Raw genomic sequence first — 57,671 nt, 5'->3', positions numbered from 1 at the left:
GCAGCGCGCCGCGCGCCAGGTCGGCGTGTTCGCGGACCGCGTCGGGGAACGAGGTGTGCGACATCGGCGACCTCTCCTCGTAATGTACGAACTGGTGAGTTAGTTGTACCCCAGGACGGGCGGCGCGGGGAAGGGGACACCTAGAGTGGTGGGCGGCAGCACCCGTGGCGAGAGAGGAAGTCCGTGGCAGCACCGCCCTCCGGGGACGCGCCGGCCGTCGACCGCTCCCGCGACGCCGAGCGCACCAAGGCCGAGATCCTCGCCGTCGCCGCGCACGAGTTCGCCGACAAGGGCTACGACGGCGCCAGGGTGGACGAGATCGCCGCCAAGACCAGCACCACCAAGCGGATGATCTACTACTACTTCGGCGGCAAGGAGCAGCTGTTCATCGAGGTCCTGGAACGCTCGTACGCGGTCATCCGCTCCATCGAGCGGGACCTCGACGTCGAGCACCTCGACCCGATCGACGCGCTGCGCAGCCTCGCCGAGCTGACGTTCGACCACCACGAGTCGCACCCGGACTTCGTGCGGCTGGTCAGCATCGAGAACATCCACCGCGCCGAGCACATCGCGCACTCGACCGAGCTGGCCGGGCTGGCGAACCCGGCGCTCGACGTCCTCACCCGCATCCTCGACCGGGGCCGTGCGGCGGGGTACTTCCGCGACGACGTCGACGCGCTCGACGTGCACATGGCGATCAGCGCGTTCTGCGTGTTCCGCATCGCGAACCGGCACACGTTCAACGCCATCTTCGGCCGGGACATGCTGGACCCGGCCCGCCGCGAGCACCACCGCCGCATGGTCGGCGACCTGCTCGTGAGCTACCTGACCTCCCGCTGAGCCCTTGACACGGCACGGCCGAGTCCTCACCATCTCCGCTATTAACTATCTAGTACGTACGTAGCCGGTCCCTGTTCTGCAACGGAGCACCACAGAGGAGCCCAACGTGGCCGCACACCCCGCCGGTCCCACGCCCACACCCGGCAAACCCCGCAAGGCCGCTCTCGCCGCGTGGATCGGGAGCGCGCTGGAGTACTACGACTTCTTCATCTACGGCACAGCGGCGGCGCTGGTCTTCGGCAAGATCTTCTTCCCGACGTCGAGCCCCGCCACCGGAACCCTGCTCGCGCTGGCGACCTTCGGCGTCGGCTACCTCGCCCGACCGGTCGGCGCCGTGGTCCTCGGGCACGTCGGCGACCGCTTCGGCCGCAAGCGCGTGCTGGTGTTCACGCTGCTGCTGATGGGGTTCTCGACGTTCCTCATCGGCTGCCTGCCGACCTACGACGACATCGGCGTGGCCGCGCCGGTGCTGCTGGTCATCACCCGACTGCTCCAGGGGTTGTCCGCCGCGGGCGAGCAGGCGGGCGCGAACTCGATGAGCCTGGAGCACGCCCCGGACGACAGGCGCGCCTACTACACGAGCTTCACGCTCAGCGGCACCCAGGCCGGGCAGATCCTCGCCACCGCCGTGTTCCTGCCGATCGCCGTGCTCCCCCAGGAGGACCTGCTGTCGTGGGGCTGGCGGCTCCCGTTCTGGCTCAGCGCGATCGTGGTCGTCGTCGGCTTCGTGATCCGCCGCAAGCTCGACGAGACACCGGTCTTCGAGCAGGAGATCGCGGGCAGGGCTCCCACCAAGCTGCCGATCACCATCCTGTTCCGCGACCACTGGGCGGACGTGCTGCGGGTGGTCGCGGCGGCCGTCATCGCCTCCGTCAGCACCATCTTCACCGTCTACGCCCTGTCGTACGCGGTCAACTCCGCCGGGCTGGACCGGACGCCGATGCTGTGGGTCGGTGTGCTCGCGAACGTCGTGGCGCTGGCCGCCATCCCGCTGTGGGCGAGGCTCGCCGACCGCGTCGGCCGCAAGCCGGTGTTCATCGGCGGCTCACTCGGCTGCGCCGTCCTGATGTTCGCCTACCTGGGCGCGATCTCCTCCGCCGACTACACGCTCGTCTTCCTCGTCGGCATCCTGCTGTTCGGCGTCGTCTACAGCGCGACGAACGCCGTCTGGCCGTCGTTCTACGGCGAGATGTTCACCGCCGAGGTCAGGCTCTCCGGCATGGCGATCGGCACCCAGATCGGGTTCGCCGTCGCCGGGTTCACGCCCTCCATCGCCGCGGCCATCGCGGGCGACAAGAGCGCGAACTGGGTCGGCGTGGCGGTGTTCACCGCCGTGCTCTGCCTGGTCAACGTGGTGGCCGTGGCCACGGGACGGGAGACCTACCGGACGCCGACCGCCGAACTCGGCGTCCGCGCCCCCTCGGCGCCCGCGGGCGTCGCGTCCCGCGGTGCCGAGGGGTAGCGCGGGACGCCGAGGGGGCGCCGATCCCGGTCCTCGCGTTCTCGGGGATCAGCCTGCCGACGGCGAGCGCGACGCCGCGCGAGATCGTCACCGGTGCGTGAACGCGGGGTCCGGTTCGAGCCGCCCGCGCACGCCGGCTCGGTGACCTGCTCCGGCACCACCCCGTCCACCGGAACCCCGTCGCTCGACCAGGCGCACCCGTGGCCCCGCTCCGGCGGGGTCACGGCCCCGCCTCGTCCGGCACCCAGCGCAGCACCTCCCCCGGCTGGCACTCCAGCACCCGGCAGATCGCGTCGAGCGTGCTGAACCGCACCGCCTTCGCCCGCCCGTTCTTCAGCACGGCGATGTTGGCGACCGTGATGCCGACGGCCTCGGCGAACTCCCCGACGGACATCTTCCGCCGCGCGAGCAGCACGTCGATGTCGACCACGATCGCCATCAGACCACCTCGGCGAGTTCACCCTCGATCGCCGCCGCCTTCCGCAGCAATCCCCGCATCACGACCATCACCAGGACGAACGCGAACTCGACGAACCCGGCCGCGGCCACCTGGAAGAACAGGAAGCTCGCGGGCTCCTCCAGGTCGAGCGTCGAGAGGTGCCCCGCGACGCCGAAGGTCAACGCGGTCGCGGCGACCGCCGCCCAGGTCACCACGTCGACCCACAGGAACGCCCGCCTGGTGAAGATCGCGTCCGCCTCCACCATCGCGAGCAGCATCCACACCGCGACCAGCGCCGCCTGCACGCACGCGACCACCAGGACCGCGAGCACCGTGTAGGGCGTGGCCATCGGCGCGAGTTCCGGCAGCTGCTCGGCCTGGTCGCCCGCCTGCACGGGGATGACGACCAACTGCCCGAAGAGTCCACCGAGGACGCCGAAGAGGATGACGCCCCGCAGCACGAGGATGGCGAAACGGTTCATGCGATCGATTATCGATGGCTTCCTATCGAAAATCAATAGGTAACGGCCACACCCGCCGCTCTACGACGCACTCCGGTCGGACAGGGCGGCGCCCAGCGCGACCCGGAACTCGCCGAGGACGCTCCACGCGAGGGCCGTGTCGATCGCCATGTGCTGACGGGCCGCGGCGAGCGCGACCGCGACACCCCCGGACTCCCCGGCCCCGAGTTCCCTGGCGACCCGCGCGAGCGCCACCCTGCCGAAGTCGCCGCCGAACACCTCGGTGAGCACCTGGCAGAACAGCAGGTAGCACGCCACCTCGGCGCACAGCTCGGCCAGCGGTGTGGGCGGGGTGCTCCGCGACGACCGCCAGACGTCCTCGGCGAGCGGGAGCAGCCGGGCCACGTCCGCGGTCGTCGCGTCCCGCAACGCCCTGATCAGCGATTGCGGCTGGTCCGGGGGGTCGGTGTCCGATCGAGCGGTCCGCCTCGCGGAGTGCGTGAACGCTCGGAGCTTGAGGTCGAGGTCCTGGCGCACCAGTGCCCGCGTCACGTCGGCGAGGAGCAGTTCGCCGGTGTGCCGCTCGTGGAGGTCGTGGAGGGCGATGGCGGTCCGGCCGAGGTCGCGCGGCGATCCCGCGGACATGCAGTGGCACAACCACACGAAGGGTTCCGGGATGCCGAGCGCACGCTGGGCCAGCCAGTCGCGGGACTCGGCGAGGGTGAAGGGCCGAACGTGGACCATCGTCGTGAAGGCGCTGTCGAAGGCGTCGCGAGCGGGGATGCCGCGGCGTTCGAACGCCGTGAGCGCGTCGTCCGACACGGAGACGAGGAACAGGCAGTGGCGGACGCCGAAGACGCCCTTGATCTCGTTGAGGAACCGCTGCGCCTCCTCCGGGTCGGCGATCTTGTCCAGTTCGTCGATCGCCACCACGATCCCGCTCAACTCCCCCATCCCGACGGCGAGCACGTCGACCACGAGGTCGAGGAAGTCCCGCAGGCGACCCACCACCTCGGGGTGGGTCCAGGGCTGCTCCGCCTTCGCCAGCGACCGGGTCCACCCCAGTTCCGACCCGATCGGAGCGCTGACCTTCCCGGACCACCCGGACGTGTGGGTCTGGAGGAACCTGATCGTCCTCAGGTGCTGGCGCGCGACCACCTCCAGGGCCGCGCGAGCGGGTCCGCGCCCGGTGGGCGAACGCTGTCGCGCGACCAACCGCGGGAGGGCGTTGAGCAGCGGCCTCAGCACCACCCACGCCAGTCCCCACGCTCCCCGGAGCGCGAAGAACAGCGCGAGCACCGCCGCGCCACCGCGCAGGTCCCGGTTCTCGACGACCCCCTGGGCGTTGGCCCACAGCTGATCGGTGAACTCGGCGGCCTCCCGGACGAGAGCCGGGACACCGCCGTCCCACCCCCACGCCAGTCCGGCGAACCCGAGTGCCATGAGCAGCCACGCCGCCGCCCAGTGGACCGCCTTCGACACGTCCGCGGCCCGTCGCCGGAACAGGTACCGCCGGTGCAGGCGCGCCCACTCGTGCCGGGTCTCCGAACCGGTGCGGTCGCCGGGGTGCGCGAGGAAGTCGAGCACGGCACGGCAGACGCAGGCGTGCAGGTGGAGCACGAAGTCGCGCGCGTCGTAGCGCACCGGGGCGCTGGTCAGCACCCCCAGCATCGGCGCCGAGTCCGAGTCGGTGAACTCGTTCCCCACCGCCCGCTTGATGATCGTGCTCTTCCCCGCCCCGCGAGCGCCCGCGAGTCCCACCGCCCCCGGCAGCCTGCGGTTGACCTCGCGGGCGCACTCGTCGACCGCCGAGGTCCGCACCAGCGGCCCCTCGCCGGCGGGCAGGGAGAGGCCGTCCGCGTCGCGCAGTTCCAGCACCAGGTCGAACGACGGCGTCGTCTGCGCGCCGAGCCACTTCCGGAGTGCGGGTCGGAGCACCTCGTCGCGCAACTCCTGGCGCTGGTCCCAGCGGTGGGTCGGCACGCGCACCGCCAGCCGCACCAGCACCGCCGCCCACAGCAGCCTGTGCCAGAACTCCACCGGCAAGCCGAACAGCGCGCAGCCGATGGAGCCGGGGAGCACGATCAGCAGCGACAGGACCACCACCGGCGCGGGGAGGTGGGCGCCGAACGACAGGAGCAGGGCGAACCAGCAGGCCGGGACGCCCACCATGGCGATCATGCAGCGCCACTCGGCCGGGGTCGGCTTCCAGACCGGTGGCCACCACCTCGGCTTGGAATTCCGGTGGACGTCGATGTCCTCCTCCAGCCCGGCGACCGACTCGAACGCCCGGCGCGCGCCCGCCATCACGGGGCGCTCCTTGGACACCGCTGCCACGACGTGCGACGGCTTCAACTTCAACCGCCCGATCTCGGTGACGAACTCGTGCTCCCCCACCAACCGCTTGAGGCAGGCCTCGACCTCCCCCAGCACCATGCCGTCCTGGCGCGCCACAAGAGCCTCCTCGGTCAGGTCGGAGGGCATGTTCGCGTGGAACGGATCGTGCGGTGCGCGAAGTCCGCGGGGTTCACCCGGATGGAGCCGACCGGCGCGGAGGCGCACCCGAGAGGCACTCGACCGCGACGGTGCGGTCGCGTGCCTTCGGCTCACACCTGCCGGAACCCGTCACGACACCATCCGGAGTGGGCGATCGGCCGGGCAGGGCCGGGTGGACGGCGAGCAGCACCGCGGCAGGCGGGTGCGACCCCCGCGAGGATCAGAACAGTCGACCTTCGGCCTCGGCGGGCGGCTCCTCCAGGGTCAGCAGGAACCGCTTGCGCTCCAGCCCACCCGCGTACCCGGTCAGGCTCCCGCTCGCCCCGACCACCCGGTGGCACGGCACGACGATGCTGATCGGGTTCCAGCCGTTGGCGTTCCCGACGGCCTGCGCGGAACCGGGTTCGCCGAGTTCCACGGCCAACTGGCCGTAGGTGCGGGTCTCGCCGTGCGGGATCGTGGTGAGCAGCGCCCACACGCGGCGCTCGAACGCGGAGCCGCGCGGCGCGAGGGGGAGGTCGAACTCCGTGCGCTCGCCGTCGAAGTACTCCCCCAGCTGCCGCACCACCTCGTCGAAGCCGTCGTCGGTGCGCGGCCCGAGGTCGGTCAGCCTCGGCGTGCGCCGGTGGCCGTCGAAGTAGAGCCCGACCAGGGCGTCGCCGTCCGCCACGAGCGTCAGGTCGCCGACCGGGGACGCGGTGGTGGTGTGCCGCACGCCGGTCACGCCGCCTCCAGGGTCAGCAGGGTCCGCTTGGCGTCCTCGCCGCCGCGGTAGTTGCCGGACGAGCCGTCCGAGCGCACCACCCGGTGGCACGGGAGGACCAGCGGCAGGGGGTTGGTCGCGCACGCGGTGCCGACGGCGCGCACGGCCTTCGGGCTGCCCGCCGCGGCGGCCACCTCGGCGTAGCTCTCGGTCCGCCCGTAGGGGATCTCGGCGAGGTGCGCGAGCACGGCCCGCCGGAAGCCCTTGGCCAGCCGGAGGTCGAGCGGGACGTCGAACGCGCGGCGCCCTCCGGTGAAGTACTCGTCGAGCTGGCGCGCGACCGGGTCCAGGCGCGCCGGGGCGGCGAGGACGCGCGGGCTGACCGCGTCGGCCAGCGACGCGAGCACGGCGTCCCGGTCCTCGCGCTCGAAGGCGACCCGGACCAGTCCCTCCTCGGTGGCGGCGAGCAGCAGCGCGCCGATCGGCGAGTCGACCGTGCGGTAGGCCACGTCCAGCAGCCCGTCCCGCTCGGCCGCCGCGACGAGGCGGGCCCGCAGGCGGGCGTCCGCGGCCTCGTCGACGACGGGCAGGGTCTCGAAGACGTCCGTCATGCCGGTGCTCCTTCCAGGTAGGTGGCGCGCAGGGCCTTCATCCCGTCGGCGGCGGCGCGGCGGGCGGCGTCGGTCGAGCCGCCCACGATCTCGGCGACCTCCTGGTACGGCAGGCCCACGAGGTGGTGGTAGACGACCGCCGCCCGCTGCTTGTCCGGCAGCTTCGCCAGCGCGTTCCACAGGTCGCCGTCCCAGTCCTCCGGCCTGCCCGACCGGACGGCCGCCTCCGGCGGCTCCTCGACCGGCACCGCGCGGCGGGCTCGCGCCCGTGTGACGTCGACCGCCTTGCGGTGCGCGATCGTGACGAGCCACGCCTCCACGTTCGCGTCCGCGGGCAGGGCCGGGTAGGCCTTCAGCGCGGACAGGAACGTCTCGGACCAGGCGTCCTCCGCGTCCACCGGCCCGACGACGGCGCGGCACACCCGCAGGACCACCGGTCCGTAGGTGTCCACGACCTGTTCGAACGGCCTCACGCTCACCTCTCGTAGACGCTCGGGCTTCCGGGAACGTGAGATCCGATCCCCGACGACTTGATATCGTCCATTGCGGGACACGCTGCCTCGTATCTGGCCTGGCACGGGCCCCCGACCCGAGGCACCACCACCCCGAGGAGACCGCCACCCATGTGCGCCGCGTGCGGAGTCCCCACCCACGTCGCCGAACCGCCCGCGGGGCCGCGCAAGTTCGCCGCCCTGCGCAACCGCGACTGCCGCCCGTACCTGTTCGGCGCGGGCCTGGCGATGATGGCCGACAACATCGAGCACGTCATCACGTACTGGGTGCTGTGGGAGAAGTTCCACTCCCCCGCGCTCAGCGGCTTCCAGGTGATCAGCCACTGGCTCCCGTTCCTGTTCTTCTCGGTCTACTTCGGCTCGCTGGCCGACCGCTTCGACTGCCGCCGGATCATCCAGGCCGCGCAGGTGCTGTTCATGGCCGTGTCGGTCGCGTGGGGCGTGCTGTTCCTCACCGACACGCTCCAGGTCTGGCACGCCTGCGTGCTGCTGGTCCTGCACGGCTGCGCGGGCGCCCTGTGGGGCCCTGGCGAGCAGCTCCTGCTGCACGACTTCGTCGAGCACGACGAGCTGCCCAGCGCCATCCGCCTCAACGCCACGTTCCGCAGCCTCGGCGTCCTGTTCGGACCGGTCGTCGGCTCGGCGCTGCTGCTGCTCCTCGGGCCCACCGCGGGCATCTTCGCCAACGTCGCCTTCTACCTGCCGCTCACGCTCTTCCTGTTCCGCACCAGGTTCACCGGCCACACCCGCAACGAGGGCGTGCCCCGGCCCCGGCTGGGCGTCGTCGACTCGATCCGCGTGTTCCGCGACGTCCGGTCGAACCGGACGCTGGTCAGCATGATCGTGCTGGCGGGGCTCGGCTCGTTCTTCGTGGGCGCCTCGCTCCAGTCGGCCATGCCGATCTTCGCCCACGACCTCGGCACGGGCGGCGCGGGCCTCACCTACGGCGTGCTGCTGTTCGCCAACGGGGTCGGCGGTGTCGTCGGCGGCATCCTGCTGGAGGCCACCGGCCGGATCACACCCAACGTCAAGGCGGCCGTCCTCAGCACCGGGGTCTACGGTCTGAGCAGCCTGTTCTTCGCCTTCACCACCAGCTACCCGGTGGCGCTGCTGATGCTGCTGGTCGGCGGCGTGGCGAACATGGCGTCGATGTCGATCGGCCAGACCGTAGTGCAGCTCCTCGCCCCGCCCGCCGACCGCGGCAGGGTGATCGGCCTGTACGGCATGTCGTCCGGCGGGCTGAGGGCGGGCAGCGGCTTCACCGTGGGCCTCCTCGGGGCCGCGGTCGGCGTGCACTGGTCGCTCGGCCTCAGCGCCCTCGCCCTCTGTCTGGGCACGGCGGCGGCGGGCTTCTACGCCCTGCGCGGCGGCGGCGACCGCGCACCGACCTCCGTCCAGGGCGACCCGGCCGCGGGCGGCTAACCCAGGTCCATCCGCCGCGCGATGGCGAACAGCAGGCCCGGCGCGACCCGGTTGAGCGCGGCCAGCAACCGGGCCTCGCGCGTCGCGGGCACGAAGAACCTGTTGCGGGACACCGCGCGCAGGACCGTGGCGGCGACCTGCTCCGGTGGCGCGGCCCGCTTCCCGGCGATCTGGACCGCCTCGTCGCGCCGCCGCGCCTCCTCGGTCTCGTCGGCGCCCGCGAACCGGGCCGACGCGGCGATGTTCGTGCGGACGAACCCCGGCACGATCGCGGTCACGCCGATGCCGTGCCCGGACAGCTCCGCGCACAGGCTGCGGGCCAGCGTGACGGCACCGGCCTTCGTGGTGGCGTAGGCGGATTGCCCGCGCGTGTGGAAGAAGCTCGCCATCGAGGACGTCACCAGCAGGTGGCCGCCGGACCCGCGCTCCACCAGGTGCGGCACGAACGCGCGGAACGTGTTGATCACGCCCCACAGGTTCACGCCCACCACCCGGCGCCACTCCTGCTCGGTGACGGCCAGGAAGCCGCCGATGACGGCTATGCCCGCGTTGGCCATCACGACGTCCGGCACGCCGTGCTCGGCCACCACCCGCGCCGCCACCTCGTCGACGGCCGCCGAGTCGGAGACGTCGACGCGGTAGGCCGCCGCGGTCACGCCGTGCGCCCGCGCCAGCTCGGCGGTCCCCTCGGCGGCGGCCAGGTCGAGGTCGGCCACCAGCACGTCGGCGCCGTCCGCGGCGTACGCCAGCGCGGTGGCCCGCCCGATGCCGCTGCCGGCTCCGGTGACCAGCACGAGCTTCGCGCCCACCGCGGCCCGCCGCAGCTCGGGGCTCACCGCGTCGCCGTTCACCTCGTCGACGAACTCCCCCACCATCCTGGCGAGGACGGCCGCGTGGCTGCGCGGGACGTCCGCCCCGGCGACGACCGACCGGCGCCACTGGCGGCCCGCGCCGTCGAACGGAGTCGGGAGCACCGCGCGGCGGCGGACGGGCCTGATCCACTGCACCGGCACGTCGGAGGCGGGCCGCCTGCCGGACACGACGGTCAGCGACACCACGTCGCGGGCGCGGGCGGCGACGGCCACCGACCTCCGGCCGTGCGCCACGAGGTGCACCGGACCCCCGGTCGTCGGCGGTTCGGTCACCACGGCCACGTCGTGGCGGTCGCGCAGGCGTTCGGCGACGCCCTCCCAGGAGGAGGGGTCGTCCACGAGCAGCACCAGGCGGCTCACCGGCGTGCCCCCGGAACGGGCGGTTCAGCGGAAATCACCCCGAAAGGCTATGGCCGGAACACCATTTCCCCCGGCCCCTATTCCGCAAGACAGGGGTTCGAAATAGGGGTCGTTTAGGGGTCCCCCTGCCGAGAGGCCCGCCTCTACGCTCCGGGCATTCCCAACTATTCACCACCCAACCGCACCGGAGGGCCGATGAACAACGTCCTGATCACGGGCGGAACCGACGGTATCGGCCGCGCCGTCGCATTGGACAGCCTCCGAAAAGGCCACTCGGTCCTCGTCATCGGCAACACCCCGGAAAAGGGGAACGACTTCCTCGCGCGGGCGGCGGACCTCGGTGCCGCCGACCGCGCGGCGTTCCTGCGCGCCGACCTCCGCCTCGTGGCCGAGAACGGCCGCGTGCTGGACGAGGTGCGGTCCCGGCTCGACCGGCTGGACCGGCTCGTGCTCTGCGCGCAGCACTACCGGACCAGGCCCGTGCGCACCGCCGAGGGCGTGGAGGAGAACTTCGCCCTGTCCTACCTGAGCCGCTTCGTGCTCAGCCACGGCCTGCTCGACCTGCTCCGCGCGAGCGACGACCCGGTCGTGATGAACGTGTGCGGCACGGGCACGCCCATCGGCTCGATCAACTGGGACGACCTGGCCTTCGAGCGGACCAGGGGTGGCTTCAAGGCGTTGATGCAGGCCAGCCGGGCGAGCGACCTGCTGGGCGTCGCGTTCGCGGAGCGCGCGGAGGGCGTGCGGTGCGTGCTCTACAACCCCGACTTCGTGCGGACGAACCTCCAGCGCGGGCTGCCGCAGCCGTGGAAGGCGCTGGCGGTCACGCTCGTCACCGTGCTCGGCACGTCGCTGGAGAAGGGCGTCGTGCCGCTGCTGCACCGGCTGGAGAACCCGCCGCCCGAGCCGCTCAGCGCGTTCCGCGCGCACAAGCGCGTCGACCTGGCCTCGCGCGCGTTCGCCCGGTGCTACGACCCGGCCGACGCGCGGCGGCTGCACCTGGCCACCACCGCGGTCCTGCGCGACCTCGGTCGGGCGGACCTGTCACCCGACCGCTGACCCACGCGGCCGGGCTCACGCGTGGCGCTTGTGGCCGCCGATCCCCTCGTCGTCCGCGCCGTGCCAGAGCGCGTGGTCGTACGGGTCGTCCGGGACGAACACCACGTCCTGCTCGACCGCCCGGCGCGGCGCGGGCGCGGTCCGGTCGCCGTTCTCCAGCACGTCGATCCTGGATTTGAGCAGATCGATCGCGCGCCACATCTCGGTGATTTCCCCGTCCACAACCCACCCTCTTCCCACCGCGAATCAATCGACGTGCCGAAACTAGCGTGACGCTCGTCTCAACCCCAACCCCTAAAGACCCCGGACACCCCCTAGTGAACAAAGGAAGAATCATGGATCGCGCTCGCAACCTGACAATGCTGATCAGCCGCGTGCTCGTCGGAGCGATATTCATCCTGCACGGCCTGATCAAGGCCACCAACCTGGAGGCGAGCATCGACGGGTTCGCCACCTACGGCGTCCCGCTGCCGACCGTGTCGGTGTGGTTCGCCCTCCTGGTGGAGATCATCGGCGGCGTCGCGTTCATCGTCGGCTACGCCACCCCGGTGGTCGGCGTGCTGTTCGCGCTGGTGACCGTCGGCGCGCTGGTGTTCGTGCACGCCGAGAACGGCTTCTTCGCGGGCAAGAACGGCATCGAGTACGTGCTCGTGCTCGCGGTGGTGAGCGTCGGGATCGGCTTCAACCCCGGCACCATCGGCGTGGGCCTGTCGAAGGCGCGCGACTCCGTCCGGTCGTGACGCGCGAACGGGTGGGGCACCGGTCCCCCGGCGCCCCACCCGTTCCCCGCGGTCAGAGGACGAGCGTCCTCGCGACCACCTGCGTGCTGTCCGTCAGGCAGTAGGTGTGCCCGCCGACCCAGTTCGACATCACCACGTACCCCGGCGTGAACGTCAGGAAGCCGGGGCGGTCGGTCGCCAGCGAGCCGACACCGCCGGTGAACGGGATCGGGTTGTCCGCGGGCACCGCCTCCACGTTCGTCAGCCCGGTCACCTCGACCGAGCCGGGTGCCGTGCCCCCGACGCCCACGGTGTGGGTGAGCCGCAGGCCGTTGGCCGGGACGTCGATGTGGGCAGGCCCCAGGTCGAGCAGGGTCATGCTGACGTCCAGGTCGACGACGTCGTGCCGCCGCACCAGCCTCGGCGCCACCACGGACACCTCGAAGCGCACGTCGAAGTTGCCGACGGTGGAGTTCGGGTCGTCACCGCAGGAGTACGGGACGACCGCGGTGCCCGCACCCGTGCTCGGCGCCGCCGACGCGACGGGGGCCGTCCCGACCACCGACGTGAGCGCGAGAGCCGCGAGCAGGTGGGCACCACCACGTGACCAGTTCATGGAACACCTTCCCCAGTGGACGATCCGCCGGGAGAACCGGGACCGGTCATCCGGCGGACGCCGCGGCACGCGCCGCGGCCGCTTCGGCGAACATGTCGGCGGCGTGCACCCGCAGCGACTCCGACACCACTCCCGCCGCTTTCGCCGACAGCACGTCGGCCAACATGTTCAGCTGGATCCGGAGGAGCTTCACCGCGACCGGGTCGGTGATGCGCACGGTCCCGTCCGGCTCGGTCACGAGCACGTCGTGCGCCGCGTTGACGACGACCTCGGGAGCCGGGATCACCGTGTTGCGCAGGTGGACGAACACCTGGGTCGCCTCGGCGAGGGCGCGGAACCCGAAGGCCCGCCCGGTCGTGGCGACCAGGACGACGACGCCCTTGCCGCACAGCGGCGGATCGGCGACCGGCCGCGACGCCCAGTCCAGCGCGTTCTTCACCACGCCCGGCAGCCCGTGCAGGTACTCCGGGGTGGCGAGCACGATCCCGTCGGCGGCGCGGACGGCGTCCCTCAGCCGCGCCACGGCGGGCGGCGCGGGCTCGACGTCGAGGTCCGCGTCGTACAGCGGCAGGTCGCCGAGCCCGTCGAAGACCTCGAACTCCAGCCCCTCCGGGGCCAGCGCGGGCAGTGCGCGCAGCAGCGCGCTGTTGTACGAGCCGTCGCGCAGGGAGCCGGAAATCGCGAGAACGCGGGACACCACGTGCACCTCTCCTCCTGTTCGGAGATCCAGACAACCGCATGCCCGGTGCGCGTGACACCCCTAAAACCGTTGCTGGGGAGGGGAACAGGGGTTGATGAGGGGTTGTCCGGCGCGGACGGCACCACTAAGATAACCGACCGCGGACGAGCCGGAGGCCCGTGCGGGTCACCGCACGGGCCTCCGGTGTCGAGCGGAACCTCACAGCCGGGCGGTGCCCTTCGCGGCGACGGAGGTCCCCACCTGGGCGAGCCGGTCCTCGGCGCGCTGGCGGGCGGTGCCCCTGGTCCGCTCGGTGGCGTCGGCCTTGCCCGCCGACGGGCCGGTCCGGTCGCCGACGATCCCGTTGCGGACCCTGTTGTTGTCCGCCACCTCGGCCACCGGGTTGTTCGCGGTCAGCGTGAGCGAACCGTTGACCACGTTGTCGTCCAGCGTCGTGCGGCCCCCGGTGGTGTTGGAGATAGCGACGTCCCTGGCGAAGTAGCCGCCCGACGCGCAGGAGTCGAGCCCGCCGTTCGGGCCGAGCTGCACGCCGCCGACGTTGCCCGCGAACGTGGCCCTGCCCTGGACCGCGCTGCCGCACACCACGCTGCCGGTGGCGTTGTTGAGCACGGACAGCGTTCCGTCCACGAAGGTCCCGTGCAGGTCGGTGAAGTACGCGCCGTTGGTGCTGACGCCGCCCGTGACCTCGCTGTCGGTCACGGAGACCTCGCCGACGCCCGCGGTGACCGCGCCGTCGACCTTGGACCCCTGCTCGGCGAACAGGAAGCCCTCGACGGTGGCCGAGCCCTTCGGCTGCACCACCACCCCGCCGGTGTCGGTGTTCTTCAGGAAGACGCCGAAGCCGCCCGCCGCCAGGGTGACGGCGCCGTCGATCCGGCTGTCGGTCGCGTCGAGGTAGCCGTTGGCCGCGACGGCGACCGCGCCGTTGACCGTGCCGCCGTTGACCACGAGGTTGCCGCCCGCCGCCACGCGCACGTCACCGGTGATGGTGGTGCCCCGCAGCGAGCACGACTGGCCCTCCGGCACGAACAGGTCGTTCGGGACCGTGACGGCCCCGCCGCTGCCCACGCAGTACGTCACCAGGTCCGCGCTCGCGCTCTGGGCCGTGCACACCACCGAGGCGGTGAGGATGGCGCTCAAGATCGCGAGCGTGGGTGCGGTCCGTGTAGCCATCTGAGTTCTCCCTGCTCTGCGAAGCTACTTGCCGATGTCGGATCGCGAGGCCGCGCGCACGATGACGCCCTGCTGCCTGCGGGTCAGTGCGCTGCTCGCCACGAGGCCGTCGGTGACCTGTTCGACGTGCCGGACGAACGCCCCGTGGTCCGGGTAGTCGCGGTGCTGGTCGACGAGGTCGCTGATGGTGCAGCCGTCGCCGGTGTCGACGTTCGGGACGCCGGTGTCGTCCTGCCCGATGACCACGGTCGGTCGTTCGTCGGAGTCGGGGCAGGCGTCGCCGCCCGCCGCGACGACCGTGAAGGACACCTCCCGCGTCGCGGCCGTGTTGCCCGCCTGGTCGGTGGCCCGGTACCGCACGGTGTGCGCGCCGACCGCGGTCACGGCGACCGGGGCCGAGTACCGCGTCCAGTCGCCGCCGTCGAGCGAGTGCTCGACGAGCGCCACCCCGGACTGGGCGTCCGTCGCGGTGATCGTCACCGTCGCCCTGCCGACGTAGTGACCGCTCGGGTTCGTGGTTCCCGCGAGCGACGCGGACGTCGTCGGGGGCGTGGTGTCGACCGGTGGTGCCGCGACGACGGTGAACCCGACCATCCCCTCCGGCGACACGTTCCCCGCCCGGTCGGTCGCCCGGAAGTGCACCATGTGCGACCCGACCGCCGACACCTCCACCGGCACCGTGTACACCACCCAGGAACCGGAATCCACCTGGTACTCCGTCAACTCCACACCAGACCCGACATCGGACGCCGCCACCGTCACCGTCGCCCTGCCCACGTACGCACCGCTCGCGTCCCTCGTCCCCGACACCTCCCCCGACACCACCGGCGGAGTCGTGTCCGACGGTGGTTCGACGACGCGGAACGACACCGACCCGATCTCGGAGGTGTTGCCCGCGCGGTCGGTCGCCCGGAACCGGACGGCGTGCTCGCCGACCGCGGTGACGCGCACCGGCTCGGTGTAGGGGGTGAAACCGGCGCCGTCGACCTCGTGCTCGACGAGCCCCACGCCGGACCCGGCGTCGGAGGCGTTCACGGTGACCGTCGCGGTGCCGAGGTAGTCGCCCGCGGCGTTCTTCGGACCGGTGACCTCCGCGCCCACCGTCGGCGGGGTCGTGTCGGCGCCGCCCTCGGTGACGGTGAACTCGCCGACCATCGACCCGTGGCCGGGGATCGCGCAGAAGTAGCGGTACTTGCCGGGGGTGAGCGTGATGGTGGCCTCGTGCTTGCCGTTCTGCGTGTCGAACGGGTTGGCCAGCACGTTCAGGTCGACGTCGTGGTTGTAGCCGGGGGTCGAGGTGTCGAAGGTGAGGGTGTGCGGCATGCCCGTGGTGTTGCCGGTGGCCTCGCTGTTCTCCCAGACGATCTTCGTCACGCCCGCCACGGCCGTGGTCGGTGCCGACCTGTACCGCGTGACGTCGTTGTCCGCGGTCCAGGTCAGCACCTGCTCCTGGGCCTGAACGGGTCCGGTGGTCACCGCAGAGGCCGGGACGACGGCGATCAGCGACGCCCCCACCAGGGCGGTCGCCACACCGGCGATCAAACGTCGAAACATGCTGCACCTTTCCCGAGTGCGGTGGCCGGCCGGTGCGCCGCGGGGCGCACCGACCGGCCGTGGACCACTACAGCGACCGCACTCGGATGTTGCGGAAATCGATCACATCGTTGGTGCCGTGGTTCTGGAGCCCGAGGAAGCCCTCGGTGAACTGCCGCAGATCCGTCGGCGGGTCGCCCGCGCGGGAGGACTGCTTGCCCGGCGTGTTGTCGAACTCGTTGATCACCACGCCGTTGCGGATCATCGTGTAGTGCTGGCCGACGACCTTGATCTCGTAGTCGTTCCAGACGGCCTTCGGGGTCGCGCCCGCCTGCGGCAGCTCCCGCGGGTCGAAGTTGTAGACCGACCCGGTCTTCTGCGGCTCACCGGTCTCACCGTCGTAGATCTGGATCTCGTGGCCGCAGAAGATCGCGACCCAGGCCGGCGAGGTCCTGGCCGACCCCGTGGTCCCGCAGCTACCCGGTGGACGCTGGTCGAGCGGGATGCGCGGATCGGGGAACCTCGTGAACACACCGCTGTTGGCGCGGGTGCCCTCCGGTGACACGTCGCGGAACTGCAACCGCACCGAGAAGTCGCCGAACTGCCTACCCGTGAAGTACAGCATCCCCAGTCCGCCCGAGGACCGCAGCGAGCCGTCGGGCTGGATCGAGAACGACCCGCTCGGCGCCTGCACCCAGGGCCGCAGCGACTGCGCCGTGCCGTCGAAGATCGGCTCGTACCCGGTGTTGCCCGGCCTGCCGACGTCCGAGCCCGCCGCGGCGCGGACCACGGCGCCGTTCTCCCGGCCCGTGATCACACCGTCGGCCTGCAACCGGTCGACGACCGCCGTGACGTGGCGGACGAAGGCGCCGTGGTCCGGCCACGCGCTCTCGTCGTCGATCAGGTCGTTGATCGTGCACCCGCCGCCCACGGTCTTGTTGGCGACACCGGAGTCCGAACCGCCCAACCACACCACGTCGCGGTCGTCGGGAACGGCGCAGCCGACGTTCACGGCCACCGGCACCACGCTGGTCTCCCCGTCCGCGTAGGTCACGGTGAGCTTGGCCTGGTAGTTCCCGACCCGTGCGTAGGTGTGGCGCGGGTCGGCCTCGGTCGACGACGTGCCGTCGCCGAAGTCCCAGCGGTGGGAGGCACCGCCGGACCGGGAGCCGGTGAAGCCGATGGTGAGCGGCTTGTTCTGCACCTCGACCGACGTCGCGGCGGGCGCGGGTGTCTTCGCCCCGCCCTGGTAGGTGATCCGGATCAGCTTCTGGTTCGGGTGCAGGGTGAAGAAGCCCCCGCCGTAGTCGAGCAGGTAGAGCGCGCCGTCCTTGCCGAACTTCGCGTCCATCCAGCTCTGCAACCTGTCGTTGCCGTTGCCGCTGGGGATGATCGAGCGCAGCGACTCGGCGAACACCGGCGGGGCCGCGGTCGGGACGCCCGCCGGGTCGACGGTCACGGCGATCCGGTTGGCGGCGTTGGCCTGGTCACCGATGAACCACTTGTCGTCCCAGTACTCCGGCCAGGCGACACCGCTGCCGGTGTCCACCAGCTCCCGGTGGTAGGTGGGACCCGACATGACCGCCTGGCCGCCACCGCGCAGGTACGGCTGCGTGTAGGTCGCGTCGGCCGCCTTGTACGTCGGGATGCCGCTGCCGTCGGGGCGTTCCGGGAACACCGGGCCGCCACCGTCCGGCGAGTACCAGATCATGTTGTCCTTGACCGGCGGCAGGTCGACCAGACCGGTGTTGCGCGGCGACTCGTTCTTCGGGGCGTCGCAGTCGTACCAGCCGGTCAGCTTCGTGGCGTCGGTGGTGCTCCGGTCGCGGTAGGGCTGCCTGTTGCCCATGCAGTAGGGCCAGCCGTGGTTGCCCGCCTCGGTGATGATCGTGGCGGTCTCGTACTTGGCGGGCCCCAGGTCCGCGCTCGGCGCGGACGCGTCCGGGCCGACCCAGGCGGCGGTCAGCCACTGGGTGGTCGGGTCGATCTGGAGGCGCGAGATGTTGCGCACGCCCATCACGTAGATCTCCGCGCGGGTCTTCTCCGTGCCCGGCGGGAACAGGTTGCCCTGCGGGATCGTGTACGTGCCGTCCGGCTCCGGGTGGATCCGGATGATCTTGCCGTTCAGGTCGTTGGTGTTCCCCGCCGTGCGACGGGCGTCCTGGAAGGACAGTCCCTGCCAGTCGGCCGTCCAGTTGTTGCCGGAGTAGCCCGAGGAGCCCTGGGAGGAGTTGCTGTCGCCGGACCCGACGTACAGGTTGCCCTTGGCGTCGAAGGCCATGCCGCCGCCCGCGTGGCAGCAGCTGTGCTGCTGGACCTCCCACTGGAGCAGGTCCTTGCGGGTGGCGAGGTCGATCGTCTGCGCGGTCCGGTCGTAGGTGAGCCGGGAAACGGTCCGCTTGCCGGTCCGCTTCTCGCGGTCGACGGTGTCCTGCGGCATCCAGTAGACGTAGAGCCAGCCGTTCTCGGCGAACTTCGGGTCGGGCACGATGCCGAGCAGGCCCTCCTCGTTCTTGACCAGTTCCGAACCGCTGCCCCGGTTGCCCATCACGGGCAGGGTCGCCAGCAGCGACACCGTCCTGGTCTCGGGCTTGAACTGGTGGATCGTGCCGCAGCCGAGGCCCACCTTCGGGTCGGCCCAGTCGACGACCGGACCGGTCGGGCAGGCGCCCTTGCCGACGTAGAAGATCGTGCCGTCCGGGGCGACGGTCAGGCCGTGCGGCTCACCGATCTGGTCGAGCTGCCCGGTCTGGTTGGCCGCGGTCAGCCGCTCGACCTTGTAGTTCGAGGCGATGGTGGCCTGGCAGTCGCCGCGCACCACGCCGGTCGTCCACTGGAGGGCTCCGGTCAGGTGCTCGCGGAACGCGTCCTCGCGGTAGCTGTCCTCGGTGTGGCCCATGCCGGTGTAGAAGGACCGCCCGCCCTCGTAGTCGCGGCACCAGGAGATCGGGTGGAACGGCCCGTTGGCCCCCTGGCCGGGGTCGTAGTGGCGTTCCTCGACCTGGGCGACGGTGTGCACCGTCCCGATCGGGTTCGGTTCCCAGTTGTACCAGCGGTCGGAGCGCGTGATGGTGAGCGGCAGGTCCTTGGTGGCCGGGTGCTGCCGGTCCAGGACGTTCACCACGGACTGGCGCACCTCCGGGATCGGCGGCGGACCGCCCCCCGCGAACAGCCGCAGGTCGGCGAGCTGCACCAGCGGCTCACCGGAGTTGGCCGTGATGTTGAGCCGGTAGTGCTGGAACGACCGCGGCTCCGCGATGGTGAACGTCTTGGCCTGCAAGCGTTCCGGGAACGTCTGGCCGGTCCGGCGGTCCAGGTCGGTCCAGGTCGTGCCGTCCGCGGAGCCCTGGAGCGTCCAGTCCTTCGGGTCGCGGCCCTGGGTGTCGTTGGCCGACGTGAGGGAGTAGCTCGCCACCTCGGCGGCGGCGCGCAGCCGGTAGGCCACCCAGCCCGTCGGGGTCCGGGTGAGCCACTTGGTGGCCGGGTTGCCGTCGGTCAGCTTCTCCTTGGTCTCGTTCGGCGCGTTCTCGCCGCTCGCCGTCACCGACTCCACGATCGGGTCGGGGCCGACGGGGCGGGTGCCGATCAGACCGGTGAACCAGCTCGACTGGTCCTGCGCCTTGGCCGCGTCGGCCACGCCGAGGAACCCGCCACCCGCCTTCATGTAGTCCCGCAGCACGGCTTCCTGGTCGGCGTCGAGGGCAGCGCCCTGCGCCGACAGGAACACCACACCGCGGTACCGGGCGAGGTTGTCGGCGGTGAACGCGGCGGGGTCGGACGACTGGTCCACCCCGATGCCGTTCGCCGCGCCGATCTCCCTGATCGTCTCGACCGCCCGGCCGACCGGGTCGAGCTGGTCTGCGGCGGCGCCGTGGAAGACCAGGACGGACACCGACGTCGCGGCGGCCACGGCGTCGGGCACCGGTGACGGCTCGGCACGGCCGGCGGACGCGGGGGTCAGCGATCCACCGATCAGGGCCACCACGGCGGTGATCGTCAGCAGTGCGTTCCTACCCGTTCTCCGGCGAGATCCGCGCGGAGAGGTCGTTGGCCCCATCCCTCACTCCTTTGCCGTGGCCGGGCCACGAGGTCATCCTGATGGCGGGTGTTGGTGCTGCCCCTGCGCGTCGGCCGGGACCTGCGTCGGCACCGGCTCGGGAGTCGCCGTGGCCGCGGTGCCGTGGGCGTGCCCGCGGAAGCGGTCGATCGCCTCCTGCGCGCCGGGCGGCATGCTGCCGTCGGCCGCGCGCACGAGGAAGATCCCGGACATCCCGGTCTCCGAGTGGGTCTGCACGTGGCAGTGGTACATCCACGCGCCGGGTCCGACGCCCTCGCCCGCGAGGACCTGGAACCCGAACGAGCCGCCGGGGTTGAGGTCCTTGTTGTCGATCACCTGGCTGGGGTCGGTCGGGCCCTCGAGCATCCCGGTGCGGTTGTCGGCCCACCGGTGCGCGTGCAGGTGGAAGGTGTGGAACTGGTTGCCGTGGCCGATCGCGATCCACTCCACCCGCTGGCCGAGGTTCGCCTCGAAGATCGGCGTGTTCGGCGCGACCTGGTTGTTGATGGACATCTCGTTGAACACGACGGTGAACTGCTCGTCCGGCAGGATGTCGCCGCGACGGCGCACCACCAGCGCGCCGTACAGGCCCCTGGCGATGCCCAGGGTGCCGTGGTCGGTGCCCATGGCGTGGTCGTGGTAATGCCAGTAGCCGGCACTGCCCGGCATCCACCGGCGCCCCGACGCGAGGAACATCTCGCGCGAGCGCCAAATGTAGGTCCGGGTTTCTCCCGGATTGTTGAATGAGGCGTTGAGCGGGCTTCCGTCGGAGTCGACGCTGTAGTCCACTCCATGGGGGTGGATCGACATTCGCCGGTCGGTGTTGTTGACGAGGGTGATTTCGAGCGTGTCGCCCTCGTAGATCTCCAGGATCGGTCCGGGGATTGTCGCCTTGCCCGGTTCGAGACCATAGCCGTACAGGTTGCCGGGCAGTGCTTCCGCGTACATGGTGATCTTCCGGACCGTGCCCGTCCGCGCGCTCGCGGAATCGCTGGGCGCCGCGGCGCCCAGCGTCAGGGCCACCGGTGTGGCCAGGGCCGCCGTGCCGGTGGCCAGCACCGCTCGGCGGGAGACCAGGGTGGTGAACCAACCGGGCCGGGAGCGTTCGTCCATCGTTCTCCATCCGGGTCGACTGGAATCGGTTCAGAACGGAACTCCACGTCCGCGAACCGGGACGACTGCATGAGGGCACGGTGAACCGCAATTGCCTGTATAAGCATTTCCGCTCTCGTGGAACCGTCCTCGGGACAGTTGTCCACGTTGTTCAGCCGCGCTTCCGCGCGGTGGGACTTTGTTCTTCTTCCGCCTCTACCATTGGCAACTTATGCATGTTTTCGACGAAAGTGAAGGGCCAAGTGGCCCAATGGACCGGACAGCCTTTGTCATAACGCTGAGCGTCCGGCCGCGGAGCGGGTTCACATTTCGGGTGGACGGCACCGCTCCGGTCACCGGGCGGTGAAGTCGATGCTCACCTTCGCGCCGGTGCCCCGGTCCTGGGCCGTCACCGTGTAGGTGCCGGGGTGGTGGATGCCGTCGTGGCCGGGGGCGTCGCCGAACCACTCGAAGTCGACCCGCGCGTAGCCCGAGGCGTCCGCCTGCGCGCCACCGCTGTACACCAGGTTGCAGGGACCGCTGGACAGCCTGGGGCAGACGCCGCCGGACGCGGCCGGGTCCGCGATCTCGACGTCGACGAACGTGTCGACGCCGCCGTCCGAGGTCTCGATCAGGATGGTCCTCGGGGTCCCCGCGGCGAACTCGCCGGGGCTCAGGGAGAGCTGGAAGTTCTTGACGGCGTCGGTGGTCGTGGTGGTCGCCGGTGGGGCTCCGGGATCGGCGGCGGGCTGCTGCCGGGCGGGAGGCCTTCCCTCGGTCGTGCCGTCCACGGGCGCCGGTCCCCCGGTCGAGGTCGGGCCGGGGTCGGAGCCGGACGGCTGCGGCGCGCCCGCGTCGGGGGTGCCCGCGCCGGACGTGCCCGCGGTGGCCGGGGGCGGCGCCACCGAGGACGTCCCCCGCGAGTCGAACAGGTCGGGGAGGTCCTTGCCGGTGAGGAAGCCGACCAGGCCCGTCACGTCGGCCAGGAAGCCCAGTGCCGCGAGCACCACGGCCACGACCGCCGTCCTGCGCACCGCCCTGGCCGCGGCGGACGGATCACCCTCACCCACGGCGGCTCCCCGATCTTCGACGGGCCAGGACCGGGAGCCGCACGCCGCGGCGTGCGGGTCCACCTCGCGCCGCGCGCTCCACCCGGCGACCCTATGTCATCCCCCACCGGAAGGAGCCGGGTTTCCGCTCGGCTCGCCTCAGGTGGTCAGCGCCGGGCCCTTGAACACCTGCTCGGAGTGCCAGTCGACGTGCACGGCCGCGGGCGGGGTGGTGCCGGGCCTCGGTCGCAGCGGCCGACCGTGCAGGTCGTAGACGACCTTCCCGGCAGGGGTTCGGCTGGTGTACCTGGCCGACACCGCGATCCGCAGGTCGTCGGCGAGACCGAGGACGCCGCGGTCGAACAGCTTGTGGTGCAGGGAGCACAGCGCCAGACCGTTGTCCGGCTCGTCGGGCCCGCCGAAGGTGAACCACCGCACGTGGGCGGCCTCCACACCGACCACCGCCGCACCGAGCTGCCCGTCGAAACCGCAGAAGGCGCACTGCCGGTCCCACGCCTCCAGGACGGCGGCGGGCCAGGACCCGCTGCGGTGGCGCCGGAGCGGTTCCCGGCCCGCCGCGCCGAGGACCACGTCGGGGTCCAGACCGACCGCGGCCAGCACGTCCGGCGCGACGGTCGGCGGGAACTCGGCCTCGACAAGGAGCCTCGCCGCCGAGGCGGCGAGGTCCGCGTTCCGCAGGGCTTCCTCCAGCAGCGGTTCCAACCGGCCGACGACCGCGCCCGCCGCGAGCGGACGCACCCGGTCCATCGGCACGTCCCGGTCCAGCGTCCAGATCCCGTCCGACCGCAGCCGGGTGAACGGGTACGCCGCGCTCTGCGCCGGCTGCGTGGAGGACGGCGGCCCGTAGTCCCGGATCAGGTCGGCCAGCTTCTCGACGGCGGTCGCCCAGGGCACCTCGCTCGTCCCCGTGGCCGACAGCCGCCCCAGGGCGAGCAGCACCAGCAGCGGCTTGTGCGGCGACCTCGTCCCACCGGCGCGGTGCGACCGCAGCGAGGACAGCCGAGCCAGCACCTCGTCCTGGGACACCACGCGCTCCGCCACGCCGTGAATCATGACCGATCGCCCGGCACGGCCTACACCAGCGCGGTCACCGTGCCCCTGATGCCGAACAGCGACTTGCCGTAGACCTCGGCCGCCACCTCGGGGTTGAGGACGGCGTGGCGGCTGCCGGTCTCGACGTCGCGCCAGACGCGCTGCAACGGGTTCGACTCGCCGAAGGTCGACGCGCCCTGGGCCGAGCAGACGAGGCGGACGGCCTCGCGGGCGTGGACGACGGCCATCCCGGCGTCCATCCGCATCCGGGCACGGGCGTCGTAGTCGGGGAACACCCCGGACCGCGCGGCCTCGTCGAGGTCGGCCGCCGCGCGGTAGGCGTGCAGCTGGGCGGAGTCGGCGAGGGACGCCGCGTTGCCCGCGGCGATCTGGACGGTGGGCGCCTGCGCCTGGGTGGCGTAGTCGGTCATGGTCAGCCCGCGCCGCGGTGCCCGGTCCGCCAGGACGTCGACGGCTGCCGCGGCCAGCCCGAGGTGGGGCCCGGTCAGCACGACCGCCGCGACCGGGACGAACGGCGCCCGGTAGAGCGCCTCGTCGGTGAAGGGGGTGGCGTAGCGGCCCTCGACGGCGTCGGGGACGGAGTGGAAGCGGTGCGCGGGCACGAAGACGTCCTCGCCGACGAGGGTGTTCGACGCGGTGCCGCGCAGACCGGTCACGAACCAGGTGTCCTCGACGGTCAGCTCCGACATCGGCGCGAGCACGATGCCGACGGCGTCCGCCGTGCCCTCGGCGTCCGGCCGGACGACCCCGAGCACCGCCCAGTCGGCGTGCGCGCACCCCGACGCGGGAGCCCAGCGCCCGCTGACCCGGTACCCGCCCTCGACCGCGTGCGCGGTGCCCGCGGGGGTCACGACACCGGCGACGCGGGCGTCGGGGGTCGTGCCCCAGACGTCGTCCTGCGCCAGCGCGGGGAAGAGGCCGACGAACCACGCGCTGGCGTTGAGCAGCGAGGTCACCCAGGCGGTGGAGCCGCAGGCCCGCCCCAGCTCGCGGGTGACCTCCAGCAGCGTGCGGAAGTCGGTTTGCCGACCGCCGTAGCGCGCGGGCCGCGTCAGCGACAGCAGACCCGCGGCGGCGAGGGCCCTGACGTTCTCCTCGGGCACACCGCGGTCGCGGTCGGTCGCCGCGGCGTTGTCCGCCAGCAGCGGGCGGAGCGCGGCGGCGCGCTCGACGAGGTCGACCCGCAGCGTGCGCGCGGCGTCGGTGGTGCTGGGGGCGTCCATGGTGATGCTCATCGTCGTCTCTCCGGGGGTGGGGGTTCAGCTGGCGGCGGCGAGGAGGGAGTGCGTGCCGAAGACGCGGCGCGCGTAGACCAGCGGGGCGACGGGGGTCGACTCGGCCTCCTCGACGCGCACGACGAGCAGGACGTGGTCGCCGCCGTCCACGTGGCGCTCCACCCGTCCGGCCGTCCAGCCCGCGGACTCCGGCAGGTGGGGCACTCCGGAGCGGAGCGTCCAGGCGACACCGTCGAACTTCAGCCCCGGCCCCCGGCGCCCGCGGGCGAACGTCGAGGCCAGCTCCTGCTGGTGGGCACCGAGGATGTTCACCCCCACCCGGTCGCCCGGCCGGAGGTGGACCAGCAGGCCCGATGCGCGGTCGAGGGCGAAGCTCACCAGCGGCGGGTCGAGCGAGAGGGAGGCGAAGCTCGACACGGTGCTGCCGTGCGGCCGTCCGTCGGCGGTGGTCGCCGTCACCACGGTGACCGGGGCGCACACCCCGCTCATCAGCTCGACGAAGGTCTCTCGGTCGATCATGGTTGTCTCCAGGTGCGATCGGGTTCGACACCACCGAGTAGACGCCCGCTCCCCCGGCAGGCGCTCGGTCCGCCGGCACGGGGTTCCGCCGCCCCGTTGGGCTTCCGGCTCAATCCCCGTCGCGGGGCAGCAGGACGGCGTCCCCGAGCTCCTCGGCGAGCGCGAGCGCGGTGTGGAGGCTGGAGCGGCGGTCGGTCAGGTCGCGCCCCAGCACCTCCTGGGCCCGCTTCACGCGGTAGGTGACGGTCCCCCTGGCCACGTGCAGGCGGCGGGCGACGTCGCCGAGGCCGCGTTCCGCGTCGAGGTAGTGGTAGAGCGTGGTCCGCAGCGCCTCCACCGGCGCCGTGCGGGCGGCCAGCCCACCGAGTTCGCGGCGCACGAACTCACCGGCCGCGACGAGGTCCGCGGTGGCGAGCGCGACCGCGGCGACGTCGGCGTAGGCCGTGGCCCGCCGCGGCTCCCGCCCGGCCCGGCGGCGCAGCAGCTCGACCTCCCGGCCCCGCTCGGCCTCGCGGTGGGAGCGGCGGAAGCCCGCGACGCCGTCGGCGGGCGTGCCGAAGGACGCGTGGACCTCGTGCCGGGCCAGCACGTCCACGACGGACTCCCACGAACCGGTCCGGCCCGCGCCGCCGCCCCACGCCCACAACCGCCCCGCCGCCACGGGCACGACCAGCGTCGTGGTGGCGCCCCTGGCCCGCAGCGCCTCGACCGCCGCGGCCCTCAGCCCGCCGTTGGACGCGTCGGACCACACCACGGCCGCCTCGTGGGTCCGCCGCAGGTCGTGGCCGAGGACGCGCGAGGCCTCCTCGGCGTCCACGGTGGACTCCCCGCCCACCAGTGAGCGCACGACGTCCGCCCGCGCGGCGGCGAGGCTGGTGGTCCACACCTCGTGCTCCGCGAAGTAGGTGCGGACCATCGTGTCGGAGAGGTCGTCGACGTAGGAGAACAGCTCGCGGGAGACCGCCGTGACCTCGTCGACCGCGACCTCCGGGTCGGCCAGTTCGGCGCAGGCCCGCAGGAACGCCTCGGCGGTCGCCGCGTGCCCGGCGCGGACGCCCCGCAGCACCTGGTCGAGCGGCACGGCCCGGTGGACCAGCTCGCGGATGCCGCCCAGGGTCGCCTCGTCGGCGGGCGGGGCCGACGCCCGGCCCTCCGCCAGGGTGAGCAGCGCCCGCAGGGTCGTCGCCTCGTTGCCCCGGCGGAGCACCTCGACCGCGTCCGGGCCGTCGCCGAGGGCGGGCACCTCGTCCACGATCCGGCGCACGACCGCGGCGCTCACCTCGACCGCCCACCGGGCGGGGCCCGCGCCGACCCGCGCGACGATCGCGCGCGGGCACGCCGCCCGGTCGAGGTCCACCTCGCCGCGCGGGCCCAGCCGGGCGATCCAGGCCCGCCGCACGTCAGCCCGCGACGAGGGCTCAGCCCGCGGCACGTCAGCCCGCGGCGAGGGCTTTGCCCGCGGCGAGGGCTTTGCCCGCGGCACGGGCGGCCTCGTGGGCGGTGGCCTTCAGCCGGGCGCCGAGGTCGGCGAACCGGTCCAGCTCCGGCTTGAGGCCGACGAGGGTGAACTCCCGTTCGACCACCGTGAGGTCGGCTCCCCAGGCGTCGGCGAGGATCCGGCGCAGGTACGGGGTGCTGTGGTCCCAGCCCTCCTTCGGGGTGCCCGCGGCGTAGCTGCCGCCCCTGGTGCTGAGCAGCACGACCGGCTTGCCCTCCAGGACGCGGTCGGCCGCCGTGCCCCCGGCGACCACCGCCCCGGCGATCACCAGGTCGATCCAGCTCTTCACGTGGGAGGACACGCCCCAGTTGTAGAGGGGGAACGCGAGCACGACGGCGTCGGCGGAGACCAGTTCGCCGTGCAACTCCCGTGCCAGGGCGTCGGCCGCCCTCTGCGTGGCGTCGCGCTGGTCGACGGGGGTGTTGTGCGCGGCGTCCACGGCCACGGCCCACGCGTCCGGGGGCAGCGGGTGGGTGCCCAGGTGACGGGTCACGACCTGCTCGTCCGGTCGTTCGGCGGCCCACTCGGCCACCACCAGGTCGGCCAGTTCCGCGCTGGCCGAGATCGGGCCGAGGATGCTCGCGTCGATGCGCAAGAGGGTCACGGGGATGCTCCTGACTGATTGAACGTTCAACTCGCGGCGCTGATGCTGCCACGTTCGAGTTGAATGTTCAATCCGCTAGGCTGCGCGCTGTGAGTGAGGACCCCCACTGGCTGACACCGACGCAGCTCTACGCCTGGATGCAGCTGACGGGCGCGATCACGCAGCTCCCCTCGGTGATCGACGCCCAGCTGCGCCGCGACTCCGGGCTGAACTTCTTCGAGTACTCGATCCTGGCCGGCCTGTCCGGCGCACCGCGGCGGGCGATGAAGATGGCCACGCTGGCGCAGATGGCCAACGGCTCCCAGTCCCGCCTGTCCCACGCCGTGAGCCGCCTGGAGAAGGGGGGCTGGGTCGAGCGGCGCACCTGCCCGGAGGGCTCCCGCTCGGTCGAGGCCGTCCTCACCGAGGAGGGCGTCCGGAAGATCACCGAAGCCGCCCCGTCCCACGTGCGGGAGGTGCGGCGCATGGTCGTCGACCCGCTCACCGACGAGGAGCTGGCCCAGCTGCGGAACGCCCTGCGCAAGATCATGCTGGTCGCCTCGCCGGAGGCGGTCCGCCTCCTCGACGACACGTTCGCCGAGACCACGGCGAGCGGTCAGTCCTCGGTGGACCGCTGATCGCCCGCGGGCCCCACCGGGACGCCGGGGCCGGTCCAGCTCGCGAGGAGTTCCAGCGCCCGCCGCGAGGGTGATCCCGGTTCGGTGGTGTAGACGAACAGGGTCGTGTCCGGATCACCCGGCGGGCTCAGGGACTCGTACTCCACGGTCAGCTCCCCTACGAGGGGGTGGCGCAGGCGCTTGGAACCGTGCGTGCGCTGGTGCACCCGGTGCTGCTCCCACCACTGGTCGAACTCCCGGCTGCGGTCGCGCAGCTCGGCGACGAGGGCGACCGTGGCGCGGTCGTAGGGGTCCCGGCCGATCTCGAACCGCAGGCTCTCGACGGCGGCGCGGGCCTGGTCCGGCCAGTCCACGAACAGCGACCGGGCCCGCTCGTCGAGGAACATCCAGTGCGCGTAGTTGCGCTCCCGGAGCGGGAGCCGGTCGAAGTCGGCGAACAGCGCACCGGCCATCCGGTTGGCGGCCAGCACGTCGGTGCGGCGCCCCAGGACGAGCGCGGGCTCGCCGTCGAGGGAGTCCAGCAGCTGGTAGAGCCCAGGACGCACCCGCTGGACGCTCGACGCCCGCCGGGGGGCCGACGCCGCCGGGAGCCCGATGAGGTCCTCCAGGTGCGTGCGCCCCGCCGCGTCGAGCCCGAGCGCGCGGCCGATCGCCTCGACCACCGCCGCGGAGGGCGTGATGCGCCTGCCCTGTTCGAGACGGGCGTAGTAGTCCGCGGACACCCCGGCCAGCAGCGCGACCTCCTCGCGCCGCAGGCCGGGCACGCGCCGCACCCGCCCGTCGGGCGGCAGGCCCGCCCGTGACGGGTCGACCTGGCCACGGGCCCGGCGCAGGAAGTCGGCGAGTTCGCGGTTGGTTCCGGCCACGCACCCGATTGTCCCCGATCCCGCCCGGTCGTGAGTGGCCCTCCGAGTCCTGGTCGGCTGCGTCCGAGGTCGCGCAGGGCCCGAGATGCGCGTCCACGGCCCGGTCCTCCGGTCCAGGCTTGAACTGGCCGGAACCGCGGCCCCGACCGCGGACGCCACCGACCTCCCCACCCGACCGCACGAAGGGACCCGCTCGTGAGCAAGATCCTCATCATCATGTCCGCCGCCGACACCTGGGAGCGCACCGACGGCTCGCGGTACCCGACCGGCTACTGGGCCGAGGAGGTGGCGGCACCGCACGAGAAGTTCGTCGAGGCCGGGTTCACCGTCGACTTCGCCTCCCCCGGCGGCGTGCTCCAGCCGCTCGACGCGCACAGCGCCGACCCCGCCGTCGCCGGACCGGACTGCGCCCACCACGTCGCGCACGCAGAACGGGCACTGCGCGAGTTCGGCCCTCTGCTCAAGCTCGACGAGGTCGACGTCGCCGACTACGTCGCGGTGGTCCTGCCCGGCGGCCACGGCCCCGTGGTCGACCTCCACCAGGACCCGGACCTCGGCAGGCTGCTCACCGCGGCGGACGCGTCGGGCACGCTGATCGGCGCCGTCTGCCACGGCCCGGCGGGCCTGCTGTCCGCCGTCGACCCCGAGGGCCGGTGGCTGTTCGCCGGACGGCGGATGGCGGCCTTCACCGACGAGGAGGAGCGGCTGTTCGGCACCGCGGACGGCGCACCGTGGCTGCTGGCGAGCAGGCTGCGCGAACGCGGGGCGCTGCACTCCGGCGGACCCGCCTACCAGGCGCACACCGTGTCGGACGGAACCCTGTTCACCGGCCAGAACCCCGCGTCCAGCGGGCCGCTGGCCGACGCCGTGATCGCCGCGCTCGCCGGGTAGCGCGGTCGGAGCGGATGTGCCGGGGACCGGCCCGGCGCACCCCGTCCGCTCAGGAACACCGGTAGTGCACGGGCAGGTGGTTCGGGTAGCTCCCCTCCCGACCCACCAGCGTGCGCTCGACATCGCTGATCGCCGCAAGCTGGAACGCCGCGGCCACCGACGGGAGCCGGTCCACCACGACGCCGTCGCGCCACAGCACCGTCCGCTGACCGCCGTCCACCAGCGCGTCACCTCCGACGACACCGCGACCGCCGATCGCCCTCGGGATCACGGCCTCGGTGGGGTAGGTGCGGACCAGCGCCCCCGCGCCGTTCCACTCGCTCACCGTGAAACCGTTGGGGTCCAGCAGGGTCCGTCCCACGACCCGGCCGTCGCGGATCGCCCACGGGTCGGCGTGGCCGTTCGCCGGGTGGGCCAGCGGGACCCACGTCCCGTCGGTGTTCCGGACGTACCCGCCCCCGGTCGTCGAACTGGTCGACGCGACGATCCGGAGCTGGTCGTCCACCGCGACCGGACGGGCGTCGGTCACGCCGGGGACGGGCAGTTCGCGGTAGGTCCCCGGCGCGGCGGCGGGCCACAGCACGACGACGCGCTGGTCTCCGGTGACCGCCTGCCCGACGACGTCCCCGCCGCTGGTGACCAGGCTCGCCCAGTAGCCGTCCCACGTGGACCTGCCGGGCAGCGGCGTGGCCGTCCCGAGCCGGTCGAAGGTGACGGCGACCCGCCGCGAGCCGACCACCTCGCTGCCGACCACCTCCCCGGCGGCGTTGACGTCGTCCATCACCGCCGTCTCGCTGGTGAGCCTCAGCACGAGCCGACCGTCGTCCCACACCGCCGCGCGGGTGTCGGTGTGGCGCCAGGTGCCCGCCACCCGGACCATCCGACTGGTGCTGCCCACCGCGACGCGCACGCCGTCGTAGCCGTGGACGGCCGAGGTGGTGGCCCCGGTCGGCACCTGCCACGCGGTGACCGAGCACGTCGCGGACTGGGCCTGTCCACCCGGCAGGAGCACCAGGCCGGACACCAGACCGGCGGTGGCCACCGCGCGCCACGTCCTACCCGTCCTCATGGGGAACCCCCTTCGCCGGAACCAGGATTCCCCGACCCTGCTCGGCCCGGCCGTCGTCCGGAAGCCGTTTCAGCCAGGAGTCGAACCGCGCTCACCCGGCGATGCCGATGACCTCGGCGAGGTCACCCCGCCCCCGGATGGCGAGCTTCCGGTAGGCGTTGGTGAGGTGCTTCTCCACGGACCTCAGGCTCACGCCGTACCGGGTGGCGATCTCCAGGTTCGTCCGCCCCTCGGCCGCGAGCCTCGCGACCCTCAACTCGGTCTTGGTCAACCCCGAGGCCGCCGCGGTGGGGTGCGGTCCCGGTGCGCCCGCCTGCCCGGCCGGGGTCGGGCCGACCAGCCCGGACGCCCCGCACGCCGCCGCGAGGCGGTGGCCGCGCGCCAGGTGCTCCTCGGCGCCCCGCCGGTCGGTCGCGCCGAGCAGCCCTCCCAACGACAGCGACGCCTTGGCCAGCTCCAGCGCGTTGCCCGAGTCCTCCAGCACGTCCACCGCCCGGCGGAGCGCCTCGACGCCGCGACCGCCGCCGACCAGCCGCCCGAACACCCGCAGCGCGCGGCCCCTCGCGGCCGGGGCGCCCCAGGCGTCCGCCCGCGCGCACGCCTCCTCGGCCAGGTCGACCGCCGCGTCGACGTCGCCCGCGCGCTCGTGCAGCACCACCGCCCAGAGCCGCCACGGGAACAGCGTGGGGTTGTGCCAGCCCGCGAGGTCCAGCTGCCTGCCGCAGTCGAGGAACAGCTCCAGCGCCGTCGCCGTGTCGCCGCCCGCCGCCACCACCGCCCCGCGCAGCATCCTCATCACCGCCGCCAGGCCGTTGTCGACGATGTTCTGCTCGTCGTAGCGGGCCAGCAGCCGCAGGCCCAGCTCCTCGTCACGGGCCTCCAGGGCCACCGCCCCCAGCACGCACAGGGACAGCGGGCCCGCCATGTTCCAGTCGAACGCGTCCGGCTCCAGCGCCGCCAGCGCCCGCGACCTGGCCTCCGCGATCCGACCGGAGTGCATCAGCACGAACGACCGCTCCACGCCGATGAAGTTCCGCTCGGTGGTCGCCCCCTGCTCCCGCGCGTGCTCCTCGGCCACGTCCAGCCACGACGACAGGCCGGTGAGCGAGTCGGCCGCCGCCAGGGTGGTGACCAGCTGCGGCATGGCGGTGTAGACGTGGGCGAGGGACGCGGGTTCGCGCGCCAGGATCGCGCCCGCCGCGGCGGCCACGTCCGACGCCCCGGCCCGCACCGCGATCGTGGTCGCGTGCAGCAGGACGGTGAGCAGTTCCCGTTCGGCCCCGGTCGCCACGCCCGGCGTGGGACCGAGCCCCCGCAGGCGCTCGACCGCCGCGTCGAGGCCGGTCTGCTCGCCGATGTCGGCGTGCCGCACCCTCGCCTCCATCCGGTGCGCGAGGTCGCGGTCGATGCCCACCAGCCCGTCCGGGCTCCCCAGTTCGTCGGCGAGGTCCCGGATCAGGTCCCGCACCGGCCGGGTGGCCGCGGCGAGCACGGACGGCGCCAGGCGGACCACGGCCGCCGCGCGCTCGCGGATCGACGTCAGCAGCGGGACGGCCTGGGAGATGTGCCGGACGGAGGCCGCGGTGTCGATGCCCCGCGTCGCCGTCGCCAGCTCCACCAGCAGCCGCCCCCGGTCCTCGCCGTCCACGGAGCTGTCCAGCAGCGCGCGTCTGAGGTAGCGGGCCGCCGTCTCGGGTGCGCGTCTGCGCAGGGCCGTGTCCGCGGCGGAGCGCAGGACCTCGATCGCGTGCGGCCCCTGCGGCGCGGTCACCAGCAGCAGCTGCGCCGCGACCTGCTCGGCCGGGAAACCGCGCACCCGCAGCAGTTCCGCCGCGCTCGCGTGGATCTTCTCGCGCTCCTCCACGGTCATCGTCCGCTGCACGGCCTCACGCACGACCCGGAGCATCGAGCCGGGGTGCCAGTCGGCGGCGAGCAGTCCCATCCGGCGCAGGGAGCGGAGCGCCTCGACGGCCCCGACGGGGTCCAGCCCCGCGAGCCGCGTGGCCAGTTCCTCGTCCGCGCCGTCGCCCAGCACCGCGATGGCCTTGGCGAGGGCGCGCACCGACTCCGGCTGCGCGCGCAGGGAGGAGGCCATCCAACCGCACAGCGACCTCGGCCGTGCCGAGCGGACCCTGTCCACGGCGTCCGCCAGCGGCCGGACCCCGCGGTTGGCCAGGTTCCGCAGCACCGTCCGCAGGATCGCCGGGTTGCCGCCGGTGCTCTCGTGGCAGGCCACGACGAACTCCTCGTCCGGGTCCGCGTCGAAGTGCTCGCGCACGAGCCGCCACGTCGCGGGCACCGACAGCGGAGGGGGCCGCAGCACGCTGGACGCCGCCGCGACCAGGTCCCGGACGAGCGGGACCTCCGCGCCGAGGTCGCCCTCCCGGATCGTGACGACGAGCAGCAGCCGCAGGCCGTACAGGCGTCTGGCGCAGCGGCCGAGCCACTTCAGGGACGCCTCGTCGGCCCACTGGAGGTCGTCGACCAGCAGCATCAGCGGCCGCTCCGCGGTGCTGACCCGGACCCACCGCTCCAGGCCCGCCGGGTCGTCGACGGGTGCCACCGCGCCGAGAAGCTGCCGCACCAGCCCGAGGTCGAAGTTCCTCTCCAGCACCGACGCGCTCGCCGAGAGCGCCCTGACCCCGAGCCCTGCGGCGATCTCGGGCAGGGCCGACAGCAGCGCCGACTTGCCGTTGCCGAGCGGGCCACCGACCACGAGCAGCGACCCGGCGCCCGACATGGCCCGCAGCAGGCCGTCGTTCACCTGACCGAACTCGGCTTCACGCTCCAACAGCATCGAGTCCACGTTCCTCCCCCACGAGTTCCAGCACCGGCCCCAGTTCGGCCCTCCCGGCGACGCCGACCTTGCGGTAGATGTTGGTCAGGTGCGCCTCGACCGTCCTCCTGGTCACGGACAGCCCCCGCGCGATGTCCGAATTGGACAGTCCTCGGGTGACCAGTCCGGCGACCCGCCGCTCCGACGGGGAGAGCACGGAGGTGATCCTCCCGCCCAGCTCGCGCACCCGACGGCCGAGCGGTCGCTCGCCGTGGACCGTCACCAGGTCGGTCACCTCGCGCAGCAGCGGCACGGCGTCCGCCGTCCTCCCGGTCTTGAGCTTGAGGTCGGCCAGCTCCGCGAGGGCGTGGGCGTACCTCATGCGCCACGGTGACCTCCGCAGCACCTGCACGGCCCGCGTGGTGAGCCGGACGGCGTCCACGTCGTCCCCGGCCATCCCCGCCCACAGCAGCGAGGCGCCGAGGACGCTCGGGGCGCCCCAGCGCTCGGCGAGCCGGACCTCCTCGTCCGCCAGCCTGATCGCCTCGTCGACCTCCCCGCACTCCCGGTGCGCGATGGCCGCCTGGGAGCGCCACGCCGCCACCGCCGGGTTCGTCCACTGCCGGGCCAGGAGCCTGCGCCCGCACTCGTGCAGGACCTCCAGCGCGACCCTGGGCTCGCCGGAGCGCAGGTGCACCATGCCCTTGACGAACAGCAGCGTGATCCACGCCGACCCCCGCTCGACCCCGCCCGGCCAGGCCACGTCGACCACCTTCCCGGCGCGGTCGAGCTGCCCGCCCTCCAGGAACGCCGTGGCCTGCACCGACACGATGTGCGGCTGCCGCATGGGGTGCCAGCTGCGCAGCGGCACGAGCGCGAGCGAGTCCTCCAGGTCGCCCACGGCCTGGTCCAGCAGCCCCTGGCGCAGGCGCAGCTCGGCCCGCACCACCAGAGCCCGCGCCATCACCGCGTGGGCGCGGCGGTTCCGCGCGGCGGTGACCACCTGGTCCAGCCCGGCCTCGGCCGCCTCCACGTCGTCGGTCAGCACCAGCGTCCGGCAGGCCTGGATCCGGGGCAGGATCAGCCGGTCCGGCCGGTCGTCGGCCAGCGCCGCCGACGCCAGCGCCCTCGCGCCCGCCCGGTCCTTCCCCTCGACCAGCACCTCCCACGCCGCCACTCCCGCGCGGTCCGGGTCCGGCGGGCGCTCCGGCAGTTCGGAGACCGCGGGCTGCCTCATCTCGGGCGCGTCGTGCGGGGCGTCCTCGGCCAGCCAGTACAGGGAGTTCAGCGCGGCGCGCTCGGACTCGGCGATGCCCGGCCGGTCGCACACCTCGATCACCGCGCGCTGGAGCGCGTCCACGTCCCCCCTGGCCAGCAGCAGGTCCGCGGCCTGGAGCCGGAGCCCCTCGGCCCTCGGACCGCGGGTGCCGACCAGGACGCCGCTGAGCCTGCGGTCGCTGGAGTCCGGCAGGTCGGCCGTCTCCGCCACGGCCAGCTCGATCTCCAGGCGGGCCCGGCGCAGGTCGCCCATCGGCTCGCGCAGCGCCCGCGCCAGCAGTTCGGCCGCGGCCCGGTGGTCACCGCGCGCCGCGCTCCGACCGGCCTCGCACCACAGCGCCCACACCGCCCAGTCGGCGCCGATCCGACGCGCGCCGAGCAGCATCCTGGCCAGGCCCTCGTCGGCGATCCCGGCCCGGTAGCCCAGTTCCGCGGCCCTGGCGTACAGCTCCTCCCGCTGCCGCACCGTCATGCCCGCGAGCACCCGCTCCACGCCGACCGCGTCGGCCAGCCGCGGCGCCCGCTCGTCGACCACCAGCCCCGCGCCCATCAGCCTGCCGACCGCCTGCGAGGGAGGTGTGCCGCGCAGTCCGGCCAGCGCGCAGACCAGGTCGAAGTCGATGTCCTGGCCGCCGACGGCGATGGCGCGCAGCAGCTCGACCACCTCACCGGGCAGCCCGTCGAGCAGGTGCGCGATCTGGTCGCCCCGGACGTCCTCGGCGCGCGAGCAGAGTTCGTCGACGTGGTCGGTCAGGGGCGACAGGCCCGCGCGGACGACGTCGTCGAGCGCCGCGTGCAGCACCGACGGGTTGCCCCCGGTGGCCAGCACCGCCCCGGCGACGAAGCAGTCCGGCACGGCCTCGCCCTGCCGCGCCTCGATGAGGGTCCGCACGCCCTCCGCGGACAGCGGGGCGAGGTCGAGCGGGCGCAGCGGCACGGTGCCCGCCGAGCGGGTGACCCGGTGCCAGGAGGGGTTCAGGGGCTCGCCCGTGGTGAGCACCACGGCCAGCGGCGCGCCCGCCATCCTGCGGACCAGCACCTGCAACCAGGCCTCGGACTGCTCGTCGATCCACTGCACGTCGTCGACCAGGAGCAGCAGCGGCCGGTCGGCGTTCCGGTCGAGGAAGCTCCCGCACAGCGCCGGGATCGACTCCGCGTCGGCGGGTCCGGGCGTCGAGGCGCCGGGGTCGAGCTGGGCGACCAGGCCGAAGGGGTGGTCGGCCTCCGACCACGAGCAGTGGCCCATCGCGACCCGGCAGCCGTTGTGCCGCGCGTACGCGCCCGCCCACCGGATCAGCGCGCTGCGGCCTAGACCGGTCCGGCCGCGCACGACGACCGCGGAAGGCCTGCCGGACAGCGCGTCCGCCACCGATCCGCACAGCACCGCGAGTTCGGCGTCCCGCTCGACCAGCAGGTGGTCCGCGCCCAACCGGGGGAGGTGGCGACCAGGTGGCTTGCTCTTCACGGCGTTCCCTTCGACGGTGCCGGGCGGACATCGTTGTCGAGACGGTCCGGGTGGGCGGTTCAGATGGGCAGGCGGTCGCCGGGATCGCTCCGCAGCGCCGCCTTCAGGTGCGGTCTGCCCGTCACCCCGAGCTTGCGGTAGGTGCTCGTCAGGTGGGTCTCCACCGTGCGGACCGAGACGACGAGCGACTCCGCTATGGCCCGGTTGGACATGCCGGTCGCGGCCATCGTGGCGACCTTCCGCTCGCTCTCCGTCAGCGCGTCCGCGCGGCCGACGACGAACGGCCCCATCCGGCCGCCCGCCGCGGCGAGGTGGTCGCGGGCCTGGACGGCGAGGCGCCAGTAGCCGCAGCCCGCCGCCGTGTCGACCGCCCGGCGCAGGTGCCTGCGCGCGCCCTTGACGTCGTCGACCGCCAGCCGCGCCCGGCCGAGCAGGAACTCGGACCTGGCCAGCAGCAGCCGGGCGGGTGAGGTCTCCAGCAGGTCGACCGCCTCCTCCAGGAGCGCCGTCCCCCTCCGTCCCGGCGTCACGACCCCGCGCGCCAGCAGGCTCTGCGCGACGCTCTGCGGTGTCCTCCAGTGCCGGGTCAGCTCCTCGCACCGCTCGACGACCTCAGCGGCCTGCCGCGGCCTGCCCAGCTCCACGAGCACGCAGGCCGCGTGCGACCACCACGGCACGAGCACCGGGTTGACGATGCCCGCCTCGTCGAGCAGGCGACCGCACGCCAGCAGGTCGGCCAGCGCCGCCTCCCGGTCGCCCCGCGCCACGGCGATCTCCGCCCTGGTCATCAGGAACCGGGGGTGGTCGCAGACCGGCTGGGGCAGGCTCGCCAGCGAGACGCCGTCCAGCGCCTCCCTGGCGCCCTCCGCGTCGTTCTGCTTGACCAGGATGGACGCCAGCGCGATCCGCGGTCTCGCCGCGTGGCCCTCCCACTTCTCCCGACCGGCCATCCGCACGGCGACCCGCGCGTCCACCGCCGCCTCGTTGAGCCTGCCCACCTCGGCCCACGCGGTCGACCGCATCGCCAGCGCCGCGTAGTGCAGCGACACCTCACCGCGCCGCCTGCCCGCCTCGACGACCACGTCCAGCGCGTCGAACGCGTCGGGGAACTCGTCCGCGAGGAGCAGCACCTCGGCCGAGGTGAGGAACGACAGCCCGTCGAGCTCCACCTGCCGGAGCCGCAGCGCCTGCCGCGCGTTCGCCACCGCCGAGTCGACGGAACCCCCGCTGCTCGCGGAGACCAGGCCGAGCACCCCGAGCAGGCGGCGTTCGGCCTTCGTGTCGCCCGCCGGTGCCCGCACGCGCAGGTCCTTGACCGCGGCGAAGGTGGACTTCTCCGCCATGCAGGTCATCAGGAGCGCGGTCTTGACCATCGAGAGCAGGTCCCGGTCGGCCGCGCCCGGCGACTCGCCGAGTTCGGCGTGCAGGGCCTCCAGCACCCCGTCGAGCACCTCGACGCCGTCACCCGCGCGCTGGACCGCGACGGAGGCCTGCGCGAACCGCGCGGCCACCCGCGCGCGGACGCGCACGTCCGACGCCATCCGCAGCGTCTCCCGCAGCAGGCGCACGGCCGCCGCGGGGTCGGTCTGGCAGAGCGCGTCGGCCAGCTCGACCCTGACCTCGACGTCGCAGGGGTCGACCGCCAGCACGGCCTGGAGGAAGCGCGCCGCGTCGCCGACGTCGGCGCGGTTCGCGGCGTCGCGCAGGGTGTCGACCATCCACCGCTCGTCCAGGCGGGGCAGCGCCACCAGCTGCTCCGCGACCCGCTCGGCCGGGTACCCGGCGTCGTTGAGCAGCCGGGCGGCGCGGGTCCTCAGGTCGGCCAGCTCCTCCGGCGACAACCCGTCGAGGGCGGAGTCGTCGCGGGGCAGGCCGGTCTTCGTGAGCAGCTTGTTCCGGCGCAGGTCCTCGACCGCGGACGCCACCTGCCGCGCGGGGAGCCCCGCCAGCGCGCCGACCAGCTCGGGCCCGACGGGACCGAGCACGGTGACGGCCCTGGCGACGGCCCGGCCCGCCGCGGACTGGTGGTCCAGTTCGGTGCCGGAGGGCAGCGGTTCCAGGTCGAGGGTGCGGCAACGCTCGTGCGCGACGAGGTCGGCCAGCAGCGCCTCCGCCCTGACGGGCTCGCCCGCGCGCTCGGTCAGCAGGAGCACCAGGGGCAGCCGCAGGGACAGCCGCAGCAGGAGTTCCACCCAGCGCAGCGAGCGCGAGTCGCACCGCTGCACCTCCTCCAGCACGATCACCAGCGGGCGGTCGTTCAGGAGGCTGATGGCGAGCTGGTGCAGCCAGTCCGGCTTGAGCGCCGACGACGGCAGGCCGAGTGGGTCGAAGAGGGTGCGCACCGCGTCGAACTGGGCACCGGACTGCTCGCACGTCGTGCGCAGCACCATGGCGTCGTCGCACCACGGCCCGGCCAGGACCTCGTCGAGCAGGCGGGCCTTCCCGATCCCGGCCGGACCGCGCAGCAGCACCGCCTGCGCCTGCCCCTCCCGAGCAGACACCATCCGATCGGCCACCACCTCGAGCTCCCAACCTCGGCCAACCGGGATGACGGACACGGCTTCCCTCCACTGAACACAAAGCGAACAAACCCGCTCTACCACCGGGTTCGGAGCGACAAAGCACACAATAGCGGTCAACGCTCATTCGCTGGACAATCATCCCGCTATCCGGCCCCGCGAACTAGCCACTTCTTGACGCTCCACAGGCAATCTGGAACAATCGTGGCGAATCGAGTCCGGATGCGGCACAGACTTACCGCCCAAAAGGCCAACGCCGGTTGCGCCCGTCGTCGTCGAAGTGAACTCCGCACGATGCGAGTTCCGAGTAAACACGGCTGCCGATTCCAAGTCAACCCGCTGAACAGCCAGTATGCCCTGATTCCAGGTGCCGTGAAATAACTGTGGCGGGCGCGGGCCACCCCACAAAGGCTTCACACTTTGCCGGAAAGCGCCTGTCACCAGTGCGGATCCCGAACGCGGACCACACCTCTCGACCGAATGCCGAATGGACGATCCGTCTCACTTGGAAGAGTCGGGTAACGTTCAAGAGCATCAGAGAACATGAAAAACATTCACCCGCTTTGTCAGGGTGATCCTAACCGATAGACGCCCACCTGTGGGGCGTATCGCGGGGTATCCACGCGGTTGTCGAGGATCTGCCGAATCCGGCGGGAACGCGTACGTGAAAGGGCTGATCAGCCCCCGCGACCCCTGTCCGCGCGACGCTGTCCGCACGACCCGGCCCGCGACGGCACGACCGTGCCGGTTCGGTGGCCAAGATTCGCCGGCACCGACAGGCGCGCCAGGTTCCCGGAACCGGTACCGCGCACAGCGAAGGGCCCGCGTGCTCGTCGAACCGGTCGACGAGCACGCGGGCCCGTGGCACTCCCGCGACGGCGATCAGGTCAGGACGTCGCCACCCCCGGCGCGGGCGGGCCGCGACCGCCGGGGATCGAGCTGGACGTAGGCGCGCTGCAACCAGCGGTCCTGCCCGTCGTAGCGCGGGTGGAACGAGGTCCGGCCGTGCAGGGCCAGCCGGTTGTCCACGACCGCGAGGTCGCCGGGCTGGAGGATGAACGTGCGCCGCACCTGGTCGAGCGCCTCGCGCAGCTGGTCGAGCGCGGTCGCCGCCACGACGTCCACCGGGTCCGTCGCCGCGAAGTCGACCCGGATGTTCGGGTCCTCCGGGTCGCCCTCCAGCACCGGGCGCGGTCCCGCCGAGGGGACGGTGTCGCCGAAGGACGGGGGCGGGCTCGTCACGAACCTGGGCTGGCCGAGCACCTCGCGGATCTGGTCGGGCAGCAGCTCGACCGCGCGCCGGACGCTCGCGGTGCGCAGCCCCGCGACGTTGTCGTGGTCGTTGCGCAGGCAGATCAGCGCGACGAAGTCCGGGCTGTGCTCGTGGAACGCGTTCTCGGTGTGCATCTTGAGGGTGACCGACCCCGCGTTGCCCTGGAAGTCCTCCTTCCCCGGCACGGGGACGACGTCCTGGACCAGCGCGCCGCCCTTCTCCTGGCGGAACGCGACCACGTCGCCGATCTGGGAGCAGGCCAGCACCAGCGCGCTCGCGGGCTCGGTCGGCCTGCGCTGCACGGAACCCGCGACGTTCGGGGTCGGCACCGCGTCCGGCCCCATGACCGGCAGGCCCCGCACGAGCAGGACGCCCTCCGCGCCGGGGTCCCGGCGGAACTGGCGCAGCGCCTCGCGCAGCCCCAGCGGCAGCTGGTTCGACAGCTCGCGCGCCTGGTCCACCCACTCCGCCGTGTCGATCGCGGCGTCCGGTTCGATGGTGAGGCTCGCCGCGAGCCTGCGGACCACCTGTCGATCGCTCTTGGTCAGCACGTGGGCGCTCACGTCGTCGAGCAGCGCGCTCCGGCCGTTCAGTTGACTCGTCATGGGTATCCACCCTGGACAGGGCTCCAGGCCGCCACATCGCCCATGTTGTCAGCGACGGTGGCGCGAACCGGCCGGCCCGCACCGGAGTAGCACGATGGGCGATGTGGACCCGGCGAGCTGCCGAGATCGTTGTCACCGCCCGGCCAGTCGGGCAGTCGGCGGTGGCGTCCGATGCCCCGCCCGGATCCCAAGGTGGTGGACCTCGTGAACAACAACAACCTCAACAACTCGAACAACAACAACCTGAACAACCTGAACAACAACGTGAACGCGAACAACAACAACAGCTGAAGTCGCTGAAGCACCGAACTCGTTGCGCGGGAGCCGTTGCGGCGCAACGAGTTCGGTCTTCCCACCCGGAGGTCGTCATCGTGGAATGCCCGTTGTCCGTCGGCCAGGAGGCGCTGTGGTTCATCCACCGCATGGCGCCCGAGAGCGCGGTCTACAACGTCGCGTGGCCGATGCGGGTCCACACGCCGGTGGACGTGTCCGTGCTCGCGAGGGCGACGGCGCTGGCCGCCGACCGCCACGACGTGCTGCGCTCGGTCTTCACCGAGGTGGAGGGTCTGCCGAGGCGGATCACCAGCGACAGCGGGATGTTCGCCCTCGACGTGCGCGACGTGCCCGGCGTCGACGACGAGGAGCTGCTGCGGCTCGTCCGCGAGGAGGTGGCGCGCCCGTTCCGGCTCCAGGCAGGCCCGCCGTGCAGGCTCGTGCTGCTGCGGGTGTCGGCCGACGACGCCGCGCTCGTGTTCGTGTCGCACCACATCGCGATGGACCTCCCGTCGGTCGTGCTGGTGCTCCAGACCGTCCTCGACGCCTACCAGGCGCTGCTGGCGGGCGGACTGCCCCGCTGGGAGCCGCTCGTCCACACCTACGCGGACTTCGTCGCGAAGGAGAGGGCGGTGCTCGACTCGCGGCGGGCCGAGGCGCTGGTGGGCCACTGGCGCGAGGTCTGCGCCGGGGCGCCGCCCGTGCTCGACCTGCCGACCGATCGGCCCCGCCCCGCGCACCAGCGGTTCCGGGGTGCCTCCTACGACCTCCAGCTCCCCGACGACGTGGTGGCCGGGCTCGTCCCCGCCGCGCGGGCGAACCGGGTGACCCCGGTCCGGCACCTGCTCGCGGTGTTCCAGACGCTGCTCTACCGCCACACGCAGCAGCAGGACTTCGTCCTCGGCTGCGCGGCCACGTCGAGCTTCGGCTTCGACCGCAAGGGCGTCGCGGGCTTCTACGTGAACTCGATCCCGCTGCGCGCGCGGTGCGGCCCCACGACGACCTTCCGCGAGGTCACCACCGAGGTGAACCGCCAGCTCAACACGGGCATGGCGCACGCGGACTACCCGTTCGCCCTGCTGCCGAAGGCGCTCGACCTCCCCCGCCTGCCCGGCACCAGCCCGCTGTTCCAGGTGCTGGTGAGCATGGTCTCGGTAGGACGGTCGCGCTCGCTGATGGAGATGGCCGCGGGCGGCCACGGGGCCGGGATGGACTACGCCGGGCTGCGGCTGTCCGCCATCGCCGTGGGGCAGCAGGAGGGCCAGTTCGACCTGACCCTGGAGGTCATCCGCACCCTCACCTCGGTGCGCTGCGACTTCAAGTACGACACCGATCTCTTCGACGGGGCCACGGTGCGGAGGCTGGCGGACCACTTCGTGCGGCTGCTGCGCGCCGCCGCGGCCGACCCGGACCACCGCGTGGTGGACGTCCCGCTGACCGACGACGCCGAACGCGCCCGTCTCCTGGCCTTCGCGACCGGCCGCTGACACTTCAGGAAAGACGAGAGGCTCATGACCGACCAACTCGACAACGGTCCGGCTTACCGGGTCGTGGTGAACGACGAGGAGCAGTACTCCCTCTGGCCCGCCGACCGCGACCTGCCCGCGGGCTGGTCGGCCGACGGGGAGCCCGCGAGCAAGCAGGAGTGCCTGGACCGCATCTCGCGGGAGTGGACGGACCTGCGGCCGCTGAGCCTGCGCACGCGACTCGAAGCGGGACGCCCGTGAGCCGCACGCTGCCGGACCTCTTCGCCGACCAGGTGGCCAGGACGCCCGACGCGGTCGCCGTCCTCGACGACCGGCAGGAGATCACCTACTCCGCCCTGGACCACCGGTCCGGGCTACTGGCCGCCGCGCTGCGCGCCCGCGGCAACGGCAACGGCTCCGTCGTCGGCGTCCGGATGCGCCGCGGCGTCGACCTCGTGGTGGCGCTGCTGGGCATCTGGAAGGCGGGTGCCGCCTACGTCCCGCTCGACCCCGAGCACCCGGAGGAGCGGTCGGCCGCCATCCTCGCCAACACCGGCTGCGAGTGCGTGCTGACCTCGCGGTCGCTCCCGGCACTGCTGGACGAGGCGGACGGGGTGGTGGCGAGCGCGGCCACGATGGGCGACCCGGCCTACGTCATCCACACCTCGGGGTCGACGGGCACGCCCAAGGGGGTCGTGATCTCGCACGCGGGCATCGCGAACCGGGTCGGCTGGACGGTCGAGACCCACGGGCTGTCGGCCGACGACCGGGTCCTCCAGAAGACCAGCCTGAGCTTCGACGCCGCGGCGTGGGAGGTGTTCGCCCCGCTGGTGAGCGGTGGCGCGGTCGTGCTGGCGCCCGTCGGCGCCGAACGCGACCCGGCCACGATGCTCGCGGCGGTCGTGCGGCACCGGGTGACCGTGCTCCAGGTCGTGCCCTCGGTGCTGCGGCTGCTCGTCGCCGAGCCGGGTCTGCGCGACTGCACGTCGTTGCGGCTGCTGTTCTCGGCGGGCGAGGCGCTGCACGCCGAGCTGCTCCAGCAGCTGTGGGCCCAGCTCCCGGTCGAGACGTGGAACACCTACGGGCCGACCGAGTGCTCGATCGACGCGACCGCGTACCGGTGCGACCCCGAGCAGACCACCGGGCCGGTGCCCATCGGCAGGCCCATCACCGGCGCCCACGTGCTGGTGCTGGACGAGAACGGGGAGTTCGCGCCCATCGGCGTGCCCGGCGAGCTGCACCTCGGCGGCGCGGGGGTCGCGCTCGGCTACCTCGGCAGGACCGCGATGACGGCGGAGAGGTTCGTGCCAGACCCGATCGGGCCGCCGGGTTCCCGGCTGTACCGCACGGGTGACCGCGCGCGGTGGCGGTCCGACGGCGTGCTGGAGTACCTCGGCAGGCTCGACGACCAGCTCAAGATCAGCGGGGTGCGGATCGAGCCCGCCGAGATCGAGATCGCGGTCCAGGCGCACCCCGGTGTGCGGGCCTGCGTCGTGCTCGGGGTGCCGGACAACCAGGGCAGCAAGCGGCTGGTCGCCTACGTCGTCGCGGACGACGACGAGGTGGGCCCGAGCGCGCTGCGGGCGTTCCTGCGCAAGCGGCTCCCGGAGTACCTGGTCCCCACGGTGTTCGTGCTGGTCGCGGACCTGCCCCTCACGGTGAGCGGCAAGGTGGACCGCACCGCGCTGCGGGCGCTCGACATCACCGGGTCCGTCGGCGGCCCCGCCTACGCGCGACCGGGTTCGGCGGCGGAGCGGATGGTGGCCGACATCTGGTCCGAGCTGCTCGGCGTCGACCGGATCGGCCTCGACGACGACTTCTTCCAGCTCGGCGGGCACTCGCTGCTGATCACCCGGCTGGCCGAGCGGCTCAGGGCGCTCTCGGGCCGCCGCGTCGAGGTGGCCACGCTGTTCGCCTCGACGACCGTGCGGTCGCAGGCGCGGCTGCTGTCCGAACAGGACGGTGCGGGCACGGCCCCGGTCGCGCTCCCCCGCGGCCCGCGCGTGCCGCTGTCGTTCGGGCAGCAGCGCCTGTGGTTCCTGGAGAAGCTGCGCGCGGGCGACCCGGAGTACACCGTCCCGCTCTTCCTGACCGTGTCCGCCGAGACCGACGAGGCGACCGTGCGGAGGGCGTTGAACGCACTGGCGGTCCGGCACGAGGTGCTGCGGACCCGGTACGTGCTGGAGGACGGCGAGCCGTACCAGGTGATCGACCCGCCCGCGCCGGTCGAGCTGCGGACCCGCACCGGCGACCCGGTCACCCTGTTCCGCGACGAACTGGCGCTGGGCTTCGACCTGGAGCGCGGGCCGGTGTGGCGGGCGCTGCTCGTCCGGCACGCCGACGGCGGCGGCACGCTCCTGGTGACGGCCCACCACATCGCCTGCGACGGCCGGTCGATGGTCGTGCTGTCGGACGAGTTCACGCGGCTGTGCGCGGGCGAGGAACTGCCCGCGCCGACGCTCCAGTACGCGGACCACGCGATCTGGCAGCGGCAGGCGCTGACCGACGACGTGTTCGCCGCCCAGTCGGAGTACTGGCGGACGGCGCTGGAGGGGCTGCGACCGCTGGACCTCCCCGTGGACCGACCCCGTGCGGCGGAACGGGACTCGCGGGGTGCCGCGCTGGAGTTCGCCGTGCCGGTGGACACGGCGAAGGCCCTCTTCGAGCGGGGCAGGGAGCAGGGCGCGACCCCGTTCATGGCCCTGCTGACCGTCTTCCACGTGCTGCTGGCCCGCTACAGCCGCGGGTGGGACGTCGCCGTCGGCACGCCGATCGAGGGGCGGACCCGCGCGGAGGTCGAGGAGGTGGTGGGCTTCTTCCTCAACTCGCTCGTGCTGCGCGCCGGTGTGCGCCCCGAGCAGACGTTCACCGAGGCGCTGGCGGCGGTCCGGGCGACCTGCCTGGCCGCGTTCGCGCACTCCGACATCCCGTTCGAGCGGCTCGTCGAGCAGGCCCGGACCGACCGCGACCTGTCCAGGACCCCGCTGTACCAGGTGATCTTCGACCTGCACGACGAGGCGCTGTCGTCGACGAACTCCGAGTCGGTCGACGACGAGACGATGCGGGCGCTCTGGAACACCGCGAAGACCGACCTCACGCTGATCGTGCGCAAGCGCGCCGACGGCACGGTGCAGGGCGTCTTCGAGTACGCGACCGCGCTGTTCGACGAGGACACGGTCCGGCGGATGGCGGCGAACTTCGTCCACCTGGCCCAAGCCCTCACCGACTCCCCCGACCGCCCGGTGTCCGAGGTGGACGTCGTGACGCGGGAGGAGCGCGACCTGCTGGTGCGGGACTGGAACGACACGCTCCTGCCCACCGAGGGCCTGCCCGTGCACCGGGTGTTCGCCACGCGGGCCGCCCGGCGGCCGGACGCCGTCGCGCTGGTGGCGAGCGGCCGGACGACGACGTACGGCGAGCTGGACGAGCGGGCGAACCGGATCGCGAACCTGCTGCGCTCCCGCGGGGTCGGCGTCGAGTCGGTGGTCGGCGTCCTGCTGGACCGCGGGGTCGACCTGGTGGCCTGCCTGCTCGGCGCGTGGAAGGCCGGTGCGGCGTTCGTGCCGCTCGACCCGTCGTTCCCCGCCGAGCGGGTGGCGCTGGTGCTGGCCGACTCCGGGGCCGAGGTCGTCCTGACGGACTCGCGGCTCGCCGAGCTGGCGGAGGGCTTCGCGGGCGGGCGGCTGCTCCTCGACCACGACCACGCGGAGGTCGCCGCGGCCCCCGCCACGCCGCCGTGGGTCCCCGACGACCTCGACCGGCTCGCGTACGTCATCTACACCTCGGGGTCGACCGGTCGGCCGAAGGGCGTCGCGGTGCCCCACCGCGGGCTGGCGAACTACCTGCGGTGGACGGCCGACGCCTACGCCTCGCACGGGACCGGCGGTGCGCCGCTGTTCTCGTCGATCGCCTTCGACCTGGGGATGCCGAACCTCTGGACGCCGCTGATGACCGGTCAGCCGGTGCACCTGCTCCCGCAGGACCTCGACCTGACCAAGCTGGGGGCGACGCTGGCCGACGCCGGTCCGTTCAGCTTCGTCAAGCTGGCGCCCGCGCAGCTGGAACTGGTGACGCACCAGCTGGAGGCGCGCGCTCCCGCTCCCCTGGCGGACCTGGTCGTGGTGGCCGGTGACCGCGTGCCCGCGACGATGGTCGACCGCTGGCGCGAGGTGACCGGCAGGCCGGACGCCCGGTTCGCCGCCGAGTACGGCCCGACCGAGATCACCGTGGGCAACTCGGTGTTCCACGCGGGCGAGCCGTGGGCCGGCGAGTTCCTGTCCATCGGGCGGCCGATCCCCAACACGACGATGTACGTGCTGGACGAGCACCTGGAGCCCGTGCCGATCGGCGCCGTCGGGGAGGTCTTCGTCGGTGGTGTCGGCGTGGCCCGCGGGTACGCGGGGAACCCGGCGCTGACCGCGGAGAAGTTCGTCCCCGACCCGTACGGGCGGCCCGGCTCGCGGCTCTACCGCACCGGTGACCTCGGGCGCGTGACGGGGACCGGCGCCGTGGAGTTCCGCGGTCGCGCCGACGACCAGGTGAAGATCCGCGGCTACCGCGTCGAGCTCGGCGAGGTCGAGGCGGCGCTGCTGGCGCTGCCCGGCGTCCGGGAGGCCGTGGTGGTGCTGGACGACCAGCGGCTGGTCGCCTACTACGTGGGGACCGACGTGTCCGGGCTGCGGGAGTCGCTCGGCGAGACCATGCCGCGGCACCAGGTCCCGGACGTGTTCGTGCCGCTGGAAGCGCTCCCGCTCAACGCCAACGGCAAGGTCGACCACCGCGCGCTGCCCGCACCGGGCCCGCGGGCGGGCGACGCGGGCGGGCACGACGCCCCCCGGACCGTGCTGGAGCGGGCCATCGCGGACATCTGGGCCGAGGTGCTGCCCGGCGAGGTGGGGGTGCACGGCAACTTCTTCGAACTCGGCGGGCACTCGATCTCCGCGACCAGGGTCGTGTCGATGATCCAGGAGAGGTTCGGGGTCGAGGTCGGCATCCGGGTGCTGTTCGACCAGCCGACGGTCGCCGGTCTGGCGAGTGCCGTCGAGAACGAGATCAGGGCTGACGTGGACCGGCTCAGCGCGGCCGACGTGGTGGCCGAGACGAAGCGGACCGAGGGATGGCAGGCATGAGCGCAGGACAGGAGACCGAGGCGTACCGCGAGGAGCTGATCCGCAGGCGGATGGCGGGAGGGGTCATCGGCAACCGGGTCTCGATCGGCAGGGCCGACCGGGACAAGCCGCTCCCCCTGTCCTTCGGGCAGCGCCAGCTGTGGTTCCTCAACCAGCTCGACCCGGACAGCCCGGAGTACCTGGTACCGCTGGTGCTGCGCCTGCGCGGCCCGCTGGACGAGGGGGCGCTGCGCGGCGCGTGGGCCGAGCTGGTCGCCAGGCACGAGATCCTGCGCACCCGCTACGAGGTGGTCGGGGGCGAGCCGAGCCAGGTGGTGCTGCCGCCGGAGCCTCCGGAGTGGACGGTCGTCGACTTCCGCGACCTGCCCGCCGAGGACCGCGAGGCCGCCGCGATGGCGGCGGCCGAGCGGGAGGCACTGGTCCCGTTCGCCCTGGAGCGCGACCTCCCGCTGCGGCTGAGCCTGCTGCGGATCAGCACGACCGAGCACCTGCTGGTCGCGGTGTTCCACCACATCGCCTCGGACGCGAGGTCGCAGGAGCTGGTGCTGGCCGAGCTGGGCGCGCTGTACTCGGCGTTCCACGCGGGTCAGCCGTCGCCGCTGCCGCCCGTCCCGGTGCAGTACGCGGACTACGCCGCGTGGCAGCAGGAGTGGCAGTCCGACCGGGCCCTGGAGCACCACCTGTGGTGGTGGCGCACCGCGCTGGCCGACCTGCCCCGGCTCGACCTGCCGACCGACCGGCCCCGACCCCCGGTGCGCCGCTGGCACGGCGCCTCGGTGCCGTTCAGCCTCCGACCGGAGACGGTCCGGGTGCTCGACGTGCTGGCGAAGGACCACAACGCCACGCGGTTCATGGTGCTGCTGACGGCCTTCCAGTGCCTGCTGGCCCGCTACACCGGCCAGGACGACGTCGCCGTGGGCACCGTCGCGTCCGGCCGCACCCACCCCGACCTGACCGGGCTGTGCGGCTACGTGATCAACAACCTGGTGCTGCGGATGCGGATCGAGGGGTCCCCGTCGTTCCAGGACATGCTGGTGCGCAACCGGGTCAACGTCCTGGAGGCGTTCGACCACCAGGCGGTGCCGTTCGCCCGCCTGGTCGACGAGATCCAGCCCGAGCGCGACATGTCGGTCACCCCGCTGTTCCAGGTCGCGTTCACGATGCACGACGCGCCCGCCGGCGGCTCCGAGGTGGCGGGGCTGGCCGTCGAGCACGTCGACCTCTCCTGGCGGGTGGCCAAGTTCGACCTCGCGATGCAGGTCGCCGAACTCCCGGACGGCGGGCTCGGCGGCCAGGTCGAGTACTCCACCGACCTGTTCGAGGAGGCCACGGTGCGGCGGCTGGCCGGGCACTTCGCCCGGCTGCTGGACAGCATCGCGGCGAACCCCGACACCGACGTGCGCTCGCTGGACTTCCTGCTGGACGAAGAGCTCCGGGTGCTCCTGGACGACTCGGCGGTCTCGGTCGTGCGGGACGACCGCGGTCTGCGCGAGGTGTTCGAGGAGCAGGTCTCCCGGACGCCGGACGCGGTCGCCGTGGTGTGCGGCGGCGCGGAGCTGACCTACGCGGAGCTGAACGGACGGGCCAACCGGCTCGCCCACCACCTGCGCGAGCTGGGCGTGGGCGCCGAGTCGCTCGTCGGGGTCTGCCTGGAGCGCGGCGACGACCTCGTGCCCACCCTGGTCGGCGTCACGAAGTCCGGAGCGGGCTACCTGCCGCTGGACCCGGCCTACCCGGCCGACCGGCTGCGGTTCATGGTCTCCGACGCCGAGACCCCCGTCGTCGTCACCACCTCCCGGCACCTGGACCTGGTGCGGTCCGTCCACACCGGAGCCGTGGTCGTGCTGGACGACGACGCCGCGGCCATCGCCGCGCGGCCCGCCACCGACCCCGACCGCACCGGCGGGCCGGAGGACCTGGCCTACGTGATCTACACGTCCGGGTCGACCGGGCGGCCCAAGGGCGTGTGCGTGACCAACCGCAACGTCCTGCGGCTGTTCAGCTCCTCGCGGCGGCACTACGGCTTCGGCGGCGACGACGTCTGGTCGATGTTCCACTCCTACGCGTTCGACGTGTCGGTGTGGGAGATGTGGGGCGCGCTGCTGCACGGCGGGCGGCTCGTCGTCGTGCCGTTCGACGTGTCGCGGTCGCCGGACGACTTCCTCGACCTGCTGGTGGCCAACCGGGTGACCGTCCTGTCGCAGACGCCGTCGGCGTTCCGCTCGCTCGTCACCGCGGCAGAGCTGGACGACCCCCGCCTCGCGCACCTCGCGCTGCGGGCCGTGGTGTTCGCGGGCGAGAAGCTCGAACTGCCCGACCTGGCGCCGTGGGTCGACCGGTTCGGGCTCGCCGAACCGGCCCTGGTCAACATGTACGGCATCACCGAGACGACCGTGCACTCGACGTTCCACCGGCTCGTGGAGGACGACTTCGCACCGGGTGCGGGCAACCCGATCGGCTACCCGCTCGACGACACCCGCATCCACCTGCTCGACCGGTACGGCAAGCTGGTCCCCATCGGGCTGCCGGGTGAGATGCACGTCGGCGGACCGGGGGTCACCCGCGGCTACCTCAACCGGCCGGAGCTGACCGAGCAGCGGTTCGTGACCGGCCTCGTCGGCGACGAGCGGCTCTACCGCAGCGGTGACTCCGCCCGCCGCCTGCCCGACGGCAGCCTCCAGTTCCTCGGCCGGATCGACCAGCAGGTCAAGCTGCGCGGCTTCCGGATCGAGCTGGGCGAGATCGTCGCCGCGCTGTCGGAGCACCCCTCGGTGCGGGACGCGGTCGTCGTGCTGCGGGAGGACGAGCCGGGCGACAAGCGGCTGGTGGCCTACCTCGTGCCGTCCGGACCGGCCGTGCTCGACCCCGGCGAGCTGCGGGCGCTGCTGGGCCGCGTCCTGCCCGACTACATGGTGCCCTCGGCGTTCGTGTCGCTGGAGCGGTTCCCCCTGACCACCAACGGGAAGCTCGACCAGCGCGCGCTGCCCTCACCGGACGAGAGCGCCATCCGCGCGGACGTCGAGGTGGTCGCGCCGCGCACCGTGACCGAGACGAGGGTCGCGGCCGTGTGGCGCGAGGTGCTCGGGATCGACACGCTCGGCGTGCACGACGGGTTCTTCGACCTCGGCGGCGACTCGATCCGCGCGGTGTCGCTGGTCGGCACGCTGAGGGTGCACGGGTTCGACGTGGCGGTGCGGGACGTCTTCGAGCACCGGACGGTCGCCCGGCTGGCGGAGTTCCTCGACCGGTCCGCGAACCCCGCGCCCGCCACGACGGTGGTCCGGCCGTTCGAGCTGGTGCCAGCGGTCGACCGGGCGCTCATCCCGTCCGACGTGCTCGACGCGTACCCGCTGTCGAAGGTGCAGGCCGGGATGCTGGTCGAGATGCTCGTCGGCGGCTCGGACAACATCTACCACAACGTCTGCTCGTTCAAGATCACGGACGAGCACCCGTTCTCCGAGCAGGCGCTGCGGGCCGCGGCGGCGAGCCTGGTGCGTCGGCACGAGGTCCTGCGGACGTCGCTGGACGCGGTCGGGTACTCGGTGCCGATGCAGCTCGTGCACGCCACCGCCGAGATGCCGATCGGCACGCGCGACCTGCGCGGGCTGGACGCGGCCGAGCAGACCGCCGTGCTGCACGAGTTCACCGCGCGGGAGCGCGCCACGCTGTTCGACCTCGCGGAACCGCCGCTGCTGCGGTACTTCGTGCACGTGGTCGACGACGGCTGGTGGATCTCCATCACCGAGTGCCACGTCATCCTGGAGGGCTGGAGCTACCACTCGCTGCTGATGGAGCTGCTCACGGCCTACCACCAGGTCCGCGACGGCAGGCCCGTCGAGGCCCCGCCGATGCCGGACGTGCGGTACGCCGACTTCGTCGCCGCCGAGCTGGAGTCGTTGGCGTCCGAGGAGTCCAGGGCGTACTGGCGCGACGTCGTCGCGCGGCACCCCCGGTACGAGCTGCCGTCGGCGTGGCGCGGTGACGACGGCCCGCGCGAGCCCTACCGGCTGGAACTGCCGTGCGCGGACATCATGACCGACCTGCGGGCGGTGGCGAAGAAGGCCGACGTCTCGCTCAAGAGCGTGCTGCACTCCGCCTACCTCAAGGTGATGAGCACGCTCACCGACGAGCCCACGATGTTCACCGGTCTGGTGTGCGACGCCCGGCCGGAGGTGCTCGGCGCCGAACGGGTGCACGGCATGTACCTGAACACCGTGCCCTTCCCGTTCGACCGGTCGGCCGGGACCTGGCGCGAGCTGGTCCAGCAGACCTTCGCCGGGCACGTCGAGCTGTGGCCCCACCGCCGCTTCCCGCTGCCCGAGATCCACCGCGAGGTCGGCGCGACCGAGCGGCTGGTCGAGACGTTCTTCATCTACCTGGACTTCCACGTCGTGGACACCGGCCACGTCGACCCGGAGTCGGTCATCGACGACAGCCCCAACGAGTTCGCCCTCACCGTCGCCGCGATGGGCGACGTGGTGCTGCTGCACACCGACACGCACGTGCTGGCCAGGGAGAACGGCGAGCGGCTGCTGGCGATGTACCGGGCCGTGCTGGAGGCGATGGTGTTCGACCTCGACGGGGACGCGCGCGCCACGTTCCTGCCCGAGGCCGAGCGCCGCACGCAGCTCACCGACTGGAACCGCACGGAACGGCCGCTCGGCGACGAGGGCCTGGTCGAGCGGTTCCGCGAGTTCGTGCGCCGGACCCCGGACGCCGTCGCCGTCGTCGAGGACGGCGGGCGGCTGACCTACGCGGAGCTGGCCCGCAGGGCGGGCGCGGTGTCGCGGGACCTGGCCGGTGACGAGGAGGGCACGCTGGTCGCGGTCCTCGGCGACCCCGGCGCGGGGTTCATCGCGGCCGTGCTCGGCGTGATGGGCGCGGGCCGCGCGTACCTCCCGCTCGACCCGGCGGTCCCGGTGCACCGCACCGCGACGCTGCTGGCCGACAGCGGTGTGCGCACGCTGCTGGTGGGGCCGGGGCACGAGGAGCACGCCGTGGCGGCGACCGAGGGGCTCCCGGTGCGGCTGCGGGTGCTCGACGACGCCGAGCACCCGGTCGACGCGTGGGTGCCCAGGACGCCCCCGGAGGGTGGTCTCGGCCTGGCGTACGTGATCTACACGTCCGGGTCGACCGGTCAGCCCAAGGGCGCGATGGTGCACCGGCGCGGCATGGTGAACCACCTGCTCGCCAAGGTGGAGGACCTCGGTCTGACCGCGGGCGACGCGGTCGTGCAGAACGCGCCGCTGACCTTCGACGTGTCGGTGTGGCAGATGCTGGCGCCGCTGGTCGTGGGCGGTCGGGTCCGCGTGGTGGGCAAGGCGCACGCCGCCGACCCCGCCGAGCTGTTCGCACGGGTGGAGCGCGAGCGGGTCTCGGTCCTGGAGGTCGTGCCGTCGCTGCTGCGGGCCGCGCTCGACGGCTGGGACGCGGGCATCGCCGCGCCGGACCTGTCCGGGCTGCGGTGGCTGCTGGTGACCGGCGAGGCACTGCCGCCGGAGCTGTGCGTCCGCTGGTTCGCCCGGTTCCCCGGCGTCGACGTGGTCAACGCCTACGGGCCGACGGAGTGCTCGGACGACGTCACGCACGCCTTCCTCACCAGCGGCACGCCCTTCGACCGGCCGCAGGTGCCGATCGGCAGGGCCGTCCGCAACACCCGGCTGTACGTGCTGGACGTCCACCGGCAGCCCGTTCCGGTCGGCATCCCCGGCGAACTCCACGTCGGCGGCGCCGGGGTGGGCCACGGGTACCTCAACGACCCGGAGCGGACGGCGCGCGCGTTCGTCGTCGACCCGTTCTCGGCCACCCCCGGCCAGCTGCTGTACCGCACCGGCGACCGGGTCCGCTACCGCCCGGACGGCCAGCTGGAGTTCATCGGGCGGCGGGACGACCAGGTGAAGATCCGCGGCCAGCGGATCGAGCTGGGCGAGGTCGAGGCCGCGCTGCTGGGCGCTCCCGGTGTCCGCGACGCCGCGGCCAAGGTCGCCTCGGGCAGGCTCGTCGGGTACGTCGTCGGCACCGCCGACACCGGTGCCGTCCGCGAGCACGTCGGCGGGCTCCTGCCCGACCACCTCGTGCCCGCCGCGCTGGTCGCGCTGGACGCGCTGCCGTTGACGGCCAACGGGAAGGTGGACCGCGGCGCGCTGCCCGCCCCGGACCGCGCCGCGCTCGCGGCCACGGCCCCCGTCGCGCCGCGCACCGGGACCGAGGTCCGCCTGGCGGAGGTCTGGGGCGCCGTGCTCGGCGTCGACGACCTCGGCGTGGAGGACGACTTCTTCGCGCTCGGCGGCGATTCGATCCGCACGCTGAACCTGGTCTCGGCCCTGCACGCGGGCGGTTTCACCGTCTCGGTGCGGGACGTCTTCGAGCACCGCACGATCGCCGGGCTCGCCGGGCTGCTCGCGGGCGGACCGGGTGCCGCGGACGAGAGGGCGCTCGCGTGGCTCACGCCCAGGGGCACCCGGCCCCCGCTGTACTGCGCGCACCCCCAGGGCGGCAGCGGGCACTGGTTCGTGCCGCTGGCCGACCACGTGGGCGAGGGCGGGTCGCTGGCGGTGTTCGAGGCGCCCGCGTCGACCGGCGAACGGCCCGCCGACCTGCGCGAGCTGAGCGCCCGGTACGTGCGCGAGGTGCCCGACCAGCGGCCGTTCTTCCTGCTGGGCTGGTCCTCCGGGGCCACGCTCGCCTGGGAGATGGCCGTGCAGCTCGCGGAGGACGGGCGGCCTGCCGCGGCGGTGGTGCTGATCGACCCGATCGGCGACCCGGCGACGGCGGTCAACCCGGTGGAGAAGGACTGGCTGACCGAACGGCTCATCGAGCTGTTCGACCGGGGTGTCCCGACCGAGGACGAGGAGTTCACGGCGCTGCTCGCCATCGCCGGGCTGTCCCTCGCCGACTCCGACGTGGCCACCGTGCGGCGCCAGCTCGACCGGACGCGGACGCTGACCGCGGCGATGTACACCTACCGCTACCCGAGCACCACCACACCGGTGCACCTGGTGATCACCGACGAGTGCGCGGACGAGAAGCACGGCGTCCTGCGGGAGCAGCCCTACGAGAGCTACCTGGCCCGCTGGGGGGAACTCGCCACCGGTGGCCTGCGCGTGCACCGCGTGACGGGCGACCACGACGGCATCCTCCAGCCCGCCAGGGCCGCCGAGCTGGCCGAGCTGATCGGCACCGTGATGGACGAGGAGGGGGCCCGATGACCGCGGTGAGGACGGCGCGAGCACGCGACCTGCTGTCCATCGGCGACCTGACCGACGCGGACCTGGAGCACATCCTCCACCGGGGGCTCCACTACGCGCGGAACCCGAAGCCGACCGCACGGCCGCTGGACGGCGACGTCGTCGGGGTCTTCTTCGAGAAGACCTCGACCCGCACGCGCACCGCGTTCTCCAGCGGCGCGCTGCGGCTGGGCGCCCGCGTCATCACGTACGGGCCGGGCGACCTCCAGACGAACACCGGCGAGAGCCTGGCCGACACCGGTCAGGTGCTCGCGGGGATGCTGGACGTCCTGGTCGCCCGCACGGTGCTGACCGCCGACCGGCTGGCGGAACTCGCCGCCGGACCGGACCTGTCGGTGGTCAACGCGATGAACGTCGAGGAGCACCCGACGCAGGCCCTCACCGACCTCACCACGCTGCTGCGGCACTTCGGCCGCGTCGAGGGGCTGCGCGTCCTCTACGTCGGCGAGGGCAACAACACCGCGTCCGCCCTCGCCCTCGCCCTGACCCGGTTCCCCGGTGTGGAGCTGGAACTGCGCACCCCGCCCGGTTACGGGCTCGCGGAACCGTTCGCGGCGGCCGCGGCGGAGCAGGCGCGGCGGCACGACTGCTCGGTGGTCGAACGGCACGACATGCGGCACCTGCCGCGCGGTGTCGACGTCATCTACACCTCCCGGTGGCAGACGACCGGCACCGTGAAGCCGGACGCGGACTGGCGGCGGACCTTCGCGCCGTTCCAGGTGCACGCCGGGCTCTGGGAGGGCAGTCCGGGAGCGGTGTTCATGCACGACCTGCCCGCCCACCGGGGCGAGGAGGTGACCGCTGACGTGCTCGACGGGCCCACCAGCATCGCGTTCACGCAGGCGACCACGAAGATGCACAGCGCGATGGCGGTGCTCGACTGGTGCCGGCGCGGGGACGGTTCCGGCACGTGACCACGGGAACCGACCGGCAGGCCGTGAGCCTGCGCGGCAACAGGGACTTCCTGCTGCTGTGGAGCGGCGCGGGGATCTCGTTCCTGGGGTCCCGCGTCAGCGCCTTCGCCTACCCGCTGATCGTGTTGTGGGCCACCGGATCCGCGCCCGCCGCGGGTCTGGTGGCCTTCGCCGCCCAGCTGCCCTACCTGGTGGTCCAGCTGCCCGCGGGCATCGTCGTCGACCGGTTCGACCGGCGCGGGCTGATGATCGCGTGCGACCTGGGCCGCGTGCTCGCGGTAGGGAGCATCCCGATCGCGATGCTCTTCGGCGGGCTCGGGATGTGGCACCTGGCCGTCGTGGCGTTCGTCGAGGGCTGCCTCACGGTGGTCTACCGGATCGCCGAGCGGGCCGCGCTTCGCAGCGTCGTGGAGGACGACCAGCTCACCCTGGCGAGCGCGCGCAACGAGGCCCGCGAACGGGCGGCGGGGATGCTCGGCCAGCCCGTCGCCGGGTTCCTGGCCCCCGTGGCGCAGTGGGCGCCGTTCCTGTTCACCTCCGTCGCCCACGTGTTCTCGCTCGCCACGCTGCTGCTCATCAGGAAGAAGCTCCAGGCGCGGCGGGCTCCGGGGCGGCAGCGGGTGTTCGCGGAGCTGGCCGAGGGGATCGTGTGGGTGTGGCGGCAGAGGTTCGCCAGGGCCGCCGCGGGGCTGATCGCGGTGAGCAACCTGCTCTTCCAGGTGCTGTTCCTGGCGCTGCTCGTCATCGTCCGGGACGACGGCCGCTCCGAGGCGGTGGCCTCGATCATCGTCACCGTCGCGGGCGTCGGCGGTGTGGTCGGCGCGCTGAGCGCCACGTGGTGGATCCGCCGGATCGCCCTGTCCCACCTGGTGATCGGCGCGAACCTGTCGTGGGCGCTGCTCGTCCCGTTCATCGCGTTCGCCGGGAACCCCGTCGTGCTGGGGTTCCTCTACAGCGCGACGGCGTACGTCGGTGCCGTGTGGACGGTCGCCGTCGGCGGCCACCTGGTCCGGATCGTGCCGGAGGAACTGCTCGGCAGGGTGACCAGCGTGGCCTCCCTGCTGTCCTACGGTCCGCTCGCGTTCGGCTCGCTGCTGGGCGGCTTCGCCCTGGAGTCGTTCGGGGTCACGTGGACGGTGGTGGCGGTCAGCGGCGTGATGCTCACGCTGACCGGGCTCGCGGCGGCCAGTCCCAGCGTCCGCTCGACCGTCGGGTGAGGTCGGACCCAGCAGCGCGAGAACGGCCGGGAGGGTGCACCCCTCCCGGCCGTTCCGCTTGTCCGCCGCACCGGAACAGGCGTAGGGACAGCCCTACCGGGATGCGGGTGCGTTCCCCACTGACCCGAGGGGGGCGCGGGACCACCATGGGACCAGGCAAACGCACCCGTCGAACGGAAGGTCGGGATGAACACCGCACTCCTCGACACACCAGGCTGTCTGGCGATCGTCCTGTGCGCGTTCGGGGCCGTGATCACGGCCGGGACGCCCTCGCACGCCGGGTTGACCGCGGTCAGATCGGCGGTGGGGCTGTCGGCGGTGCTGTCGCTGGTGGTGCCGTCCGCGACCGCGGGGGCCCTGGTGATGCTGGGGATCGGCACGGCGGTCGGGATCGACAACTCCGTGTTCCGCCTGCGGCGGGAGAGCGAGAAGCAGGCCAAGCTGGCCCGCAGGCCCGGCGCCCACGCCGTCGACACCACCAGGACCACGACCGGCCAGTCCGTCCTCGTGTGCTGCGCCGCGGGCGTCGTGTCGATGGCGGTCCTGCACATCGCGATCAGCCAGGCGTTCACGTCCATCGCGGGCCGCTCGACGGCCGTGGTGGTGGCGGTGGCGGTGGCCGGGGCGCTGCCCACCATGCCCGCGCTGCTGAACGGACTCCGCACCTGGTTCGCACCAGCCGACACCCGCCGACCGCGCACCCGAGCCCTGCCGCACCAACCGCAGACCAGCCTGCTGCTGTCCGCCGTGGTGCTCCTGGCCCTCACGTTCGCCGCGATCGGCGGCTGACCCCCGTGCCGACCACCGACCGCTCAACGGCCACGACCCGTGGTGCGTCGACCGCTGAGGTCGGCCGGGTTGTCCAGGCGCGGATCTCCGGTGTCCTGCTCGCCGACAGGTCGTCCACGATCACGGGGATCGGGGCGCCATCAGGTCTGGCGGCCCGGATCGACGTCAGCG

General features: G+C 73.0%; 42 protein-coding genes (2 of these 42 running past the window's edge). 14 read left to right on the top strand and 28 right to left on the bottom strand.

Annotation, left to right across the window (positions count from 1 at the left end; all coding sequences use genetic code 11):
* Positions 1 to 64, bottom strand: the 5' portion of a protein-coding gene (locus VFZ92_RS02120; protein ID WP_330873937.1) for a shikimate dehydrogenase. The gene continues 872 nt to the left of window position 1, outside the view; the window shows 64 of its 936 coding nt (coding positions 1–64); it begins with the start codon at positions 62 to 64; its stop codon lies beyond the left edge, outside the window.
* A 119-nt stretch (positions 65 to 183) separates the two neighbouring features.
* Here VFZ92_RS02120 and VFZ92_RS02115 point away from each other — a divergent pair, with 119 nt between their 5' ends.
* A complete protein-coding gene (locus tag VFZ92_RS02115) occupies positions 184 to 840 on the top strand; it encodes a TetR/AcrR family transcriptional regulator (protein WP_330873936.1) in 657 nt (218 codons plus the stop codon).
* A gap of 106 nt (positions 841 to 946) precedes the next feature.
* Positions 947 to 2,302, top strand: coding sequence for an MFS transporter (locus VFZ92_RS02110; protein ID WP_330873935.1), 1,356 nt, complete (start codon positions 947 to 949; stop codon positions 2,300 to 2,302).
* A gap of 220 nt (positions 2,303 to 2,522) precedes the next feature.
* On the opposite strand, the gene VFZ92_RS02105 is transcribed toward VFZ92_RS02110, so the two are convergent.
* The 6 genes from VFZ92_RS02105 to VFZ92_RS02080 all read right to left on the bottom strand — a co-directional run bounded on the left by VFZ92_RS02105 (position 2,523) and on the right by VFZ92_RS02080 (position 7,491).
* Complete coding sequence (locus tag VFZ92_RS02105) at positions 2,523 to 2,741, bottom strand: helix-turn-helix transcriptional regulator (RefSeq protein ID WP_330873934.1); 219 nt, start codon at positions 2,739 to 2,741, stop codon at positions 2,523 to 2,525.
* Positions 2,741 to 3,223, bottom strand: coding sequence for a DUF2975 domain-containing protein (locus VFZ92_RS02100; RefSeq protein WP_330873933.1), 483 nt, complete (start codon positions 3,221 to 3,223; stop codon positions 2,741 to 2,743). Before VFZ92_RS02100 ends, VFZ92_RS02105 begins: the two co-directional genes overlap by 1 nt.
* 60 nt (positions 3,224 to 3,283) lie before the next feature.
* Positions 3,284 to 5,686: a hypothetical protein gene (locus VFZ92_RS02095; protein ID WP_330873932.1), complete on the bottom strand. Its 2,403-nt coding sequence runs from the start codon at positions 5,684 to 5,686 to the stop codon at positions 3,284 to 3,286.
* 232 nt (positions 5,687 to 5,918) lie between these two features.
* The gene (locus VFZ92_RS02090; protein ID WP_330873931.1) at positions 5,919 to 6,422 is read right to left on the bottom strand and encodes a methylated-DNA--[protein]-cysteine S-methyltransferase; all 504 of its coding nucleotides are present in this window, start codon (positions 6,420 to 6,422) and stop codon (positions 5,919 to 5,921) included.
* Positions 6,419 to 7,012, bottom strand: a complete 594-nt coding sequence (locus VFZ92_RS02085) for a methylated-DNA--[protein]-cysteine S-methyltransferase (RefSeq protein ID WP_330873930.1) — start codon at positions 7,010 to 7,012, stop codon at positions 6,419 to 6,421. The genes VFZ92_RS02090 and VFZ92_RS02085 overlap by 4 nt, the downstream gene beginning before the upstream one ends.
* Positions 7,009 to 7,491: a sigma-70 family RNA polymerase sigma factor gene (locus VFZ92_RS02080; protein ID WP_330873929.1), complete on the bottom strand. Its 483-nt coding sequence runs from the start codon at positions 7,489 to 7,491 to the stop codon at positions 7,009 to 7,011. Before VFZ92_RS02080 ends, VFZ92_RS02085 begins: the two co-directional genes overlap by 4 nt.
* A gap of 144 nt (positions 7,492 to 7,635) precedes the next feature.
* On the opposite strand from VFZ92_RS02080, the gene VFZ92_RS02075 reads away from it, so the two are divergent.
* Positions 7,636 to 8,946: an MFS transporter gene (locus VFZ92_RS02075; RefSeq protein ID WP_330873928.1), complete on the top strand. Its 1,311-nt coding sequence runs from the start codon at positions 7,636 to 7,638 to the stop codon at positions 8,944 to 8,946.
* On the opposite strand, the gene VFZ92_RS02070 is transcribed toward VFZ92_RS02075, so the two are convergent.
* Positions 8,943 to 10,178: an SDR family NAD(P)-dependent oxidoreductase gene (locus tag VFZ92_RS02070; RefSeq protein WP_330873927.1), complete on the bottom strand. Its 1,236-nt coding sequence runs from the start codon at positions 10,176 to 10,178 to the stop codon at positions 8,943 to 8,945. The two genes, VFZ92_RS02075 and VFZ92_RS02070, sit on opposite strands and share 4 nt — an antisense overlap.
* 195 nt (positions 10,179 to 10,373) lie before the next feature.
* Here VFZ92_RS02070 and VFZ92_RS02065 point away from each other — a divergent pair, with 195 nt between their 5' ends.
* Entirely contained in the window at positions 10,374 to 11,237 is an 864-nt protein-coding gene (locus VFZ92_RS02065; protein ID WP_330873926.1) for an SDR family NAD(P)-dependent oxidoreductase, read from the top strand.
* A gap of 15 nt (positions 11,238 to 11,252) precedes the next feature.
* Here the strand turns inward: VFZ92_RS02065 and VFZ92_RS02060 are convergent, their stop codons facing one another.
* Positions 11,253 to 11,459 (bottom strand): hypothetical protein, encoded by a 207-nt coding sequence (locus tag VFZ92_RS02060; protein ID WP_330873967.1) that lies wholly within the window; start codon positions 11,457 to 11,459, stop codon positions 11,253 to 11,255.
* A gap of 113 nt (positions 11,460 to 11,572) precedes the next feature.
* On the opposite strand from VFZ92_RS02060, the gene VFZ92_RS02055 reads away from it, so the two are divergent.
* Positions 11,573 to 11,977: a DoxX family protein gene (locus VFZ92_RS02055; protein WP_330873925.1), complete on the top strand. Its 405-nt coding sequence runs from the start codon at positions 11,573 to 11,575 to the stop codon at positions 11,975 to 11,977.
* Positions 11,978 to 12,029: 52 nt separating this feature from the next.
* Here VFZ92_RS02055 and VFZ92_RS02050 read toward each other — a convergent pair whose 3' ends face one another.
* The 12 genes from VFZ92_RS02050 to VFZ92_RS01995 form a co-directional block, all read right to left on the bottom strand.
* On the bottom strand, positions 12,030 to 12,572 hold the full coding sequence (locus VFZ92_RS02050) for a hypothetical protein (RefSeq protein ID WP_330873924.1): 543 nt from the start codon (positions 12,570 to 12,572) through the stop codon (positions 12,030 to 12,032).
* 46 nt (positions 12,573 to 12,618) lie between these two features.
* On the bottom strand, positions 12,619 to 13,269 hold the full coding sequence (locus VFZ92_RS02045) for an NAD(P)H-dependent oxidoreductase (RefSeq protein WP_330873923.1): 651 nt from the start codon (positions 13,267 to 13,269) through the stop codon (positions 12,619 to 12,621).
* 201 nt (positions 13,270 to 13,470) lie between these two features.
* A complete protein-coding gene (locus VFZ92_RS02040; RefSeq protein ID WP_330873922.1) occupies positions 13,471 to 14,445 on the bottom strand; it encodes a hypothetical protein in 975 nt (324 codons plus the stop codon).
* A gap of 24 nt (positions 14,446 to 14,469) precedes the next feature.
* Complete coding sequence (locus VFZ92_RS02035) at positions 14,470 to 15,999, bottom strand: OmpL47-type beta-barrel domain-containing protein (RefSeq protein ID WP_330873921.1); 1,530 nt, start codon at positions 15,997 to 15,999, stop codon at positions 14,470 to 14,472.
* 67 nt (positions 16,000 to 16,066) lie between these two features.
* Positions 16,067 to 20,035: a ThuA domain-containing protein gene (locus VFZ92_RS02030; RefSeq protein WP_414719786.1), complete on the bottom strand. Its 3,969-nt coding sequence runs from the start codon at positions 20,033 to 20,035 to the stop codon at positions 16,067 to 16,069.
* A 33-nt stretch (positions 20,036 to 20,068) separates the two neighbouring features.
* Entirely contained in the window at positions 20,069 to 21,148 is a 1,080-nt protein-coding gene (locus tag VFZ92_RS02025; protein ID WP_330873920.1) for a multicopper oxidase domain-containing protein, read from the bottom strand.
* 332 nt (positions 21,149 to 21,480) lie between these two features.
* The gene (locus VFZ92_RS02020; protein WP_330873919.1) at positions 21,481 to 22,197 is read right to left on the bottom strand and encodes a hypothetical protein; all 717 of its coding nucleotides are present in this window, start codon (positions 22,195 to 22,197) and stop codon (positions 21,481 to 21,483) included.
* A gap of 138 nt (positions 22,198 to 22,335) precedes the next feature.
* Positions 22,336 to 23,250 carry a phosphorothioated DNA-binding restriction endonuclease gene (locus VFZ92_RS02015; protein ID WP_414719785.1) on the bottom strand — a complete coding sequence of 305 codons (915 nt, stop codon included), beginning with the start codon at positions 23,248 to 23,250 and terminating at the stop codon, positions 22,336 to 22,338.
* Between the two features lie 20 nt (positions 23,251 to 23,270).
* Entirely contained in the window at positions 23,271 to 24,485 is a 1,215-nt protein-coding gene (locus VFZ92_RS02010) for an acyl-CoA dehydrogenase family protein (protein WP_330873917.1), read from the bottom strand.
* Between the two features lie 24 nt (positions 24,486 to 24,509).
* The gene (locus VFZ92_RS02005) at positions 24,510 to 25,004 is read right to left on the bottom strand and encodes a flavin reductase family protein (RefSeq protein WP_330873916.1); all 495 of its coding nucleotides are present in this window, start codon (positions 25,002 to 25,004) and stop codon (positions 24,510 to 24,512) included.
* 109 nt (positions 25,005 to 25,113) lie between these two features.
* Complete coding sequence (locus tag VFZ92_RS02000; protein WP_330873915.1) at positions 25,114 to 26,436, bottom strand: PucR family transcriptional regulator; 1,323 nt, start codon at positions 26,434 to 26,436, stop codon at positions 25,114 to 25,116.
* A 1-nt stretch (position 26,437) separates the two neighbouring features.
* Positions 26,438 to 27,106: an FMN-dependent NADH-azoreductase gene (locus VFZ92_RS01995; protein WP_330873914.1), complete on the bottom strand. Its 669-nt coding sequence runs from the start codon at positions 27,104 to 27,106 to the stop codon at positions 26,438 to 26,440.
* 89 nt (positions 27,107 to 27,195) lie between these two features.
* Here VFZ92_RS01995 and VFZ92_RS01990 point away from each other — a divergent pair, with 89 nt between their 5' ends.
* A complete protein-coding gene (locus VFZ92_RS01990; protein WP_330873913.1) occupies positions 27,196 to 27,723 on the top strand; it encodes a MarR family winged helix-turn-helix transcriptional regulator in 528 nt (175 codons plus the stop codon).
* Here the strand turns inward: VFZ92_RS01990 and VFZ92_RS01985 are convergent.
* Positions 27,702 to 28,589 carry a helix-turn-helix transcriptional regulator gene (locus VFZ92_RS01985; RefSeq protein WP_330873912.1) on the bottom strand — a complete coding sequence of 296 codons (888 nt, stop codon included), beginning with the start codon at positions 28,587 to 28,589 and terminating at the stop codon, positions 27,702 to 27,704. The two genes, VFZ92_RS01990 and VFZ92_RS01985, sit on opposite strands and share 22 nt — an antisense overlap.
* 195 nt (positions 28,590 to 28,784) lie before the next feature.
* On the opposite strand from VFZ92_RS01985, the gene VFZ92_RS01980 reads away from it, so the two are divergent.
* Positions 28,785 to 29,480 (top strand): type 1 glutamine amidotransferase domain-containing protein, encoded by a 696-nt coding sequence (locus tag VFZ92_RS01980; protein WP_330873911.1) that lies wholly within the window; start codon positions 28,785 to 28,787, stop codon positions 29,478 to 29,480.
* A 49-nt stretch (positions 29,481 to 29,529) separates the two neighbouring features.
* On the opposite strand, the gene VFZ92_RS01975 is transcribed toward VFZ92_RS01980, so the two are convergent.
* From VFZ92_RS01975 to VFZ92_RS01955, 5 genes are all read right to left on the bottom strand, one after another.
* Positions 29,530 to 30,549: a hypothetical protein gene (locus VFZ92_RS01975; RefSeq protein ID WP_330873910.1), complete on the bottom strand. Its 1,020-nt coding sequence runs from the start codon at positions 30,547 to 30,549 to the stop codon at positions 29,530 to 29,532.
* A 91-nt stretch (positions 30,550 to 30,640) separates the two neighbouring features.
* Positions 30,641 to 33,346, bottom strand: coding sequence for a LuxR C-terminal-related transcriptional regulator (locus VFZ92_RS01970; protein ID WP_330873909.1), 2,706 nt, complete (start codon positions 33,344 to 33,346; stop codon positions 30,641 to 30,643).
* Positions 33,330 to 36,068: an AAA family ATPase gene (locus tag VFZ92_RS01965; protein ID WP_330873908.1), complete on the bottom strand. Its 2,739-nt coding sequence runs from the start codon at positions 36,066 to 36,068 to the stop codon at positions 33,330 to 33,332. The genes VFZ92_RS01970 and VFZ92_RS01965 overlap by 17 nt, the downstream gene beginning before the upstream one ends.
* A 59-nt stretch (positions 36,069 to 36,127) precedes the next feature.
* Complete coding sequence (locus tag VFZ92_RS01960) at positions 36,128 to 38,626, bottom strand: LuxR C-terminal-related transcriptional regulator (protein ID WP_330873907.1); 2,499 nt, start codon at positions 38,624 to 38,626, stop codon at positions 36,128 to 36,130.
* Positions 38,627 to 39,469: 843 nt separating this feature from the next.
* Positions 39,470 to 40,465 carry a clavaminate synthase family protein gene (locus VFZ92_RS01955; protein WP_330873906.1) on the bottom strand — a complete coding sequence of 332 codons (996 nt, stop codon included), beginning with the start codon at positions 40,463 to 40,465 and terminating at the stop codon, positions 39,470 to 39,472.
* Positions 40,466 to 40,836: 371 nt separating this feature from the next.
* Here VFZ92_RS01955 and VFZ92_RS01950 point away from each other — a divergent pair, with 371 nt between their 5' ends.
* From VFZ92_RS01950 to VFZ92_RS01920, 7 genes are all read left to right on the top strand, one after another.
* A complete protein-coding gene (locus VFZ92_RS01950) occupies positions 40,837 to 42,225 on the top strand; it encodes a condensation domain-containing protein (protein ID WP_330873905.1) in 1,389 nt (462 codons plus the stop codon).
* Between the two features lie 24 nt (positions 42,226 to 42,249).
* On the top strand, positions 42,250 to 42,465 hold the full coding sequence (locus VFZ92_RS01945; protein ID WP_330873904.1) for an MbtH family protein: 216 nt from the start codon (positions 42,250 to 42,252) through the stop codon (positions 42,463 to 42,465).
* Positions 42,462 to 47,333, top strand: coding sequence for an amino acid adenylation domain-containing protein (locus VFZ92_RS01940; RefSeq protein ID WP_330873903.1), 4,872 nt, complete (start codon positions 42,462 to 42,464; stop codon positions 47,331 to 47,333). The genes VFZ92_RS01945 and VFZ92_RS01940 overlap by 4 nt, the downstream gene beginning before the upstream one ends.
* The gene (locus VFZ92_RS01935; protein WP_330873902.1) at positions 47,330 to 54,541 is read left to right on the top strand and encodes an amino acid adenylation domain-containing protein; all 7,212 of its coding nucleotides are present in this window, start codon (positions 47,330 to 47,332) and stop codon (positions 54,539 to 54,541) included. The genes VFZ92_RS01940 and VFZ92_RS01935 overlap by 4 nt, the downstream gene beginning before the upstream one ends.
* On the top strand, positions 54,538 to 55,494 hold the full coding sequence (locus VFZ92_RS01930) for an ornithine carbamoyltransferase (protein WP_330873901.1): 957 nt from the start codon (positions 54,538 to 54,540) through the stop codon (positions 55,492 to 55,494). Before VFZ92_RS01935 ends, VFZ92_RS01930 begins: the two co-directional genes overlap by 4 nt.
* Entirely contained in the window at positions 55,491 to 56,711 is a 1,221-nt protein-coding gene (locus tag VFZ92_RS01925; protein ID WP_330873900.1) for an MFS transporter, read from the top strand. Before VFZ92_RS01930 ends, VFZ92_RS01925 begins: the two co-directional genes overlap by 4 nt.
* Before the next feature lie 186 nt (positions 56,712 to 56,897).
* Entirely contained in the window at positions 56,898 to 57,500 is a 603-nt protein-coding gene (locus tag VFZ92_RS01920; protein WP_330873899.1) for a hypothetical protein, read from the top strand.
* A gap of 140 nt (positions 57,501 to 57,640) precedes the next feature.
* On the opposite strand, the gene VFZ92_RS01915 is transcribed toward VFZ92_RS01920, so the two are convergent.
* Positions 57,641 to 57,671: the 3' portion of a hypothetical protein gene (locus VFZ92_RS01915; RefSeq protein WP_330873898.1), read on the bottom strand. Its footprint extends 143 nt past the window's final position; only the last 31 of its 174 coding nucleotides appear in the window; its start codon lies beyond the right edge, outside the window — the gene reads right to left on this strand; the stop codon is at positions 57,641 to 57,643.

Origin of the sequence: Umezawaea sp., assembly GCF_036375055.1 — a bacterium.
Taxonomy (GTDB): domain Bacteria; phylum Actinomycetota; class Actinomycetes; order Mycobacteriales; family Pseudonocardiaceae; genus Umezawaea.
The sequence above is the reverse complement of the archived record's forward strand: the minus strand, read 5'-3'. Positions and strand labels throughout refer to the sequence as shown.

Excerpts from the sequence above, each read along its gene's own strand:
- VFZ92_RS02105 (WP_330873934.1), bottom strand. The coding sequence starts at position 2,741 with ATGGCGATCGTGGTCGACATCGACGTGCTGCTCGCGCGGCGGAAGATG.
- VFZ92_RS02100 (WP_330873933.1), bottom strand. The coding sequence starts at position 3,223 with ATGAACCGTTTCGCCATCCTCGTGCTGCGGGGCGTCATCCTCTTCGGC.
- VFZ92_RS02095 (WP_330873932.1), bottom strand. The coding sequence starts at position 5,686 with ATGCCCTCCGACCTGACCGAGGAGGCTCTTGTGGCGCGCCAGGACGGC.
- VFZ92_RS02085 (WP_330873930.1), bottom strand. The coding sequence starts at position 7,012 with ATGACGGACGTCTTCGAGACCCTGCCCGTCGTCGACGAGGCCGCGGAC.
- VFZ92_RS02075 (WP_330873928.1), top strand. The coding sequence starts at position 7,636 with ATGTGCGCCGCGTGCGGAGTCCCCACCCACGTCGCCGAACCGCCCGCG.
- VFZ92_RS02065 (WP_330873926.1), top strand. The coding sequence starts at position 10,374 with ATGAACAACGTCCTGATCACGGGCGGAACCGACGGTATCGGCCGCGCC.
- VFZ92_RS02055 (WP_330873925.1), top strand. The coding sequence starts at position 11,573 with ATGGATCGCGCTCGCAACCTGACAATGCTGATCAGCCGCGTGCTCGTC.
- VFZ92_RS02050 (WP_330873924.1), bottom strand. The coding sequence starts at position 12,572 with ATGAACTGGTCACGTGGTGGTGCCCACCTGCTCGCGGCTCTCGCGCTC.
- VFZ92_RS02040 (WP_330873922.1), bottom strand. The coding sequence starts at position 14,445 with ATGGCTACACGGACCGCACCCACGCTCGCGATCTTGAGCGCCATCCTC.
- VFZ92_RS02035 (WP_330873921.1), bottom strand. The coding sequence starts at position 15,999 with ATGTTTCGACGTTTGATCGCCGGTGTGGCGACCGCCCTGGTGGGGGCG.
- VFZ92_RS02030 (WP_414719786.1), bottom strand. The coding sequence starts at position 20,035 with ATGGGGCCAACGACCTCTCCGCGCGGATCTCGCCGGAGAACGGGTAGG.
- VFZ92_RS02025 (WP_330873920.1), bottom strand. The coding sequence starts at position 21,148 with ATGGACGAACGCTCCCGGCCCGGTTGGTTCACCACCCTGGTCTCCCGC.
- VFZ92_RS02015 (WP_414719785.1), bottom strand. The coding sequence starts at position 23,250 with ATGATTCACGGCGTGGCGGAGCGCGTGGTGTCCCAGGACGAGGTGCTG.
- VFZ92_RS02010 (WP_330873917.1), bottom strand. The coding sequence starts at position 24,485 with ATGAGCATCACCATGGACGCCCCCAGCACCACCGACGCCGCGCGCACG.
- VFZ92_RS02005 (WP_330873916.1), bottom strand. The coding sequence starts at position 25,004 with ATGATCGACCGAGAGACCTTCGTCGAGCTGATGAGCGGGGTGTGCGCC.
- VFZ92_RS01975 (WP_330873910.1), bottom strand. The coding sequence starts at position 30,549 with ATGAGGACGGGTAGGACGTGGCGCGCGGTGGCCACCGCCGGTCTGGTG.
- VFZ92_RS01970 (WP_330873909.1), bottom strand. The coding sequence starts at position 33,346 with ATGCTGTTGGAGCGTGAAGCCGAGTTCGGTCAGGTGAACGACGGCCTG.
- VFZ92_RS01955 (WP_330873906.1), bottom strand. The coding sequence starts at position 40,465 with ATGACGAGTCAACTGAACGGCCGGAGCGCGCTGCTCGACGACGTGAGC.
- VFZ92_RS01945 (WP_330873904.1), top strand. The coding sequence starts at position 42,250 with ATGACCGACCAACTCGACAACGGTCCGGCTTACCGGGTCGTGGTGAAC.
- VFZ92_RS01935 (WP_330873902.1), top strand. The coding sequence starts at position 47,330 with ATGAGCGCAGGACAGGAGACCGAGGCGTACCGCGAGGAGCTGATCCGC.
- VFZ92_RS01930 (WP_330873901.1), top strand. The coding sequence starts at position 54,538 with ATGACCGCGGTGAGGACGGCGCGAGCACGCGACCTGCTGTCCATCGGC.
- VFZ92_RS01920 (WP_330873899.1), top strand. The coding sequence starts at position 56,898 with ATGAACACCGCACTCCTCGACACACCAGGCTGTCTGGCGATCGTCCTG.